53 protein-coding genes and 1 tRNA gene (1 of these 54 cut by a window edge) are annotated in these 42,738 nt (G+C 67.2%); 10 read left to right on the forward strand and 44 right to left on the reverse strand.

Annotated elements, in window-relative coordinates; genetic code table 11:
• The 6 genes in view from ACO057_RS05505 to ACO057_RS05530 are tightly spaced (at most 22 nt apart) and all read left to right on the forward strand, a layout consistent with a single transcriptional unit that may run on beyond the window.
• On the forward strand, nucleotides 1-257 hold the 3' portion of the coding sequence (locus ACO057_RS05505) for a hypothetical protein (RefSeq protein ID WP_421989438.1). 406 nt of this gene lie to the left of the window's left edge; 257 of the gene's 663 nt are visible here — the last part of the coding sequence; its start codon lies beyond the left edge, outside the window; it ends in the stop codon at nucleotides 255-257.
• A 10-nt stretch (nucleotides 258-267) separates the two neighbouring features.
• Nucleotides 268-840, forward strand: coding sequence for a CDP-alcohol phosphatidyltransferase family protein (locus tag ACO057_RS05510; protein WP_421989440.1), 573 nt, complete (start codon nucleotides 268-270; stop codon nucleotides 838-840).
• A 22-nt stretch (nucleotides 841-862) separates the two neighbouring features.
• Entirely contained in the window at nucleotides 863-1,987 is a 1,125-nt protein-coding gene (locus tag ACO057_RS05515) for an AI-2E family transporter (protein WP_421989442.1), read from the forward strand.
• Nucleotides 1,984-2,700, forward strand: coding sequence for a chromosomal replication initiator DnaA (locus ACO057_RS05520; RefSeq protein ID WP_421989444.1), 717 nt, complete (start codon nucleotides 1,984-1,986; stop codon nucleotides 2,698-2,700). The genes ACO057_RS05515 and ACO057_RS05520 overlap by 4 nt, the downstream gene beginning before the upstream one ends.
• A gap of 9 nt (nucleotides 2,701-2,709) precedes the next feature.
• The gene (locus tag ACO057_RS05525; RefSeq protein WP_421989446.1) at nucleotides 2,710-4,911 is read left to right on the forward strand and encodes an RNA degradosome polyphosphate kinase; all 2,202 of its coding nucleotides are present in this window, start codon (nucleotides 2,710-2,712) and stop codon (nucleotides 4,909-4,911) included.
• Between the two features lie 7 nt (nucleotides 4,912-4,918).
• Nucleotides 4,919-6,400, forward strand: a complete 1,482-nt coding sequence (locus tag ACO057_RS05530) for a Ppx/GppA family phosphatase (RefSeq protein ID WP_421989448.1) — start codon at nucleotides 4,919-4,921, stop codon at nucleotides 6,398-6,400.
• Nucleotides 6,401-6,406: 6 nt separating this feature from the next.
• Here ACO057_RS05530 and ACO057_RS05535 read toward each other — a convergent pair whose 3' ends face one another.
• From ACO057_RS05535 to ACO057_RS05550, 4 genes are all read right to left on the reverse strand, one after another.
• Nucleotides 6,407-6,679 carry a hypothetical protein gene (locus ACO057_RS05535; protein ID WP_421989450.1) on the reverse strand — a complete coding sequence of 91 codons (273 nt, stop codon included), beginning with the start codon at nucleotides 6,677-6,679 and terminating at the stop codon, nucleotides 6,407-6,409.
• Between the two features lie 82 nt (nucleotides 6,680-6,761).
• Nucleotides 6,762-7,697, reverse strand: a complete 936-nt coding sequence (locus ACO057_RS05540; RefSeq protein WP_421989452.1) for an AEC family transporter — start codon at nucleotides 7,695-7,697, stop codon at nucleotides 6,762-6,764.
• Nucleotides 7,694-8,329, reverse strand: coding sequence for a guanylate kinase (gene gmk, locus ACO057_RS05545; protein ID WP_421989454.1), 636 nt, complete (start codon nucleotides 8,327-8,329; stop codon nucleotides 7,694-7,696). Before gmk ends, ACO057_RS05540 begins: the two co-directional genes overlap by 4 nt.
• Nucleotides 8,319-9,221: a YicC/YloC family endoribonuclease gene (locus ACO057_RS05550; RefSeq protein ID WP_421989456.1), complete on the reverse strand. Its 903-nt coding sequence runs from the start codon at nucleotides 9,219-9,221 to the stop codon at nucleotides 8,319-8,321. Before ACO057_RS05550 ends, gmk begins: the two co-directional genes overlap by 11 nt.
• A gap of 38 nt (nucleotides 9,222-9,259) precedes the next feature.
• On the opposite strand from ACO057_RS05550, the gene ACO057_RS05555 reads away from it, so the two are divergent.
• The 3 genes from ACO057_RS05555 to ACO057_RS05565 all read left to right on the forward strand — a co-directional run bounded on the left by ACO057_RS05555 (nucleotide 9,260) and on the right by ACO057_RS05565 (nucleotide 11,495).
• Nucleotides 9,260-10,042, forward strand: a complete 783-nt coding sequence (locus ACO057_RS05555) for an SDR family NAD(P)-dependent oxidoreductase (RefSeq protein ID WP_421989458.1) — start codon at nucleotides 9,260-9,262, stop codon at nucleotides 10,040-10,042.
• 66 nt (nucleotides 10,043-10,108) lie between these two features.
• Nucleotides 10,109-11,068: a Bug family tripartite tricarboxylate transporter substrate binding protein gene (locus ACO057_RS05560; RefSeq protein ID WP_421989460.1), complete on the forward strand. Its 960-nt coding sequence runs from the start codon at nucleotides 10,109-10,111 to the stop codon at nucleotides 11,066-11,068.
• Entirely contained in the window at nucleotides 11,061-11,495 is a 435-nt protein-coding gene (locus ACO057_RS05565; RefSeq protein ID WP_421989462.1) for a hypothetical protein, read from the forward strand. Before ACO057_RS05560 ends, ACO057_RS05565 begins: the two co-directional genes overlap by 8 nt.
• An 89-nt stretch (nucleotides 11,496-11,584) precedes the next feature.
• Here the strand turns inward: ACO057_RS05565 and rplQ are convergent, their stop codons facing one another.
• From rplQ to rplK, 36 genes are all read right to left on the reverse strand, one after another.
• Complete coding sequence (gene rplQ / locus ACO057_RS05570; protein ID WP_421989464.1) at nucleotides 11,585-12,007, reverse strand: 50S ribosomal protein L17; 423 nt, start codon at nucleotides 12,005-12,007, stop codon at nucleotides 11,585-11,587.
• Between the two features lie 21 nt (nucleotides 12,008-12,028).
• A complete protein-coding gene (locus ACO057_RS05575; protein ID WP_421989466.1) occupies nucleotides 12,029-13,045 on the reverse strand; it encodes a DNA-directed RNA polymerase subunit alpha in 1,017 nt (338 codons plus the stop codon).
• A gap of 99 nt (nucleotides 13,046-13,144) precedes the next feature.
• Nucleotides 13,145-13,543 (reverse strand): 30S ribosomal protein S11, encoded by a 399-nt coding sequence (rpsK, locus tag ACO057_RS05580; RefSeq protein WP_421989468.1) that lies wholly within the window; start codon nucleotides 13,541-13,543, stop codon nucleotides 13,145-13,147.
• 1 nt (nucleotide 13,544) lies between these two features.
• A complete protein-coding gene (rpsM, locus tag ACO057_RS05585) occupies nucleotides 13,545-13,922 on the reverse strand; it encodes a 30S ribosomal protein S13 (RefSeq protein ID WP_131550976.1) in 378 nt (125 codons plus the stop codon).
• Between the two features lie 165 nt (nucleotides 13,923-14,087).
• Nucleotides 14,088-14,741: an adenylate kinase gene (locus ACO057_RS05590; RefSeq protein ID WP_421989471.1), complete on the reverse strand. Its 654-nt coding sequence runs from the start codon at nucleotides 14,739-14,741 to the stop codon at nucleotides 14,088-14,090.
• Nucleotides 14,742-14,752: 11 nt separating this feature from the next.
• On the reverse strand, nucleotides 14,753-16,108 hold the full coding sequence (secY, locus tag ACO057_RS05595) for a preprotein translocase subunit SecY (protein WP_421989473.1): 1,356 nt from the start codon (nucleotides 16,106-16,108) through the stop codon (nucleotides 14,753-14,755).
• A gap of 94 nt (nucleotides 16,109-16,202) precedes the next feature.
• On the reverse strand, nucleotides 16,203-16,685 hold the full coding sequence (gene rplO / locus ACO057_RS05600) for a 50S ribosomal protein L15 (RefSeq protein WP_421989475.1): 483 nt from the start codon (nucleotides 16,683-16,685) through the stop codon (nucleotides 16,203-16,205).
• Between the two features lie 34 nt (nucleotides 16,686-16,719).
• Nucleotides 16,720-16,908: a 50S ribosomal protein L30 gene (rpmD, locus tag ACO057_RS05605; protein WP_421989477.1), complete on the reverse strand. Its 189-nt coding sequence runs from the start codon at nucleotides 16,906-16,908 to the stop codon at nucleotides 16,720-16,722.
• Nucleotides 16,901-17,530, reverse strand: coding sequence for a 30S ribosomal protein S5 (gene rpsE / locus ACO057_RS05610; RefSeq protein WP_421989479.1), 630 nt, complete (start codon nucleotides 17,528-17,530; stop codon nucleotides 16,901-16,903). Before rpsE ends, rpmD begins: the two co-directional genes overlap by 8 nt.
• A gap of 18 nt (nucleotides 17,531-17,548) precedes the next feature.
• Nucleotides 17,549-17,911, reverse strand: a complete 363-nt coding sequence (gene rplR, locus ACO057_RS05615) for a 50S ribosomal protein L18 (protein WP_421989481.1) — start codon at nucleotides 17,909-17,911, stop codon at nucleotides 17,549-17,551.
• Entirely contained in the window at nucleotides 17,911-18,444 is a 534-nt protein-coding gene (gene rplF, locus ACO057_RS05620; RefSeq protein WP_421989483.1) for a 50S ribosomal protein L6, read from the reverse strand. The genes rplR and rplF overlap by 1 nt, the downstream gene beginning before the upstream one ends.
• 13 nt (nucleotides 18,445-18,457) lie before the next feature.
• The gene (gene rpsH / locus ACO057_RS05625) at nucleotides 18,458-18,856 is read right to left on the reverse strand and encodes a 30S ribosomal protein S8 (RefSeq protein WP_421989485.1); all 399 of its coding nucleotides are present in this window, start codon (nucleotides 18,854-18,856) and stop codon (nucleotides 18,458-18,460) included.
• 12 nt (nucleotides 18,857-18,868) lie between these two features.
• Nucleotides 18,869-19,174, reverse strand: coding sequence for a 30S ribosomal protein S14 (gene rpsN, locus ACO057_RS05630; protein WP_421989487.1), 306 nt, complete (start codon nucleotides 19,172-19,174; stop codon nucleotides 18,869-18,871).
• A gap of 55 nt (nucleotides 19,175-19,229) precedes the next feature.
• Nucleotides 19,230-19,772: a 50S ribosomal protein L5 gene (gene rplE / locus ACO057_RS05635; protein ID WP_421989538.1), complete on the reverse strand. Its 543-nt coding sequence runs from the start codon at nucleotides 19,770-19,772 to the stop codon at nucleotides 19,230-19,232.
• A gap of 143 nt (nucleotides 19,773-19,915) precedes the next feature.
• Nucleotides 19,916-20,236, reverse strand: coding sequence for a 50S ribosomal protein L24 (rplX, locus tag ACO057_RS05640; RefSeq protein ID WP_421989489.1), 321 nt, complete (start codon nucleotides 20,234-20,236; stop codon nucleotides 19,916-19,918).
• 2 nt (nucleotides 20,237-20,238) lie between these two features.
• Nucleotides 20,239-20,607 (reverse strand): 50S ribosomal protein L14, encoded by a 369-nt coding sequence (rplN, locus tag ACO057_RS05645; RefSeq protein WP_421989491.1) that lies wholly within the window; start codon nucleotides 20,605-20,607, stop codon nucleotides 20,239-20,241.
• Entirely contained in the window at nucleotides 20,604-20,882 is a 279-nt protein-coding gene (rpsQ, locus tag ACO057_RS05650; RefSeq protein ID WP_421989493.1) for a 30S ribosomal protein S17, read from the reverse strand. Before rpsQ ends, rplN begins: the two co-directional genes overlap by 4 nt.
• A gap of 15 nt (nucleotides 20,883-20,897) precedes the next feature.
• Nucleotides 20,898-21,104 carry a 50S ribosomal protein L29 gene (rpmC, locus tag ACO057_RS05655; protein WP_421989495.1) on the reverse strand — a complete coding sequence of 69 codons (207 nt, stop codon included), beginning with the start codon at nucleotides 21,102-21,104 and terminating at the stop codon, nucleotides 20,898-20,900.
• 5 nt (nucleotides 21,105-21,109) lie between these two features.
• Nucleotides 21,110-21,532, reverse strand: coding sequence for a 50S ribosomal protein L16 (rplP, locus tag ACO057_RS05660; RefSeq protein WP_421989497.1), 423 nt, complete (start codon nucleotides 21,530-21,532; stop codon nucleotides 21,110-21,112).
• A gap of 11 nt (nucleotides 21,533-21,543) precedes the next feature.
• Nucleotides 21,544-22,221 carry a 30S ribosomal protein S3 gene (gene rpsC / locus ACO057_RS05665; protein ID WP_421989499.1) on the reverse strand — a complete coding sequence of 226 codons (678 nt, stop codon included), beginning with the start codon at nucleotides 22,219-22,221 and terminating at the stop codon, nucleotides 21,544-21,546.
• Between the two features lies 1 nt (nucleotide 22,222).
• Complete coding sequence (rplV, locus tag ACO057_RS05670) at nucleotides 22,223-22,627, reverse strand: 50S ribosomal protein L22 (protein WP_421989501.1); 405 nt, start codon at nucleotides 22,625-22,627, stop codon at nucleotides 22,223-22,225.
• 3 nt (nucleotides 22,628-22,630) lie between these two features.
• Nucleotides 22,631-22,909 (reverse strand): 30S ribosomal protein S19, encoded by a 279-nt coding sequence (gene rpsS, locus ACO057_RS05675; protein ID WP_131550993.1) that lies wholly within the window; start codon nucleotides 22,907-22,909, stop codon nucleotides 22,631-22,633.
• A 5-nt stretch (nucleotides 22,910-22,914) separates the two neighbouring features.
• Nucleotides 22,915-23,751: a 50S ribosomal protein L2 gene (rplB, locus tag ACO057_RS05680; RefSeq protein ID WP_421989504.1), complete on the reverse strand. Its 837-nt coding sequence runs from the start codon at nucleotides 23,749-23,751 to the stop codon at nucleotides 22,915-22,917.
• A 3-nt stretch (nucleotides 23,752-23,754) separates the two neighbouring features.
• A complete protein-coding gene (locus tag ACO057_RS05685) occupies nucleotides 23,755-24,051 on the reverse strand; it encodes a 50S ribosomal protein L23 (protein ID WP_421989540.1) in 297 nt (98 codons plus the stop codon).
• Nucleotides 24,052-24,086: 35 nt separating this feature from the next.
• Nucleotides 24,087-24,707, reverse strand: a complete 621-nt coding sequence (gene rplD, locus ACO057_RS05690; protein WP_421989506.1) for a 50S ribosomal protein L4 — start codon at nucleotides 24,705-24,707, stop codon at nucleotides 24,087-24,089.
• 10 nt (nucleotides 24,708-24,717) lie between these two features.
• A complete protein-coding gene (gene rplC / locus ACO057_RS05695; protein WP_421989508.1) occupies nucleotides 24,718-25,401 on the reverse strand; it encodes a 50S ribosomal protein L3 in 684 nt (227 codons plus the stop codon).
• Nucleotides 25,402-25,411: 10 nt separating this feature from the next.
• The gene (gene rpsJ / locus ACO057_RS05700; RefSeq protein ID WP_131550998.1) at nucleotides 25,412-25,720 is read right to left on the reverse strand and encodes a 30S ribosomal protein S10; all 309 of its coding nucleotides are present in this window, start codon (nucleotides 25,718-25,720) and stop codon (nucleotides 25,412-25,414) included.
• 16 nt (nucleotides 25,721-25,736) lie between these two features.
• Entirely contained in the window at nucleotides 25,737-26,924 is a 1,188-nt protein-coding gene (gene tuf, locus ACO057_RS05705) for an elongation factor Tu (protein ID WP_421989511.1), read from the reverse strand.
• A 60-nt stretch (nucleotides 26,925-26,984) separates the two neighbouring features.
• Complete coding sequence (gene rpsG / locus ACO057_RS05710) at nucleotides 26,985-27,461, reverse strand: 30S ribosomal protein S7 (protein ID WP_421989513.1); 477 nt, start codon at nucleotides 27,459-27,461, stop codon at nucleotides 26,985-26,987.
• A 9-nt stretch (nucleotides 27,462-27,470) separates the two neighbouring features.
• Nucleotides 27,471-27,842, reverse strand: coding sequence for a 30S ribosomal protein S12 (gene rpsL, locus ACO057_RS05715; protein ID WP_131546751.1), 372 nt, complete (start codon nucleotides 27,840-27,842; stop codon nucleotides 27,471-27,473).
• A 289-nt stretch (nucleotides 27,843-28,131) separates the two neighbouring features.
• Nucleotides 28,132-32,313 (reverse strand): DNA-directed RNA polymerase subunit beta', encoded by a 4,182-nt coding sequence (gene rpoC, locus ACO057_RS05720; RefSeq protein ID WP_421989516.1) that lies wholly within the window; start codon nucleotides 32,311-32,313, stop codon nucleotides 28,132-28,134.
• 82 nt (nucleotides 32,314-32,395) lie between these two features.
• Nucleotides 32,396-36,583 (reverse strand): DNA-directed RNA polymerase subunit beta, encoded by a 4,188-nt coding sequence (gene rpoB, locus ACO057_RS05725; RefSeq protein WP_421989518.1) that lies wholly within the window; start codon nucleotides 36,581-36,583, stop codon nucleotides 32,396-32,398.
• A 198-nt stretch (nucleotides 36,584-36,781) separates the two neighbouring features.
• Complete coding sequence (rplL, locus tag ACO057_RS05730) at nucleotides 36,782-37,156, reverse strand: 50S ribosomal protein L7/L12 (RefSeq protein WP_421989520.1); 375 nt, start codon at nucleotides 37,154-37,156, stop codon at nucleotides 36,782-36,784.
• Between the two features lie 97 nt (nucleotides 37,157-37,253).
• Nucleotides 37,254-37,769, reverse strand: coding sequence for a 50S ribosomal protein L10 (gene rplJ, locus ACO057_RS05735; RefSeq protein ID WP_421989522.1), 516 nt, complete (start codon nucleotides 37,767-37,769; stop codon nucleotides 37,254-37,256).
• A 288-nt stretch (nucleotides 37,770-38,057) separates the two neighbouring features.
• Complete coding sequence (gene rplA / locus ACO057_RS05740; RefSeq protein WP_421989524.1) at nucleotides 38,058-38,753, reverse strand: 50S ribosomal protein L1; 696 nt, start codon at nucleotides 38,751-38,753, stop codon at nucleotides 38,058-38,060.
• A 3-nt stretch (nucleotides 38,754-38,756) separates the two neighbouring features.
• Complete coding sequence (gene rplK / locus ACO057_RS05745; protein ID WP_421989526.1) at nucleotides 38,757-39,191, reverse strand: 50S ribosomal protein L11; 435 nt, start codon at nucleotides 39,189-39,191, stop codon at nucleotides 38,757-38,759.
• Between the two features lie 286 nt (nucleotides 39,192-39,477).
• Between rplK and ACO057_RS05750 the strand changes: the two genes are divergently transcribed.
• On the forward strand, nucleotides 39,478-40,368 hold the full coding sequence (locus ACO057_RS05750; protein ID WP_421989528.1) for a DMT family transporter: 891 nt from the start codon (nucleotides 39,478-39,480) through the stop codon (nucleotides 40,366-40,368).
• Nucleotides 40,369-40,406: 38 nt separating this feature from the next.
• Here the strand turns inward: ACO057_RS05750 and nusG are convergent, their stop codons facing one another.
• The 4 genes from nusG to tuf (ACO057_RS05770) all read right to left on the reverse strand — a co-directional run bounded on the left by nusG (nucleotide 40,407) and on the right by tuf (ACO057_RS05770) (nucleotide 42,732).
• Nucleotides 40,407-40,943 (reverse strand): transcription termination/antitermination protein NusG, encoded by a 537-nt coding sequence (nusG, locus tag ACO057_RS05755; RefSeq protein ID WP_421989530.1) that lies wholly within the window; start codon nucleotides 40,941-40,943, stop codon nucleotides 40,407-40,409.
• An 87-nt stretch (nucleotides 40,944-41,030) separates the two neighbouring features.
• Nucleotides 41,031-41,222, reverse strand: coding sequence for a preprotein translocase subunit SecE (secE, locus tag ACO057_RS05760; RefSeq protein ID WP_165585265.1), 192 nt, complete (start codon nucleotides 41,220-41,222; stop codon nucleotides 41,031-41,033).
• Nucleotides 41,223-41,373: 151 nt separating this feature from the next.
• Nucleotides 41,374-41,450, reverse strand: a tRNA-Trp gene (locus ACO057_RS05765).
• 94 nt (nucleotides 41,451-41,544) lie between these two features.
• Complete coding sequence (gene tuf / locus ACO057_RS05770) at nucleotides 41,545-42,732, reverse strand: elongation factor Tu (protein WP_421989511.1); 1,188 nt, start codon at nucleotides 42,730-42,732, stop codon at nucleotides 41,545-41,547.
• Nucleotides 42,733-42,738 lie beyond the last annotated feature (6 nt).

Raw genomic sequence — 42,738 nt, forward strand, 5'->3', positions numbered from 1 at the left:
TCCCCATGGCCGCGCAGTCCTATGTCGAGGCCACGACCCGCTTCAACTCCTTCCAGGAATGGCTGGAGCTGCGCCGCCGCCTGCGCGCCTCGAATATCGTGGCGAGCGTGGACCTCGTGGCCATCAGCCCCGATGCGGCCCGCATGCGCCTGGGCCTGCGCCAGCAGGCAGGCGAGGCCGCGGCCTCGCTGGGCGCCGTGGGGGTCTCCGTCTCGCAGGAGGGGAATCGCTGGCAGGTCGGGCTCGGCGGGGGTTGATCCCCCAGGCATGACCCCGGAAGGCGCCCCGGCGCACCAACTGCTGACGCTGCCCAACCTGATCACCCTGGCGCGGCTCGCCTCCGTGCCGGCCACGATCTGGCTGATCCTGCATCACCGGCTGGACATCGCCTTCCTGCTCTTCCTCGCCGCCGGCCTGTCGGACGCGCTGGACGGCTGGCTGGCGCGCTACACCAATTCCCGCAGCGCCATCGGCGCCCTGCTCGATCCCGTGGCCGACAAGGCGCTGCTCATCTCGGTCTATGTCACCCTCGCGGCGATGGGCGTGCTGCCGGACTGGCTCGCCATCCTCGTCGTCTTCCGCGACGTGGTGATCGTGGGCGGGCTGCTGCTGCTGTGGATGCTGGGCGCGCGCACGGCGATCAAGCCGCTCTACATCTCCAAGCTCAACACGGCGATGCAGCTGATCCTGGCCGGATTCGCGCTCTTCCATGCGGGCTTCGGCGTGGAGCTGCATCTGCCGCTGCTCGTCCTGATCTGGCTGACGGCGGCGACCACCCTCTGGTCCGGCCTCGCCTATGTGCTGGCCGCCGGCCACCGGCTGAAAGCCCCCCCGACGTGAGCCTCGACGTGAGCATGGCCGCATGAGCGAACAGATCCCCGCCCCCGGCCGTGGCCGCGCCGCGCCCCTGGTGGCCACGCGCCGGCAGAGGGCCATGCTGTCCTTCGGCGTGCTGGCCGCCCTGCTCCTGGCGATCTGGCTCTTCGCCGATATCCTGACGCCCTTCGTCCTCGCCGGCTGCGTGGCCTATTTCCTCGACCCCCTGGCGACGCGCATGACCCGCCTGGGCATGCCGCGCTCGCTCGCGGCCGTGCTGCTGGTGATATTGATGGTGCTGGCCGTGCTGCTGGCGCTGCTGCTGCTCTATCCGCTGATCGTCTCGCAGATGGCCGTGCTGCTGACCGCCCTGCCCAGCTATGTCACCAGCATCACCGCCACCCTGCGCGAATTGCTGGACCGCCTGCAGGAGGCCGCCGGCCCCGACGTCGTGGGCCCGCGCCTGCGCGAGCTGATCCTCGCCCAGGTCGGCGCGATGGTGAGCTGGCTCGGCACCGCCGCGACCCGGCTGATCGGCGGGGGCCTGGCGCTGTTCAACGTCTTCACTTTGGCCATCGTCACGCCGGTGATGAGCTTCTACCTGCTGCGCGACTGGCCCAGCATGATGGCCCGGATCGAGAGCTGGATGCCGCGCCGCTCGGCCTCCACGCTGCGCCAGCTCGCCCGCGACATCGACCGCGTTCTCTCGGCCTGGCTGCGCGGGCAGATGCTCTGCTGCCTGATCCTGTGCGTCTATTACGCGGTGGCGCTCACGGCGATCGGGCTGGACCTCGGCCTCACCGTCGGGCTGATGTCGGGCATCCTGTCCTTCATCCCCTATGTGGGCTCCATGACGGGGCTGGTGCTCTCCGTCCTGCTGGCGGTGGGCCAGTGGGGCGACTGGAACGGCGTGGTCTGGGTGCTGGCGATCTTCTTCACCGGCCAGGCCGTCGAGGGCTACATCATCTATCCCCGCCTGCTGGGCGACCGGGTTCATCTGCACGCCGTCTGGGTCATCTTCGCGCTCTTCGCCGGCGGCGTGGCCTTCGGCTTCCTGGGCGTGCTGCTGGCCGTGCCGATCGCCGCCGCGATGGGGGTGCTGGCGCGCTACTGGCTGCGGCGCTACCTGGAAAGCCCGCTGTACCTCGACCCTCCAAGGACCGGGATGTGACCCAGCTCACCTTGCCCATCGAGCGTCCGCCCTCCTACGCGGTCGACGACTTCGTGCCCGATTCGAGCAATGCGGAGGCCCTGCGCTGGCTCTCCGCCATCGAGAGCTGGCCCTCGCACCGCCTGGTCCTGGCCGGGCCGACGGGCACGGGAAAGACGCATCTACTGCACGTCTGGGCCGGGGCCCGGGGCTGGGACATGCTGCGCGGGCCCGATATCCGCGGCCTGCCGCCGATTCCCCTGCGCGGCGCCGCCGTGGACGAGGCCGATCTCCCCGGCGAGGAGCAGGCCATGCTCCACCTCATGAACGCCTGCGCCGAGGCGGGCCTGCCTTTGCTCATGGCCTCGCCCCGCCCTCCCTCGCGCTGGCGCATCGCCTTGCCGGACCTGCGCTCGCGCCTGGCGGCGACCGCCGTGGCCCTGCTGGACGAACCCTCCGACGCGCTGCTGGACGCGATTCTGGCCAAGCAGCTCTCCGACCGCCAGCTCCAGCTCGCCCCCAGCCTGCTGGATGCGCTGCGCCTGCGCCTGCCGCGCAGCGCCGCCGCCATGGCCGAGGCCGCCGCCCGGCTGGACCGGGCCTCGCTGATCTCGGGCCGCAAGCTCACGCGCTCGGACGCGCTGGCCATTCTGCGGCCGCTCTTCGATGACGATTTCGCGACATCGGACGACGGCGTGACCGATGCCGCCCTACGCAGCTCCGCGCTGTTGTAAGACCCCATGATGTCGAGCAGCGAAACCCTCCCCGCCCCGATCCCCGCCGCCCAGGCGCCGTCCCATGCCGTCGAGCCGCTGGGCGATCCGTCGCGGTTCTTCAACCGCGAGCTGTCCTGGCTCGATTTCAACACGCGCGTGCTGGAGGAGGCCGCCAATCCGCAGCACCCGCTGCTGGAACGGCTGCGCTTCGTCGCCATCTCGGGCTCCAACCTGGACGAATTCTACTCGGTCCGCGTCTCCGGCCTGGTCGGCCAGGAGCGCGAGGGGGTGAAGACCCAGTCGCCCGACGGCATGACGCCGAGCCAGCAGCTCGCCGCCGTGCAGGCCCGCGCCCTGACGCTGATCGAGGGCCAGCAGGAGGCCTGGCGCACCCTGCGCCATCTGCTGCGCCCGGCCGGCATCGCCGTGCTCGATGCCGGCGAGATCCAGCCGACGGAGATCGCCTGGCTCGAATCCTATTTCCAAGAGCGCATCTTCCCCGTCCTCACGCCGCTGGCGGTGGACCCTGCCCACCCCTTCCCCTTCATCTCGAACCTCGCCTTCTGCATGGTGCTGAAGCTGGTGCGCGAGGAGGATGGCGGCACCATGCGCGCGCTGCTGACCATGCCCCCGCAGGTCGAGCGCTTCGTCCGCCTGCCCGCCGCACCGGATGGCGGAATCCGCTTCGCCTCGCTGGAGGATGTGGTGGCGCTGAACCTGCACCACCTCTTCCCCGGCTTCATCCCCGCCGAGCGCGGCCTCTTCCGCCTCATCCGCGACACCGACGTGGAATTCGAGGAGGAGGCCGAGGATCTCGTCCGCTCCTACGAGACCGCGCTCAAGCGCCGCCGGCGCGGGCGCGCCATCCGCCTCGCCGTCGAGGCCGGCATGCCGCAGGACATGGTCGACTTCGTCGCCGAGGAGCTGGAGGCCGACCGCAGCGCCATCTTCGTGGTGGACGGCCTGCTCGGCGTCTCGGACCTCAGCCAGCTCATCGTGGATGACCGCCCGGACCTGCTCTTCACGCCCTACGCGCCCCGCTTCCCCGAGCGCATCCTGGATTTCGGCGGCGATTGCTTCGCGGCAATCCGCGCCAAGGACATCGTGGTCCACCACCCCTATGAATCCTTCGACGTGGTGGTGCAGTTCCTCCGCCAGGCGGCGCGCGACCCCGCCGTCATCGGCATCAAGCAGACGCTCTACCGCACCAGCCGCGACAGCCCGATCGCGCGCGCCCTCATCGAAGCGGCCGAGGCGGGCAAATCCGTCACCGCCATGGTGGAGCTGAAGGCGCGCTTCGACGAGGAGCGCAACATCTCCATCGCGCGCGAGCTGGAGGCCGCCGGGGTGCAGGTCGTCTACGGCTTCGTCGAGCTGAAGACCCACGCCAAGATCAGCCTGGTGATCCGGCGCGAGGGCGCGAACCTGCGCAGCTACGTGCATTTCGGGACGGGCAACTACCACCCCATCACCGCGCGCATCTACACCGACATCAGCTTCTTCACCGCCGATCCGATGCTGACGCGCGACGCCTCCAAGCTGTTCAACTACATGACCGGCTATGCGCGCCCCGAAGCCATGGAGCGCCTCGCCTTCTCGCCGCTCACCATCCGTCCCTCGCTGCTCGGGCTGATCGAGCAGGAGATCGCCTTCGCGCGGGAGGGCAAGCCGGCCGGCATCTGGCTGAAGATGAACAGCCTCGTCGACCGCGACCTGATCGACGCGCTCTACCGGGCCAGCCAGGCCGGGGTGAAGATCGACTGCGTGGTGCGCGGCATCTGCTGCCTGCGCCCGGGCGTGGCGGGCCTCTCCGAGAACATCCGGGTCAAGAGCATCGTCGGCCGCTTCCTGGAGCACAGCCGCATCTACGTCTTCGGCAATGGCTACCGCCTGCCCAGCCGCCGCGCGCGCGTCTTCATCAGCAGCGCCGACTGGATGGCGCGCAACATGGACTGGCGCGTGGAGACCATGGTGCCGGTCGAGAATCCGACGGTGCATGCCCAGGTGCTGGACCAGATCATGGTGATCAACTTCAAGGATGCCGCGCAGAGCTGGAATCTCGAGTCGGACGGAACCTGGCGTCGCCAGACGCCCGACCCGCGGGCCTTCTCCGCGCATGAGTATTTCATGACCAACCCGTCGCTCTCGGGGCGCGGCTCGGCGCTCAATCCGCCGCCGCAGACGCGCGCCCCACGCCGCCACAAGACCGACCGGATGCAACAGGACTAAGTCGCGCATGAATGTCATACGGCCCGAACAGCCCCGCTTCGGCGTTGTCGATCTCGGCTCCAACTCGGTCCGCCTCGTCGTCTATGAGGGGCTACTTCGCAATCCGCATGCCATCTTCAATGAAAAGGCCGTCCTGGGCCTGGGCCGCGGCCTGCACACGACCGGCCGGCTGAACGAGGAGGCCTCGGACCAGGCGCTGACCGTGCTTGGCCGCTACCACGCCCTCGCTGTGGGCATGGGCGCCGATCCGGTGGAGGTCCTGGCCACCGCCGCCGTGCGTGACGCGACCAATGGCCAGGCCTTCCTGGAAGACATCGAGGCCGTGATGCCGGGCGCGCGCGTCTCGGTGCTCTCCGGCGACGGCGAGGCGCGGCTCTCTGCCGAAGGGCTGCTCATGGGCGTCCCCATGGCCGATGGCGTGCTGGGCGACCTGGGCGGCGGCTCGCTGGAACTGGTGAAGCTGGTGCGCGGCGAGATCGTGGAGACCGTCTCGCTGCCCATCGGCACCATCCGCCTCGCGGACCGCGCGGAGGACGATATCAGCCGCGCGCGGGCCATCGTGGAAGCCGAGCTGAAGCGCGTGCCCTGGCTGGGCGCGCAGCCGCTGAAGGACCTGTTCCTGGTGGGCGGCACCTTCCGGGCGCTGGCGCGCATCCACATCGCCCAGACCGGCTATCCGCTGTCGATCGTCCATCACTACGCGATCCGCCGCGAAGAGGCGCGCGACCTCGCCGGCGTGGTGATGACCGCGCCGCGCCGCTCGCTGGAGCGCATGCCCTCCGCCCCCACCAAGCGCGTCTCCGACCTGCCCTTCGCCGCGGTGGTGATGCGCCGTCTGCTGCGCGCCTCGGGCGCGGCGCGCGTGGTCTTCTCGGCCAACGGCCTGCGCGAGGGCTGGTACGGCCGGCGTCTTTCGGCCGAGGAGCGGGCAAGCGATCCGCTGATCGCCGCGGCCGTGGAACTCGGCGAGCGGCTGGGGCGCGACCCTGCCCTGCCCAAGGCGCTGCTGCGCTGGACCGAGGCGCTGGCGGAGGAGGGCATCGATCCCCAGCTTCGCGAGGCGGCCTGCTGGGTCAGCGACACCGGCTCGCGCGATCACCCCGAATATCGCGCCGAGCAATCCTATCTGCGCATCCTGCGGCTGCACGGGGTGGGGCTCGACCATCACGCCCGCGCCTTCCTCGCGCTGGTCGCGTCGCTGCGCTACGAGGCCGAGGCCGATTCGCCCTGGCTCGTGCCCGCGCGCTCGCTCCTCTCGGCGGCCACCATCCGCCGGGCCGAGGTTCTGGGGGCGGCTTTCCGCCTGGCCTATACGCTTTGCGGCGGCGTGCCGGCCCTGTTGGACGCGACCGTGCTCGAGCGGCGCGGCCGGCGGCTGGTGCTGAAACTGCATCAGAGCGCGGGCGTCTTCGCGGGCGAGAGCGTGCTGCGGCGCCTGGAGGTGCTGGCCGCCGCACTCGGGCTGGAAGCGCTTCTGGAAGTCGACTGACGCGGCTCAGCGCCGCAGCGCGATCGTCGCCGCCACGAGCGTCGCCACCAGCACGGCGCAGAGAATCTCCTCGACGGAGAGGTCGAAGAGAACGCCGAGGCACCAGCCCGCCAACGGCAGCAGGGCCAGGCGGATCAGCCGGCCTTCCTCCAACCGCGGGCGGCGTCGGGCGCGAGGGGGCGGCGCCAGGGGTTCGGCGTCATAGGGCCCCAGGGCCTGCAACGCGATGTGCTCGGCCGTCGAAAGCTGTCGCTCCTGGGATTTGACGGGCTCTTCCATGCGGAGATGATCGTTCCGCGCGCCTCCCGCCGGCCAATTCATTCCTCCTTTGGGAGCGAGAGAGACGGCCTATCCGCCCGCGTCAGCCGACCGTGAAATAGGCCAGCAGCACCGAGAGCGTCAGGATGGAGAGCGTGGTCGAGACCAGCACCGCCGCGCCCGAGGCGTCGGTCCCCGTCGCATAGCGCCGGGCCAGGAGGAAGGCATTGGCCCCCGTGGGCATCGCGGCCGCGATCACCGCCACGGCGAGCTCCATCGGCGCGAGGCCCATCGCCCGGCCGATCGCCCAGACCAGGACCGGCAGCGCCACCAGCTTCAGCCCGACGGTGACGCCCGTCTGCCGCCAGCTGGCCCGCGCATTGAAGCCCTTGAGGCTGCCGCCGAGGCAGAAGAGCGCGACCGGCGCCGCCGCGGCGCCCAGCATCTGCAGCGTGGCCCGCGCGGGGGCCGGCATGGGCAGGTGCAGCGAGCTCCAGATCAGCGCGGCCGTGACGGCCATGAAGACCGGGTTGCGCGCCATGCCGGCCAGGGTGACGACGAACAGGCGCAGCGGCGCGGCCTTCGCGTTATGCGCGATCTCGGCGATGACCGTGGCCGCGCCTAGCAGCAGCATGGAGTGCAGCGCCAGGATCGCGATCAGGATGGACAGCCCCGGCTGCCCGAAAGCGGCCACGACGATGGGAATGCCCATCATCACCGTGTTGCCATAGGCCACATCGAGCGCGAGCCCGCCCGTCGTGCCCAGAGGCAGCCCGGCCGCGCGCCCGCCGAGCAGAGTCGCGACATAGAGCACGCCGACGCCCAGGAAGAAGGCCAGCGCCGCCGCCCCGCCGCCCTGATGGCCGGCCGTGCCGCTGGCGAAGAGCAGCGCCGGGGCGGCCAGGGTGAAGGCGAAGCTGTTGAGGCCCTTGAAGCCCGCCGCGTCGATCCAGCCACGGGCAGCCGCGAGATAGCCGCCGAGGATGATGGCGAAGATCGGCGCCACCACCTGCAGGACGACGAGGAAAGCGTCCTTCATTCCCGCAGCAGGCCCGCGACGAAATCGCCGAGCCAGGGTTGCCGCGCCCGCTCGCCGCGCGCGGCATAGAGGATGGTGCGGACGGCCTGGACGGTGGTCTGGAAATCCTCGTTCACCAGCACATTGTCGAATTCGTCCCAATGGGCGATCTCGTCGCGCGCGGCGGCCACGCGGCGCGCGATCTCCTCGTCGCTGTCCTGGCCGCGGTGGCGCAGCCGGCGCTCCAGCTCGCGGATCGAGGGCGGCAGCAGGAAGATGCCGACGACATCCTGCGGCAGGGCCTCGCGCAGCAGGCGATGGCCCTGCCATTCGATGTCGAAGAGCACGTCGCGCCCGGCGGCCAGCGCCTGCTCCACCGGCGCGCGCGGCGTGCCGTAGGAGCGGCCGAGGAAGGTCGCGTGCTCGATGAAGCCGCCGGCCTCCACCATCTCGGCGAAGGTCTCGGGCGTTTTGAAGAAGTAGTGCTTGCCCTCCTCCTCGCCCGGGCGCGGCTGGCGGGTGGTGGCGCTGACGGACAGCGAGAGCTCTGGCTCGGTGCCCAGGATCTCGCGCGAGATGCTGGTCTTGCCGACGCCGGGCGCGGCCGAGAGAACGAGGCACACGCCGCGACGGTTGGGGCCGTTATTCGACATTGGCGGCCTGCTCCCGAAGCCGTTCGATGGCGGCCTTGAGGTCGAGGCCGATGCGCGTCAGCGCCACGCTCGCCGATTTGGAGCAGAGCGTGTTCGCCTCGCGCACGAATTCCTGCACGAGGAAGTCCAGCTTGCGCCCCGCCCCCTCGCCTTCCGCGACCAGCGCGCGGGCGGCGGCGAGGTGCGCGGCCAGTCGGTCCAGCTCCTCGCGCACGTCGGATTTGGTGGCGAGCAGCGCCACCTCCTGCGCCAGGCGCTCCTCGGGGAAGCGGGCGCGTCCGGCCTCGCCCAGCAGGTTGGCCAGGGTCTCCGACAGTCGCGCCTGCTGCGCGGCGGGCTGGTTGGAGGCCTCGGCCCCGGCCGCGGCGCAAAGCGCCTCGATCTCGTCGAGCAGCGCGGTCACGATCTCGGCGAGACGCGCGCCCTCGGCCGCCCGCGACTCCCACAGCGCCTTCAGCCCGCGCTGGAAGGCGGCCAGCAGGAGGCCGCGCCGGGCCTCCTCCTCCGCCTCGGTGAGCTCGGCCTGCTCGGCGCGCATCACGCCGGGCAGGGCCAGCAGCGCCTCGGCGCGCGGCGGGGCGGCGCCGGGGATGCGCGCGGCCAGGCCGAGGGCCAGTTCCAGCGCGCGTTCCAGCGCCACCGGATCGGGCGTCATCGGCGCGCGGGCCTCGCCGCGAAGCGTCAGGCCGATCTGCACGTTGCCGCGCTTGAGGCGCTTCGATCCCGCTTCGCGCGCGGGGGCCTCCAGCGCGTCCATCCCGTTCGGCAGGCGGAAGCGCAGCTCCAGCCCCCGCCCGTTCACGCTCTTCATTTCCCAGGCATAGGCGGTGCCGTCGGCCAGGGTCCCGGCTTCCCGCGCGAAGCCCGTCATGCTGCATAGTCGCTTGCTCATGCGGGATTTCTCCCGCGCCCTCGTCAAGGAGTCCAGGGATGCGCTGGCCGAATGTCCTGATCACCGGCGCCTCCTCGGGCATCGGCGCCGCTTTGGCCGAGGCCTGCGCCGCGCCGGGCGTGACGCTGCACCTCTCCGCCCGCAGGGCGGCGCGGCTGGAGGCGGTTGCCCAGGCCTGCCGGGCGAAGGGGGCCCAGGTGCTTCCGGTCGCCATGGACGTGCGCGATGCCGAGGGCATGGCGGGCTGGATCGGCAGCGCGGGGCGGCTCGACCTCGTCATCGCCAATGCCGGCGTCGGCGCGGGGACCGGCGATGGCTGGGAGGGCGCGGAGGATTGCCGCGCCGTCTTCGATACGAATGTGAACGGCGTGCTGAACACCGCGCTTCCGGCCATCGCCGCCATGGCGGCCCAGGCCCCCGGCGCGGACGGGCTGCGCGGGCGCGTGGCGGTGATCGCCTCGGTGGCCGCCTTCGTCGCCGCCCCCAGCACGCCGGCCTATGGCGCGAGCAAGGCCGCCGTCCAGCGCTGGACCGAAGCGCGCGACGGCACCGAGCGCAAGCGCGGCATCCGGATGCATTCGGTCAATCCCGGCTTCGTGCGCACGCCGATGACGGCCGTGAACACCTTCCCCATGCCCTTCCTGCTGGAACCGGAGCAGGCCGCGAAGCGGACGCTGGACGGCATCGCGGCCGGGCGGCTGCGCATCGTCTATCCCTGGCGGCTCTATGCGATGGCGCGGATGGTGGGCGCCCTGCCGCCGGCTTGGCGCAACCGGCTGCTGAGCCTGGCGCCGGCCAAGCCGCAGGGCAGGCAAAGCTAGGCCCGGTTCAGCTTGACGCCCGCCCTCCTGGGCCTGATGTGATGGCATCCAGCCGGAAGATGCCCGATGATCCTGACCCGCCGACTCGCCCTCGCCATGCCCGCTTTGGCGGCCCCCGGCCTCGCCCGGGCGCAGGCCTATCCGTCCCGTCCCATCCGCATCGTCGTCCCCTTCGCCGCCGGCGGCGCGGCCGACAGCGCCACGCGGGCCCTGACGCAGCGCATGTCCGAGCGCCTGGGCCAGACCCTGGTGGTCGAGAACCGCACCGGCGCCGGCGGCTCGCTGGGCGGCGGAGAGGTCGCGCGCTCGGCGCCCGACGGCCATACCCTGCTGATGGATGCATCGAGCCATCTGGTGAACCCCACGCTGCTGCGCGGGCTGAACTTCGACTACGCGACCGCCTTCGCGCCGATCTCGCTGGTCGTCACCTTCCCGCAGGTCCTGGCCGTGAAGGCCGACCTGCCGGTCCGCACCCTGGCCGAGTTCATCGCCCTCGCCCGCACGCGCCCGCTCAACATCGGCACCCAGGGAAATGCGACGGCGGGCCATCTGGGCCTCGTGCAGTTCGGCCTCGCGGCCGGGATCGAGACGACCCACGTCCCCTATCGCGGCGGCGCCGATGCGGCGCGCGACCTCGCGGCCGGCACGCTGGACGGCGCCTTCATCACCATGCTCTCGGCTGGCCCGATTGTGGATAGCGGCCGCGCGCGCTTCATCGCCGTCTCCGCCCGCGAGCGCGTGGCCCTCCGCCCCGAGATCCCGACCTTCGCCGAGCTCGGCACGCCGGGCATCGAGATCAGCGAATGGGCCGCGCTCTTCGCCCCCGCCGGCACGCCGGCGCCAGTCCTGGTCACGCTGCACAAGGCCGTGGCCGAGACCCTCGCGGAACCGCCCGTCCAGGCGCGCCTGGCCCAGCTGGCCGCCGTGCCGGTGGGCAGCAACCCCGAGGACTTCGCCCGCTACGTCCGCGAGGGCCGCGCCACCATGGCCAGCCTCGTTCGCACGGCGAATATCAGCGTTGATTAGGCGCGCGCTCCTCCTCGGAGCTGCCGCCCTCCCCGTTGCGGCCCAGGCCGCGGCGCCGGAGGTGCTGGAACTGGTCGGACGCCCGCTCGTGGCCCTGGCCGCCCACCCCACCGTGGGGCCACGCCTGCGCACCATGACCGCGGGGCGCCAGCGCATCGTGAGCGACGCCGTCCGCGGCCCGGGGCCGGGTCTGACCATCACCGGATCCTGGATCCACGGCCAGGCCTGCGCGCCGGAGGGCTGTGGCTTGGCGAAGGTCTTCCTGGCCTTCGACACCCAGTCGGAATCGGTGGTGATCATGCTGCTGGAGCACGACCGCCCCTCGCTCTTCATTCCGCCGCGCGTCGCGCCCTGGCCGATGATCCTGGCGCCGGCCGTCCGCGCCTTCTCGCCGGAGCTCGGCGCGGTGATGCGCTTCAGCGAGTGATCGCGGCCGAGCGGCGCCCCAGAATCATGGCACAAAAAAAGGCGAAGGGTTTCCCCTTCGCCTGATTTGGTTTGGAAGAGAAGGCTGGCTTACGCCGCCTCCTGCTCCTCCACGACCTCGGGCTTCGGCCCGCTGTCGAGACCCTTGGCGGCCACATCGCGCTCGACGAGCTCGATCACGGCCATCGCCGCGGCGTCGCCGTAGCGGAAGCCGGCCTTCAGCACGCGGCAATAGCCACCGGCGCGCGTCTTGTAGCGATCGGCGATCGTGGTGAAGAGCTTGTCCACCACCTTATCGTCCATGATCACGGCATAGGCCTGACGGCGCGCATGCAGACCGCCACGCTTCGCCAGCGTGATGATGCGCTCGACATACGGGCGCAGCTCCTTCGCCTTGGGCAGCGTGGTCGTGATCTGCTCGTGCTTGAGCAGGCTCGTCGCCATGTTGCGGAACATGGCGGCGCGGTGGGTAGAGGTGACGTTGAGCTTCCGCCCAGCAACTCCATGACGCATCTAACTATCTCCTGGCCGGACTCAGAACGGCTCTTCGATCTTCTTCGCCAGGTCCTCGATGTTCTCGGGCGGCCAGCCGGTGATCGGCATGCCGAGCGAGAGCCCCATCGAGGCCAGCACTTCCTTGATTTCATTCAGAGACTTGCGGCCGAAGTTCGGCGTCCGCAGCATCTCCTGCTCGCTCTTCTGAACGAGGTCGCCGATGTAGACGATGTTGTCGTTCTTCAGGCAATTCGCCGAGCGGACGGACAGCTCGAGCTCATCGACCTTGCGCAGCAGGTTGCGGTTGAAGGGCAGGTCGTCCTGCACTTCGTCGCGCACCTTCTCGCGCGGCTCCTCGAAGGTCACGAAGAGCGACAGCTGGTCCTGCAGGATGCGGGCGGCAAGCGCCACGGCATCCTCGGGAACCACCGTGCCATTCGTCTCAAGCGAGAGAACCAGACGGTCGTAGTCGGTCACCTGACCCACGCGGGTCGGCTCGACGCGGTAGGACACCTTGCGAACCGGCGAGTAGATCGCATCGACCGGGATCAGACCGATCGGCGCGTCCTCGGCGCGGTTCATCGAGGCGGGCACGTAGCCGCGGCCGACCTGCACCGTGAGCTCCATGGAGAGCTTGGCGCCGTCGTCCAGCGTGCAGATGACCAGCTCGGGGTTGGCAATCTCGATGTCGCCCGAAGTCTGGATCTGAGCCGCCGTCACCTCGCCCGGGCCGGTCGCCGTCAGGAGAAGGCGCTTGGGGCCCTCGCCCTGGTAGCGGACGGCCAGCTGCTTGAGGTTGAGAATGATGTCGGTCACATCCTCGCGCGCGCCGGTCAGGCTGCTGAACTCATGCAGCACGCCGTCGATCTTCACGCCCGTCACGGCCGCGCCCTGGAGCGAGGACAGCAGGATGCGACGCAGCGCATTGCCAAGCGTTTGGCCGAAGCCGCGCTCGAGCGGCTCGGCCACCAGCGTCGCCTGACGCAGATCCGTGCTGCCCGACTCGACCTGCAGCTTCTCGGGCTTGATCAGTGATTGCCAGTTGCGTTCGAGCAAGTGCGTCTCTCCTGGGAGCGGGCCCGCCCGGCCAAAGGGACCGGGGCGGGGAGATGCTCTCGATACAGAATTCCGGCGGCCAACGGGCCGCCGTTTGGATCAGACCCGCCGGCGCTTGCGCGGGCGGCAGCCGTTGTGCGGGATCGGCGTCACGTCGCGGATCGCCGTCACGTGGAAGCCCACGGTCTGCAGCGCGCGGAGAGCCGACTCGCGGCCCGAACCGGGACCCGACACCATGACCTCGACGGTCTCCATGCCATGCTCGCGCGCCTTCATGCCCGCGTCCTCGGCGGCCATCTGCGCGGCATAGGGCGTGCTCTTGCGGCTGCCCTTGAAGCCCTTCGAACCCGAGGACGACCAGGCAATGGAATTGCCCTGCGCGTCCGTGATGGTCACGATGGTGTTGTTGAAGGTCGCGAGAACATGCGCCACGCCGGAGCTGATGTTCTTGCGCTCCTTCTTGCGAGGGCGGTTCGAGGCATTGGGTGGGCGCGCCATCTTACTTCGTCACCTTCTTCTTGCCGGCAATGGCCACGGCCTTGCCCTTGCGCGTCCGCGCATTGGTGTGCGTGCGCTGACCACGGACCGGAAGGCCACGGCGATGACGCAGGCCGCGATAGCAGGCCATGTCCATCAGACGCTTGATGTTCATCGCAACTTCACGACGAAGGTCACCCTCGACGCGGTAATCACGATCGACAACCTCGCGCAGCTTCATGATCTCGTCATCGGTGAGCTGATTCACGCGGCGTTCGGCGGGGATGCCAACCTGCTCGCAAATCTGCTCGGCGTTCTTCGGACCGATGCCATAGATATAGCGCAGCGAGATCACCACGCGCTTGTTGGTGGGGATGTTCACGCCAGCGATGCGCGCCACGGTCCAGCTCCTGCAGGCCTTGCGGCCCCTAAATGGTTACCGCGCCACCGGGAATCCGGTGTTGCGGCGATACTTTCTGATCGAGCAAAGCGAAACACGGCCGAAACGTGCCTTGCACGCCGCGCCCGTGAGAGGCGGGGACTTAGGCCCAACCCCTCCTGTCCGTCAAGCACCCGAGGTCAGAATCCTCTCTAAATCCGACGTCACGGCGGACATTTCCGCCATGCCGTCGACGCTGCGCAGCTTATTCTGCGCTTCGTAGTAGGGCAGCAACGGCGCCGTCTGCCGGTGGTAGGCGGCCAGGCGGGCCCCCACAGTCTCGGCCTTGTCGTCGGCGCGCCGCGTGAATTCCGTGCCGCCGCAGACGTCGCAGACGCCCGCGGTCTTCGGCTGCTTGAAGGTGTCGTGATACCCCTCGCCGCACTTGGCGCAGGTATAGCGGCCCGAGATCCGCTCGACCATCTTCGCGTCGTCGACCTGGAGCTCGATCACATGGTCGAGCACCAGGCCCTTGCCCGCCAGCATGACGTCCAGGGCTTCGGCCTGGGGGGTCGTGCGGGGGAAGCCGTCCAGGATGAAGCCACGGGCCGCGTCAGGCTGCTCCACGCGGGCGGCCAGCATGGCGGTGATCACCGAGTCGGGGATCAGCTCCCCGCGCTCCATGATCGCCTTGGCCTCGAGACCGATGGCCGAGCCCGACTTCACCTCGGCCCGCAGCATATCGCCGGTAGAGATCTGGACCAGGCCGAAGCGCTCCTCGAGTCGCTTGGCCTGAGTTCCCTTCCCCGCGCCCGGAGGGCCCAGGAGGATGAGGTTCATCGTCATCGCGTCTATCTCGGACGGGGGCCGCGGCCGCCGAGGCGAGCCTTCTTGATCAACCCTTCGTACTGGTGCGCGAAGAGATGGGACTGGACCTGCGCCACCGTGTCCATGGTCACGGTCACGATGATGAGCAGCGAGGTGCCGCCGAAGTAGAAGGGCACGCCGTAATTCGAGATCAGGATCTCGGGGATGATGCAGACGATGACCAGATAGCCCGCCCCCATCACCGTCAGCCGTGTCAGCACGCGGTCGAGATAGTCCGCGGTCTGCTGGCCGGGCCGGATGCCGGGCACGAAGCCGCCGTGCTTCTTCAGGTTGTCCGCCGTCTCGGTCGGGTTGAACACCACGGCCGTGTAGAAGAAGGCGAAGAACACGATCAGGGCGATGTAGAGCGCCATGTAGAGCGGCTGGCCGTGGGCGAGCATGTTCGCCATCGTCTGCAGCCAGGTGTCGGACGTGCGGTCGGTGGAGAAGCCCGCGATGGTGGCCGGCAGCAGCAGAAGCGAGGAGGCGAAGATCGGCGGGATCACGCCCGAGGTGTTCAGCTTCAGCGGAAGATGCGTGTTCTCCCCGCCGAACATCCGATTGCCCACCTGGCGCTTGGGATATTGCACCGGGATGCGCCGCTGCGCCCTTTCCATGAAGACCACGAAGGCGATGGTGCCGACGGCGGCCGTCAGGAAGAAGATGATGAAGAAGGTCGAGAGCGCGCCCGTCCGCCCGAGCTCCAGCGTCGAGATCAGGGCCGAGGGGAGGTTCGCCACGATGCCCGCGAAGATGATCAGCGAGATGCCATTGCCCACGCCGCGCGCGGTGATCTGCTCGCCCAGCCACATCAGGAACATCGTTCCGCCGACCAGCGTGATGGTGGTCGAGATGCGGAAGAGCATGCCCGGGTCGATGACCGCCGGACCCGAATTGCCACGGACCGCCTCCAGCCCCACGCCGATGCTATAGGCCTGCACGATCGCGATGACCAAGGTCAGGTAGCGCGTGTACTGGTTGAGCTTCTTGCGCCCGCTGTCGCCCTCCTTCTTGAGGGCCTCCCAGCTGGGAATGGCCGCCGTCATCAGCTGCACGATGATGCTGGCCGAAATATAGGGCATGATGTTGAGCGCGAGCACCGTCATGCGCCCGAGCGCACCGCCGGTGAACATGTCGAACATGCCGAGGATGCCGCTGCCATGCTGGCGCAGCATTTCGCCCATCACGGCCGCGTCGACGCCCGGCACCGGCACGTAGGTGCCGATCCGGTAGACGATAAGAGCGCCGAGTGTGAACCAAATGCGGTTCTTGAGCTCGGTCGCCTTGGCGAGAACGCCGAAGTTCAGGCTATTGCCAAGCTGATCGGTGGCCGAGGCCATGCGTCTATCCTTCTCCGAGCGTCATGCGCCCGGGCCTATGGATAATGCCCGGGGGCGCCACGTTCCAGACCGGATAGGCGCCCCGCGCCCGGAATTACTCCGCGGCAGCTTCCACCACCGGGAGCGTCACCTTGCCGCCGGCAGCTTCGATCGCCGCGATCGCCGCCGCCGAAGCGCCAGTGACCGTGATCTGCACCGCACGCTTGATCTCGCCATTGCCCAGCAGGCGAACGCCCACGTACTTCTTGCCCTGGCGGACCACACCCGCGTCACGCAGGCTCACTTCGGTCACCGGCTCGCCGGCCTTCAGCTTGCCTTCCTCGAACGCCTTCTCCAGCGTGCCGAGGTTGATCGTCGCGTATTCGAGGCGGAAGATGTTCTTGAACCCGCGCTTCGGCAGACGCCGATAGATCGGGAGCTGACCACCTTCAAAGCCGTTCAGCGACACGCCGCTACGGGCCTTCTGACCCTTCACGCCGCGGCCGGCCGTCTTGCCCTTGCCCGAGCCGATGCCACGACCAACGCGCTTGAACTTCGGCCGCGCGCCGTCGTTGTCGCGCAATTCGTTGAGCTTCATGACCATGTCCTTCAGAGGTCCAACCGCAACGCGGTTAGCCCTCCACCTTCACGAGATGCGCAACCTTGCGGATCATGCCGCGAACAGCGGGCGTATCCTCCAGCTCACGCGTGCGGTTGATCTTGTTGAGGCCGAGCCCGACCAGCGTCGCCTGCTGGCCCGGCTTCTGGCCGTTGCCCGAGGAGATCTGCGTCACGCGGACCGTCTGCTTGCTCTCAGACATTGGTCACCTCCACGGTCTCGACGGCACCATCCTTGCGCGGGCCAAGCAGGTCGGCGACCTTCTTGCCGCGACGGTTCGCCACCGCGCGCGGGCTGGACGCCCGCGTCAGGGCGGCGAAGGTCGCCTTCACCATGTTATGCGGGTTGGTCGAGCCGGTGCACTTGGCCACGACGTCGCCCATGCCCAGGGTCTCGAAGACGGCGCGCATCGGGCCACCGGCGATGATGCCCGTACCGGCCGGAGCCGAACGCAGGATCACCTTGCCGGCGCCGAACTCGCCGACCACGTCGTGGTGCAGCGTGCGGCTTTCGCGCATCGGCACGCGGATCATGCCCTTCTTGGCACGCTCCGTCGCCTTGCGGATCGCCTCAGGCACTTCGCGTGCCTTGCCGCTACCCCAGCCCACGCGGCCCTTCTGATCGCCAACGACGACCAGCGCGGCGAAGCTGAAGCGACGGCCACCCTTCACCACCTTCGCGACGCGGTTGATGGTGACCAGCTTGTCCTGAAGCTCGTCGCCACCGTCCTGATGGGCCTGGGGCCCACGGTTGTTGTCGCGATCGCGGCCACGGCCGCGGCCCCGGTTCTCGCCTTCGCCGCCACTGCGCGGTTCACGTGCCATGTTCGATCTCCCCGCGGCTCAGAAGGAGAGGCCACCCTCGCGGGCGGCCTCCGCCAGAGCCTTGACGCGGCCATGATAGAGGAAGGGCCCGCGGTCGAAGACGACCGCGCTGACGCCGGCGGCGATCGCGCGCTCGGCCACCAGCTTGCCCACGGTGGTCGCGGCATCCTTGTCCGCGCCCGTCTTGAGCTCGCCGCGCAGATCCTTCTCGAGCGTCGAGGCGGCAGCAACCGTGCGGCCGGCCACGTCGTCGATGACCTGAGCGTAGATGTGGCGCCCGGAGCGGAACACCGACAGGCGAGGACGACCAGCGCCCTTGACCTTCAGCTGGTAGCGCAGACGAGCGCGGCGGCGCTGCCGCAATGCGATCTTGTCGGCCATTACTTCTTCTTCCCCTCCTTCCGGAGGATGACTTCGTTGTCGTACTTGATGCCCTTGCCCTTATAGGGCTCGGGACCACGATAGCCGCGGATCACGGCGGCGACCTGGCCAACCTGCTGCTTGTCCATTCCCTCGACCTTGATGGTCGTGGGCTTCTCGCAGGTGATCTTGATGCCGGCCGGCTGCGGGTAGCGGATCTCGTGGCTGTAACCGAGGTTCATCACGAGGTCGTTGCCCTGCATCGCGGCGCGATAGCCCGTGCCGGTGATTTCCATCGACTTCACGAAGCCGGTGGAAACACCCTGGACCATGCCGTTCAGCAGGCTGCGGGTCGTGCCCCAGAGGGTGCGGCTGCGGTTGTCGGAGCCCCGCGGAAGAATCGCGACCTCCTTCTCACGCACATCCACGTCAACGGAGTCCGTCAGGTCGAGCCGCAGCTCGCCCAGCTTGCCCTTGGCCACCAGCGTGCGGCCGGCCAGGGAGACCTGGACGCCTGCAGGAATGGGGACCGGATATTTACCAACGCGTGACATATCGGCCCCCTTCTCAGAATACGCGGCAGAGAACTTCGCCGCCAACATTGGCAGCGCGGGCCTCGCTATCGCTCATCACGCCACGGGGCGTGGACAGGATCTGGATGCCGAGGCCGTTGTAGAACTTCGGCAGCTCCTTGATCTTGGAGTAGACGCGACGGCCCGGCTTGGACACGCGCGCGATCTCCTTGATGGCGGGCTCGCCCTCGGAATACTTCAGCTCGATCTCGATCTGGCTGATGCCGGCGCGCAGTTCCTCCACGCGCCAGGCGCGGATGTAGCCCTCACGCTTGAGGACGTCGAGCACGTCGGTCTTGAGGCGGCTGGCGGGCGCGACGCAACGCGTCTGCCGGGCGCCATGCGCGTTGCGGATGCGGGTGAGCAGGTCGCCCAACGGGTCGGACATAGACATGTGCCGGGCTCCTTACCAGCTTGCCTTGACCACACCGGGGAGCTGGCCCTTGTTGGCCAGATCCCGCAGCATGTTGCGGCAAAGCTTAAACTTCCGGTAGTTGCCACGAGGGCGACCGGTGATCTCACAACGCAGGCGGACGCGGATCTTCGCGCCATTGCGCGGCATCTGCGCGAGCTTGAGGCTCGCCTCGAAGCGATCCTCGATGGGAGCCTCGCGGTCCATCACGGTCGACTTCAGGGCAGCGCGCTTCTTGGCGTGCTGTCCCGAGAGCTTCTCGCGATACTTGTTCTTCTCGACGGAAGAGGTCTTGGCCATTTGGTCTATGGTCCTCCGGAACCTGCCGGCTGCCAGCCGGCGGTTTTCCAATGATTCAGTTGACGAAGGGGAGATCGAAAGCCTTCAGCAGAGCCTTGGCTTCCTTGTCCGTCTTCGCCGTCGTGACGAACACGATATCCATGCCGCGCACCTGATCAACCTTATCATAGTTGATCTCGGGAAACACGATCTGCTCCTTCATGCCGAGAGCATAGTTGCCCCGGCCGTCGAAGCCACGGTTGCCCGGGATGCCGCGGAAGTCGCGAACGCGCGGGAGCGCGATCGTGACCAGGCGGTCCAGGAACTCGAACATGCGCGCCTTGCGGAGCGTGACCTTGCAGCCGATCGCCTGGCCTTCACGGATCTTGAAGCCGGCGATCGCCTTCTTCGCACGCGTGCGGACCGGCTTCTGGCCGGAAATCAGCGTGAGGTCGGCAACGGCGGCGTCCAGCTTCTTCTGGTCGCCCGCGGCCTCACCCACGCCCATGTTGATCACGATCTTCTGGAGCTTGGGAACCTCCATCACGTTCGGATAGGCGAACTCCTCCTGGAGCTTCGCCTTCACGACCGTGTTGTACAGTTCCTGCAGGCGCGTCAGCCCACCGGGACCCGCCTTCACCGGACCGGCGACGGCCGGAACGGCCTCCACGCGGCGGCTCGTCGTGTCAACGGCTTCCGGCTTCTTCGCGCTGGAGGCCGGCTTGTTCTTGTTGCCGGGCGCGTTGCCCTTCTTCGTCCCGCTCATGCGTCGAGCACCTCACCAGAGCCCTTGGCCACGCGAACCTTCTTTCCGTCGTCAAGGACGCGGAAACCGACGCGGGTGGGCTTGTCCGTCTTGGGATCGATCAGCGCCAGGTTCGACAGGTCGATCTTCGCCTCAATGGAGACGATGCCACCGGTCTCACCCACGCGCGTCTGCTTCGTGTGCTTCTTGACCAGGTGAACGCCCTGAACCACGGCGCGGTTCTCGGTCGGGATCACGCGGAGAACTTCCCCGCGCTTGCCCTTGTCGCGACCGGTGAGCACATGCACCCGGTCGCCCTTCTTGATCTTGGCGGCCATGGTTAGAGGACCTCCGGCGCCAGCGAGATGATCTTCATGAACTTGCGCGCGCGCAGCTCACGCACCACCGGTCCGAAGATGCGCGTGCCGATCGGCTCGCCCGCCTTGTTGATGAGCACGGCGGCGTTCCGGTCGAAGCGGATTGCCGAGCCGTCGGAACGGCGAACGGGATAGGCCGTACGCACGATGACCGCGCGCTCGACCGAGCCCTTCTTCACCTTGCCGCGGGGAATGGCTTCCTGCACGGCGACGACGATGATGTCGCCGACCGAAGCCGTCTTCCGCTTGGAACCGCCCAGCACCTTGATGCACTGAACGCGACGCGCGCCGGAATTGTCGGCGACGTCCAGATTGGCTTCAACGCCGATCATGCCGCAGCTCCTTCAAGGGCCGGCGCCTCGGCGAGCGGCGAGCCGTTGCGGGCAATCACCAGCCACGACTTGCGCTTGCTCAGCGGCGGGCATTCCTCGATGGAAACGAGGTCGCCCTCCTTGCAGAGGTTGAGTTCGTCATGCGCGGCGTACTTCTTCGAACGCCGGATGAACTTCTTATAGAGCGGATGCATCACGCGACGTTCGATCAAGACGGTAATCGTCTTGTCCATCTTGTCGCTGACGACCCGTCCGGTGAGGACGCGCTTCGGCATGGCCGGGGTCTCCTCTTATGCCTTGGCGGCCGTGCGCGAACGCTCGGCCAGGACGGTTTTCACACGGGCGATATCACGACGGACCACCTGAATGCGGCCCGTCGCCTCCAGCTGCCCGGTGGCACGCTGGAAACGAAGGTTAAACTGCTCCTTGCGAAGGTCGATCAGCATGCCGCCGAGCTCGTCCTCCGACTTGGTGCGGATATCCACGATTTTGCTCATGATTACTAGGCCTCCGCGCCGCCGAGGCGCGCAACGATCTTGGTCCGGATCGGCAGCTTGGCGGCGCCGAGCGTCAGTGCCTCCTTGGCCGTCTCGAGCGGCACGCCGTCGATCTCGAACATGATGCGGCCGGGCTTCACCCGAGCCACCCAGAATTCCGGCGCGCCCTTGCCCGAGCCCATGCGGACTTCAGCGGGCTTGGTCGAGACGGGCACGTCCGGGAAGATGCGGATCCACACGCGGCCAGCGCGCTTCATGGCGCGCGTGATGGCGCGGCGAGCGGCCTCGATCTGGCGCGCAGTGACGCGCTCCGGCTCGAGAGCCTTCAGGCCATAGCCACCGAAGGACAGCGTGAAGCCGCCCTTGGCAACGCCCTTGATCCGGCCCTTGTGGGCCTTCCGGTAATTGGTACGCTTCGGCTGCAACATTTCAGTTCACCTTAACGCTGCGGCGCTTGTTCTTGAGCGCGCTTGTCCTGTGCGCTCGGATCATGGGCCATGATCTCGCCCTTGAAGATCCAGACCTTCACGCCGCATGTACCGTAGGTCGTCTTCGCCGTCGCCACGCCGTAGTCGATATCGGCGCGAAGCGTGTGCAGGGGCACGCGGCCTTCGCGATACCACTCCATACGCGCGATCTCGGCGCCCCCCAGACGGCCGGAGCAGTTGATCCGGATGCCCAGGGCGCCCAGACGCATGGCGGACTGCACGGCGCGCTTCATCGCACGGCGGAAGGCCACGCGGCGCTCCAGCTGCTGGGCGATGCTCTCGGCCACGAGAACGCTATCGAGCTCCGGCTTGCGGATCTCGAGGATGTTCAGCGAGACCTCGGCGCCGGCACGAGCCGACAGCTCCTTGCGGAGGCTGTCGATGTCGGCGCCCTTCTTGCCGATGACGACGCCGGGGCGAGCGGCATGGATCGTCACGCGCGGCTTCTTGGCCGGACGCTCCACCACCACCTTCGACACGCCGGCGGACTTCAGCCGCTCCTTCAGCGTCTCGCGAAGCTTCAGGTCGTCGTGCAGCTGCTTGGCATAGCCACGGTCCGCGAACCAGCGGCTGTCCCAGGTCCGGTTGATGCCGAGCCGCAGGCCGATCGGATTGACTTTGTGACCCATATTATGCGGCCCCCACTTCATTCGACGCCGCCGGCGCCTGCTGCTCAGCCACGACGATCTTGAGGTGACTGAACCACTTCTCGATGCGCGAGGACTTGCCGCGGCCACGTGCAGCGAAGCGCTTCATCACGATCGAACGGCCCACTTCCGCCTTGGCGACGACCAGGCGGTCGACGTCGAGCTGGTGGTTGTTCTCGGCGTTGGCGATCGCGCTCTCGAGCGTCTTCTTCACCGTCTGCGCGATGCGGCGCTTGCTGAACGCCAGCGTGGCGACTGCTTCCTGGACCTTGTTGCCGCGGATCATCGCGGCAATGAGGTTCAGCTTACGCGGGCTCACGCGGATGTTGTGCGTGATGGCCTGCGCCTCGGAATCCGCGAGCCCGCGGGCATGCTTCGGCTTGCTCATGGCTTAGCCCCGCTTCGCCTTCTTGTCGGCCGAGTGACCACCGAAGGTCCGCGTCGGCGAGAATTCGCCGAGCTTATGGCCAACCATGTTCTCGGAAACCTGGACCGGCAGGAACTTCTTGCCGTTGTAGACGCCGAACGTCAGTCCGACGAACTGCGGCAGGATCGTGCTGCGGCGCGACCAGGTCTTGATGAGCTCGTTGCGGGTGGACGACCGGGCGGCCTCCGCCTTCGCGAGCAGATAGCCGTCCACGAACGGCCCTTTCCATACACTGCGCGGCATCGCGATCAGCCCTTCGTCGCGTTGCGGCGGCGCACGATATTGCGATCCGTCCGCTTGTTGTTGCGCGTCTTCGCACCCTTGGTCGGCTTGCCCCACGGCGTCACGGGATGACGGCCACCGGAAGTCCGGCCCTCGCCACCACCATGCGGGTGATCGACGGGGTTCATCACAACGCCGCGCTGATGCGGCTTGCGTCCGAGCCAGCGGCTGCGACCCGCCTTGCCCAGCTCCTGGTTGCTGTTGTCCGGGTTGGACACGGCGCCAATGGAGGCGATGCACTCGCCGCGCACGACGCGCACTTCGCCGGACATCAGCTTGATCTGCGCCAGGCCGGCATCCTTGCCCACCAGCTGCGCGAAGGTGCCCGCGGAGCGCGCGACCTTGCCGCCGGCGCCCGGCTTCAGCTCGATGTTGTGGATCACGGTCCCGACCGGGATCGAACCCAGCGGCATCGCATTGCCCGGCTTGATGTCGACCTTGTCGCCGGCAACCACGACATCACCCACCTTGAGGCGCTGCGGCGCCAGGATGTAGGCAATCTCGTTGTCCTGGTACTTCACCATCGCGATGAAGGCCGTGCGGTTCGGATCGTACTCGATGCGCTCGACGGTCGCGGGGATGCCCCACTTCGCGCGGCGCTTGAAGTCGACGATGCGGTAGGACTGCTTGTGACCGCCCCCACGGAACCGGACGGTGATCCGGCCGTGATTGTTGCGACCGCCGGAGTGGCTCTTGCCCTCCGTCAGCGCCTTCACGGGCTTGCCCTTCCACAGGCCGGACCGGTCGATCAGGACCGTGCCGCGCGAGCTCGGCGTGGTCGGATTGAAATGCTTGAGCGCCATGGCTTAGCTGAGCCCCGTGGTCAGATCGATGCTCTGGCCTTCGACCAGGCGCACCATCGCCTTCTTCCAGTCAGAACGCTTGCCGGGACGACCCTTGAAGCGCTTCGTCTTACCCTTGACGAGCAAGGTGTTCACCGCGAGCACGCTCACGCCGAACAGGCCTTCGATCGCCTGCTTGATCTCGGGCTTGGACGCGTCGATCGCCACGCGGAACGCGTATTGACCGACCTCGCTCATGAGGGTCGCCTTCTCGGTCACCAGCGGGGAGAGGATGCACTGGTACATCCGCTCCTTGCTGATGGCCGGCGCGGCCTTCGGCTTGCTGAACGTCGCGCTCATGCCAGGCGCTCCTTCAGGGCTTCCACGCCAGCGCGGGTCAGGACCAGCACATCGTGGTTGAGGATGTCATAGACGTTCGCGCCGATCGTGGGCAGCACGTCCAGACCGGGGAGGTTGCGCAGCACGCGGAGGAAGTTGGCATCCACGGTCGCGTCGATGACGAGCGCCTTCGTCCAGCCCAGCGCCTTGACGCGCTTGGCCATGGCGGAGGTCTTCGCGCTCTCGTCCGCGGTCGCGGTGTCGAGCACGATGAGCTTGCCGTCGGCGGCCTTCTGGCTGAGCGCGGAGATGAGGCCGAGGCGGCGCACCTTCTTGTTCAGCGAGTAGCCATGGTCGCGAACGACCGGACCGTGCACCACGCCGCCCTTGCGGAACTGCGGAGCGCGGAGCGAGCCCTGGCGGGCCGAACCCGTGCCCTTCTGGCGGTACGGCTTCTTGGTCGTGCCGGACACTTCGCCCATGCCCTTGACCTTGTGCGTGCCCGCGCGGCGCTTTGCGAGCTGCCAGTGGACGACGCGGGCCATGATGTCAGCGCGGGGAGCGGCGCCGAACAGATCGTCCGGCAGCTCGGCCTCGCCGGCCTGCGCATTGTCCAGCGTGATGACGGAAACTTGCATTGTCCTACCCTTAGACCGTCGCCGTGGGGAACGGCGCATCGGCGGGACGCGCGCGCTTCACGGCGTCACGCACCAGCACATAGCCGCCGGCGGAACCCGGAATGCAGCCCTTGATGAGCAGCAGGCCACGCTCGGCATCGTGACCAGCGATCACGAGGTTCTGCGTGGTGATGCGCTCGACACCGAGATGACCGGCCATCTTCTTGTTCTTGAAGGTCTTGCCCGGATCCTGGCGGTTGCCGGTCGAACCGTGCGAACGGTGGCTGATCGACACGCCGTGCGAGGCTTCGAGACCCGAGAAGTTCCAGCGCTTCATGGCGCCGGCAAATCCCTTGCCCTTCGAAGTGCCGGTCACGTCGACCTTCTGGCCCGTCACGAAATGCGCGCCGGAAAGCACGGTGCCCGCGGCGATCAGCGCCTCGGCATCCACGCGGAACTCGGTGAGCTTCATCGGAGCCTCGACGCCGGCCTTCGCGAAGTGACCGCGGTTGGCCTTCGTCACATTCTTCGGCTTCGCCTTGCCGATGCCCACCTGAAGAGCGGTGTAGCCATCGGTCTCCGCGGTGCGCTGCGCGATGACACGCACTGCATCGAGATGCAGCACCGTCACCGGCGTCGTAGAGCCGTCGTCATTAAACAGCCGAGTCATGCCGAGCTTGCGCGCGATCAGCCCGGTGCGGACCTGGGTCGCCATGGTTCCGTCCTCAGATCTTGATCTCGACGTCCACACCGGAGGCCAGGTCGAGCTTCATCAGCGCGTCCACGGTCTGCGGGGTGGGGTCGACGATGTCGAGGAGCCGACGGTGCGTCCGAATTTCGAACTGCTCCCGGCTCTTCTTGTCCACGTGGGGCGAGCGGTTCACGGTGAAACGCTCGATCTGCGTCGGCAGCGGGATGGGCCCGCGCACGCGCGCACCGGTCCGCTTCGCGGTCTGCACGATCTCCCGCGTGCTACCATCGAGCACGCGGTGATCGAACGCCTTGAGGCGAATGCGGATATTTTGGCTGTCCATGGTGGATTTTGCCCGCTTACTTCGCGATGGACGCGACGACGCCGGCGCCGACGGTGCGGCCACCTTCGCGGATGGCGAAGCGCAGGCCCTCATCCATCGCGATCGGCGCAATCAGCTCGACGTCCATCGACACGTTGTCGCCCGGCATCACCATCTCGACGCCCTCGGGAAGCTGCACGATGCCCGTCACGTCCGTCGTCCGGAAGTAGAACTGCGGACGATAGTTCGTGAAGAACGGCGTGTGACGGCCACCCTCTTCCTTCGTCAGGATGTAGGCCTCGGCCTTGAACTTCGTGTGCGGCGTGATCGAACCCGGCTTGGCCAGAACCTGGCCGCGCTCCACGTCCTCACGCTTCGTGCCACGCAGCAGCGCGCCGATGTTGTCGCCAGCCTGTCCGCTGTCCAGCAGCTTGCGGAACATCTCGACGCCCGTGACCGTCGTCTTCACCGTGTCCTTCAGGCCGATGATCTCGACTTCCTCGCCGACCTTCACCACGCCGCGCTCCACGCGGCCCGTGACCACCGTGCCGCGACCCGAGATCGAGAACACGTCCTCGACCGGCATCAGGAACGGACGGTCGATCGCGCGCTCGGGCTGCGGGATGTAGCTGTCCACCGCCGCCATCAGCTCGATGATCGCGTTCTCGCCGATCTCGGGCGTCTTGTCCTCGAGCGCCGCGACCGCGGAGCCCTTGATGATGGGGATGTCGTCGCCCGGGAACTGGTAGGACGAGAGCAGCTCGCGCAGCTCCATCTCCACCAGCTCGACCAGGTCGGGGTCGGCCAGATCCATCTTGTTGAGGAACACCACCAGCGCGGGCACGCCAACCTGGCGGGCCAGCAGGATGTGCTCGCGCGTCTGGGGCATCGGGCCGTCGGCCGCCGAGCACACCAGGATCGCGCCGTCCATCTGCGCCGCGCCCGTGATCATGTTCTTCACGTAGTCGGCGTGGCCGGGGCAATCGACGTGCGCGTAGTGGCGGTTCGCCGTCTCGTACTCGACGTGCGCCGTCGAGATCGTAATGCCGCGAGCCCGCTCCTCGGGTGCCTTGTCGATCTGGTCGTAGGCGGTGAACGACGCGCCACCGGACTTCGCCAGGACCTTCGTGATCGCCGCCGTCAGGGACGTCTTGCCATGATCGACATGGCCGATCGTCCCAATATTGCAGTGCGGCTTGTTCCGCTCAAACTTAGCCTTGGCCATCGTCGTGCATCCAATCCAAAAGGGGTGTTACCCGCGCGCCTGAGCGCGCCCTGTCATCTGTTACCAGCGGTAGTGGCTGAAGGCCTTGTTGGCTTCGGCCATCCGGTGCGTGTCTTCGCGCTTCTTCACAGCCGTGCCGCGGTTGTTCACCGCGTCCATCAGCTCCGCCGAAAGGCGCTCTTCCATCGTGCTCTCGCCGCGCTTGCGGGCGGCATCGATCAGCCAGCGAATGGCCAGCGCCTGGCGCCGCTCGGGGCGAACCTCGACGGGCACCTGGTAGGTGGCACCACCGACGCGGCGCGAACGCACCTCGACGGCCGGCTTCACATTGTCCAGCGCCTCGTGGAACAGGCGAAGCGGGTCGGCATTGACGCCACCCTTGCGCTTCAGCGTGTCCATGGCGGCATAGACGATGCCTTCCGCGGCGCTCTTCTTACCGTCGTACATAAGCACGTTCATGAAACGGCTCAGGACAACATCGCCGAACTTCGGATCCGGCAGGACTTCGCGCTTTTCCGCGCGGTGACGACGAGACATCTCAGTTCCTCACTTCGGCCGCTTGGCGCCGTAGAGCGAACGCCGCTTGCGGCGCTTCGGCAGGCCCTGCGTATCGAGGACGCCGCGCAGAATGTGGTAGCGAACGCCGGGAAGATCCTTAACGCGGCCGCCGCGGATGAGCACAACGGAGTGCTCCTGCAGGTTATGGCCCTCGCCAGGGATGTAGCTCACGACTTCGAAGCCGTTGGTCAGGCGGACCTTGGCGACCTTACGCAGAGCCGAGTTCGGCTTCTTCGGCGTGGTCGTATAGACGCGCGTGCAGACGCCGCGCTTCTGCGGGCAGCCTTCGAGAGCCGGAACCTTGTTCTGGCTACGGCGCGGCTCGCGCCCCTGCGCGATGAGCTGGTTGATCGTCGGCATGACGCCCCTTCGTAAACCCGTTCAGTGCGATCCGCCCGCCAAACGACGTAGAGCCCGACGGGCGCTTTCGCGCTCCGAACGGGCTACCGCGTCAACCCCGGGCCTGAGCGACCTCCGAAACGGAAATCGTGGCGACCGAAGCAAGGCGTTTGAACCAACATGCCAGGGGACCATCTCTGATCGTCCCGGCGAGTTGCGCGTCTTACCACCCCCTCAGGCAGAGTCAAGCGATGAGGGGGTGATTCGCAGGACGGAGGAGACGCACGGCCCCCGCCCTTTCCGCATACCGCTATTCGGCGGCTGCGGGGCTCTTCTCCGGCTCGGGAAGAGCCGGCGTCGCAGGCAGGCGGCCGCTGTCGCGCTTCGCCGCCAGGATCTTCAGGCGGTTCATCACGGAGCCCGTGCCCGCTGGAATCAGGCGGCCCACGATGACGTTTTCCTTGAGGCCGGCCAGCGTATCCACCTTGCCGGCCGTGGCCGCCTCGGTGAGCACTCGGGTGGTCTCCTGGAAGGACGCCGCCGAGATGAAGCTCTGCGTCTGCAGCGAGGCCTTGGTGATGCCCTGGAGCACCGGCTCGGCCCTCGCGGGGCGCTCGCCGAGCTTCAGGCGCTTGTCGTTCTCCGCGTCGAACTCGAAGCGGTCGACCTGCTCGCCGATGAGATAGGTCGTCTCGCCACCATCGAGAATCTCAACCTTCTGCAGCATCTGGCGAACGATCACCTCAATGTGCTTGTCGTTGATCTTCACGCCCTGGAGCCGGTAGACGTCCTGGATCTCGTTGACGAGGTAGTTCGCCAGCGCCTCGACGCCCAGCACGCGCAGGATGTCGTGCGGCACGCGCGGCCCGTCGACCAGGGGGTCGCCCGCCTTCACGTAGTCGCCCTCCTGCACCGAGACGTGCTTGCCCTTGGGCACCAGGTACTCGCGCTCGATCGCGGGCTCGTCGCCCATGGGCTCGCTCTTCACGATGACCCGGCGCTTGGCCTTGTAGTCCTTGCCGAACTCCACGCGACCGTCGATGTCGCTGATGATCGCGGCATCCTTCGGACGGCGGGCCTCGAAGAGCTCCGCCACGCGCGGCAGACCGCCGGTGATGTCACGCGTCTTGGACGATTCGCGGGGCATGCGCGCCACCACGTCACCGGCCTCGACCGTCGCGCCGTGGTCCACGCTCAGCACCGTGTCGGGGCTGAGGAAGTAGCGGGCCTCGGTGCCGTTCGGCAGCTTCATGATCTCGCCGCGGGCGTCCTTCATGACGATGCGCGGGCGAAGGTCGACCGACTTGGCCGAGCCCTTGTAGTCGACCACCACCTTGGAGGTCAGGCCCGTCACGTCATCGGTCCGCTCGACGAGGGTGATGCCCTCGATGAGGTCGTTATATTCGACCTTGCCCTCGCGCTCCGTGATGATCGGAAGGGTGAAGGGATCCCAGTCGGCGAGCTTCTGGCCACGCACGACGCTGACGCCGTCCGTGATCAACATGCGCGCGCCGTAGGGCACGCGGAAGCGGGCGCGCTCACGGCCATTGGCGTCGAGGAGCGCCACTTCGCAGTTACGGCTCATGACGATCGGCGCGCCCGAGCTGTTGGTCACCAGCTGCAGGTTATAGAGCTTGGTCGTCGCATCGACCGTCGCTTCCACGGCCGACTGCTCGGCGCCACGCTGCGCCGCACCGCCGATGTGGAAGGTACGCATGGTCAGCTGCGTGCCCGGCTCGCCGATGGACTGCGCGGCGATGACGCCCACCGCCTCGCCCATGTTCACCGGCGTGCCGCGGGCCAGATCGCGGCCGTAGCAATGGCCGCAGACGCCCTGGAGCGATTCGCAGGTCAACACCGAGCGGATCTTCACCCCCTCGACGCCGGCCTTCTCGATGCGCTCGGCATCGGCTTCCTCGACCAGCATGTTGTTCGCGACGAGGATCTCGCCCGTCGCCGGGTCGATCACGTCTTCCTGCGTCGTACGGCCCAGGATGCGCTCGGAGAGCGAGGACACCACGTCGCCGCCATCCATGATGGCGCGCACGTTGAGGCCACGCTCGGTCCCGCAATCCTCTTCCATGATGATGCAGTCCTGCGCCACGTCGACGAGACGCCGCGTCAGGTAACCCGAGTTGGCCGTCTTCAGCGCCGTGTCGGCGAGGCCCTTACGGGCGCCGTGCGTCGAGTTGAAGTACTCGAGGACGGTGAGGCCTTCCTTGAAGTTCGAGATGATCGGCTGCTCGATGATCTCGCCCGAGGGCTTGGCCATCAGGCCGCGCATGCCGGCCAGCTGGCGCATCTGCGCCGGCGAACCACGCGCGCCGGAGTGAGACATCATCCAGACGGAGTTGGTCGGCTTGCCGATCTCCTGCTTCTGAATCTCCTTCATCATCGCGGTCGCGACGGAATCCGTGCAGCGCGACCAGGCGTCGACCACCTTGTTGTAGCGCTCGCCCGAGGTGATGAGGCCGTCGAGGTACTGCTGCTCGAACTCCTTCACTTCCGCCTTGGTCGTCGCGATGAGCCCCTCCTTCTCGGCGGGGATCATCATGTCGTCCTTGCCGAAGGAGATGCCCGCCTTGGCCGCGTGCTTGAAGCCGAGGCCCATCAGGCGGTCGGCGAAGATCACCGACTCCTTCTGGCCGCAATGGCGGTAGACGGCGTCGATCACGTCCGAGATGGACTTCTTGGTCAGCAGGCGGTTGATCAGCGAGAAGGGCAGCGCGGGGTGCTTGGGCAGGAGCGCGCCCATGAGCATGCGGCCCGGCGTGGAGATGACCCGCTCGACGATCGGCTTGTTGTCGGCATCGACCGTGGCGCGGCGCGTCAGGATCTTGCTGTGGATGGTCAGCGCGCCCACGGACAAAGCGTGCTCGATCTCACCGATATCGGTGATGCGCGGCGCCTTGTCGTCCTCGGCAGCCCGGAACTCGGGCGTGTCGATGCTGAGGTAGTACAGGCCGAGCACGATATCCTGCGACGGCACGATGATCGGCTTGCCGTTCGCGGGCGAGAGGATGTTGTTGGTCGACATCATCAGCACGCGCGCTTCCAGCTGAGCCTCGAGGCTCAGGGGGACGTGCACGGCCATCTGGTCGCCGTCGAAGTCGGCGTTGAAGGCGGTGCAGACCAGCGGGTGCAGCTGGATCGCCTTGCCCTCGACGAGCACGGGCTCGAAGGCCTGGATGCCCAGGCGGTGCAGCGTGGGCGCCCGGTTCAGCATGACCGGGTGCTCGCGGATGACCTCTTCCAGGATGTCCCAGACCTCGGGACGCTCCTTCTCGACCATCCGCTTCGCCTGCTTGATGGTGCTGGCGTGGCCGTACTTCTCGAGCTTCGAGTAGATGAAGGGCTTGAAGAGCTCGAGCGCCATCTTCTTGGGCAGGCCGCACTGGTGCAGCTTCAGCTCGGGACCCACCACGATGACCGAACGGCCCGAGTAGTCCACGCGCTTGCCGAGAAGGTTCTGACGGAACCGGCCCTGCTTGCCCTTCAGCATGTCGGACAGCGACTTCAGCGGGCGCTTGTTGGCGCCCGTGATCGCGCGGCCGCGACGGCCGTTGTCGAACAGCGCATCGACCGATTCCTGCAGCATGCGCTTCTCGTTGCGCACGATGATGTCGGGCGCGCGCAGCTCGATCAGCCGCTTGAGGCGGTTGTTGCGGTTGATGACGCGGCGATACAGGTCGTTCAGATCCGAGGTCGCGAAGCGGCCGCCGTCCAGCGGCACCAGCGGGCGCAGCTCGGGCGGGATGACCGGCACGACATCGAGGATCATCCACTCGGGACGAGCACCCGAGTCATTGAAGGCCTCGATCAGCTTCAGGCGCTTGACGAGCTTCTTGCGCTTGGCCTCGGAGGTGGTTTCCTTCAGCTCGGCGCGCAGGCGCACGCCGTCCTTGGCCATCTCCATGCCATGCAGGATCTCCTTCACGGCCTCGGCACCGATGCCGACGCGGAAGGCGTCCTCGCCGAATTCGTCCTGCTTGGAGACGAACTGGTCCTCGTTCAGCAGCGAATGCAGCTTGAGGTCCGTCAGGCCCGGCTCGAGCACCACGTAGGACTCGAAGTACAGAACCTTCTCCAGTTCCTTCAGGGTCATATCGACCATGAGGCCGACGCGGCTCGGGAGGGACTTCAGGAACCAGATGTGGGCAACGGGGGCCGCAAGCTCGATATGGCCCATGCGCTCGCGCCGGACCTTGGCGAGCGTGACTTCCACGCCGCACTTCTCGCAGACGATGCCGCGGAACTTCATCCGCTTGTACTTGCCGCACAGGCACTCGTAGTCCTTGATCGGACCAAAGATGCGCGCGCAGAACAGCCCGTCCCGCTCCGGCTTGAAGGTGCGGTAGTTGATCGTCTCGGGCTTCTTAATCTCGCCATAGGACCAGGAGCGGATCTGCTCCGGCGACGCCATGGAGATCTTGATCTGGTCGAAAGTCATCGCCTGGCCGGTCTGGCCCAGGATCTTCATCAGCTCGTTCATGCCGCCTCGCTCTCCGCCCGACGCTTGCGCCGGGCCATGCATGGGGGAGGACGGGGCGCGTCAGGCACCCCGTCCGTCATACTCAGGACCCGCGGTTTTCCAGGTCCACGTTCAGGCCGAGCGACTTGAGCTCCTTGACCAGAACGTTGAAGCTTTCCGGAATGCCGGCCTCGAAGCTGTCCTGATCGCGGACGATCGCCTCGTAGACCTTGGTGCGGCCGGACACGTCGTCCGACTTCACCGTCAGCATCTCCTGCAGCGTGTACGCGGCGCCGTAAGCCTCGAGCGCCCAGACCTCCATCTCGCCGAAACGCTGTCCGCCGAACTGGGCCTTGCCGCCCAGCGGCTGCTGCGTGACCAGCGAATAGGGGCCGATCGAACGCGCGTGGATCTTGTCGTCGACCAGGTGGTGCAGCTTCAGCATGTAGATGTAGCCGACCGTGGTCTTGCGCTCGAAGAGCTCGCCCGTGCGGCCATCGATCAGCTGCATCTGGCCGGAGGTGTCGAGCCCCGCCTTCGTCAGCATTTCCTCGATGTCCGAGATGCGCGCGCCGTCGAAGACCGGCGTGGCGATCGGAATGCCCTTCTTCAGGTTGTCCGACAGCTCGATCAGCTGCTCTTCGCTCATCGGCGCGATGTCACGCTCGTAGATCTCGTCGCCGTAGATGTCCTTCAGCTTGGCGAGAAGCTCCTCGCGCACGGCCGACGAACGACGGAAATCGTCCACCAGGATACCGACCTCACGGCCGATATTCGCGCAGGCCCAACCCAGATGCGTCTCAAGGATCTGACCGATGTTCATGCGTGAGGGCACGCCCAGCGGGTTCAGCACGAGATCGACCGAGGTGCCGTCCTCGAGGAACGGCATGTCCTCCACCGGCACCACGCGCGAGACGACGCCCTTGTTGCCATGGCGGCCGGCCATCTTGTCGCCGGGCTGCAGCTTGCGCTTCACCGCCACGAAGACCTTGACCATCTTCATGACGCCGGGCGGCAGCTCGTCGCCGCGCTGCAGCTTCTCGACCTTGGATTCGAAGCGCTTCTGCAGCTTCTCCACCGCGGTGTCGAACTCGCGCTTCAGCGCCTCGATCTCGACCATCGCCGCATCGTCGGTCACCGCGATCTGGCGCCAGGTCGCCTTGGCGAACTGCTCCAGCACTTCGTCGGTCACCGGCGTGCCGGCCTTCACGCCCTTGAAGCCGCCGCTGGCCTTACGGTTCAGCAGGCGCTCACGCAGACGGCCATAGAAGCTGCGCTCCTGGATGGCGCGCTCGTCGTCGCGGTCCTTGGCCAGGCGCTCGATCTCCGAACGCTCGATCGCCATGGCGCGCTCGTCCTTGTCCACGCCGCGGCGGGAGAAGACGCGCACGTCGACGATCGTGCCGGAAACGCCCGGCGGCAGGCGCAGCGACGTGTCGCGCACGTCGGACGCCTTCTCGCCGAAGATGGCGCGCAGGAGCTTCTCTTCCGGCGTCATCGGGCTCTCGCCCTTCGGCGTCACCTTGCCGATGAGGATGTCGCCGGGATGGACCTCGGCACCGACATAGACGATGCCGGCCTCATCGAGGTTGCGCAGCGCTTCTTCACCCACATTGGGGATGTCGCGGCTGATCTCTTCCTGGCCGAGCTTCGTGTCGCGCGCCATCACTTCGAACTCTTCGATGTGGATGGAGGTGAACACGTCGTCGCGCGCGATGCGCTCCGAGATCAGGATGGAGTCCTCGAAGTTGTAGCCGTTCCAGGGCATGAACGCGCAGAGCACGTTGCGGCCCAGGGCCAGTTCGCCCAGCTCCGTGGACGGGCCGTCGGCAATGATCTCGCCGCCGGACACCCGGTCGCCCACCTTCACCAGCGGACGCTGGTTGATGCAGGTGCTCTGGTTGGAGCGCTGGAACTTGCGCAGACGATAGATGTCCACGCCGATCGTCTGGCCGTCCTCGCCCGAGGCGCGCACCACGATGCGCGCGCCGTCGATCTGGTCGACGATGCCATCGCGACGGGCGGAAATCGCCGCGCCCGAATCGCGGGCCACGGCGGCCTCCATACCGGTGCCCACGAGCGGGGCGTCGGCGCGGATCAGCGGCACGGCCTGACGCTGCATGTTCGAGCCCATCAGCGCACGGTTGGCGTCATCGTTCTCGAGGAACGGAATGAGCGCGGCCGCGACGGAGACGAGCTGCTTGGGCGAGACGTCGATGGCCGTCACCTCGCCCGGCTTCACCAGGCGGAAGTCGCCGCCCTGGCGGACCGAGACCAGATCGCTCAGGAACTCGCCCGTGGTCGCGTCCACATGGGCATCGGCCTGGGCGACGACGAGCTTCTCCTCCTCCATGGCGGAGAGGTAGCGCGGATCGCCCGTGATCTTGCCGTCCTTCACGAGGCGATAGGGCGTCTCGATGAAGCCGTACTTGTTCACCCGCGCGAAGGTGGCGAGCGAGTTGATCAGGCCGATGTTCGGGCCTTCCGGCGTCTCGATCGGGCAGATGCGGCCGTAATGCGTCGGGTGCACGTCGCGCACCTCGAAGCCGGCGCGCTCGCGGGTCAGACCGCCCGGGCCAAGCGCCGAGAGGCGGCGCTTATGCGTCACTTCCGACAGCGGGTTGGTCTGGTCCATGAACTGCGACAGCTGCGAGGAGCCGAAGAACTCGCGCACGGCGGCCGCGGCCGGCTTCGCGTTGATCAGGTCGTGCGGCATGACGGTGTCGATATCGACCGCGCCCATGCGCTCCTTGATCGCGCGATCCATGCGCAGCAGGCCGACGCGGTACTGGTTCTCCATCAGCTCGCCGACCGAGCGCACGCGCCGGTTGCCGAGGTTGTCGATGTCGTCGATGGAGCCGCGGCCGTCCTTGAGGTCCATCAGCACGCGCATCGTCGAGACGATGTCCTGCTTGCGCAGCGTGCGCAGATGGTCGGGCGCCTCCTCGAGCGAGAAGCCCAGGCGCATGTTCATCTTCACGCGGCCCACGGCCGAGAGATCGTAGCGGTCGCCGTCGAAGAACAGGCCCTTGAACAGCGCCTCGGCGGTCTCGGGCGTCGGCGGCTCACCGGGGCGCATGACCCGGTAGATGTCCATCAGCGCTTCTTCGCGATTGGTGTTCTTGTCCACCGCGAGCGTGTTGCGCATCCAGGGGCCGACCGACTGGTCGACGGCGAGCGTCGGCAGGACGTCGATGCCGGCATCCTCGATCGCGGCGAGCTTCGCCTCGGTCAGCTCCTCGCCGGCCTCCGCCCAGATCTCACCCGTCTCCATGTTCACGAGGTCGAGCGCGACGAAGCGGCCCAGCAGGTCGGTACGGCCGACGAGCACCTCGGTGGTGCCGGCCTCCACGATCTTGCGGGCGGCGCGGGGCGTCATCTTGACGTCCTTGTCGGCCACGATCTCGCCGGTCTTGGCGTCGATCAGCGGCTCCAGCAGCTTGATGCCGCGGAAGCTGTCGGGATCGAAGGCGCGCGACCAGCCCTTGGGCAGGCGGCGGAACTCGACCTGGCCGTAAAAGGCGCCGAGGATTTCCTCGGCGTCCATGCCGCGGATCTCGGCATGCTCCATCTCCAGGCCCTTGGCGGCGCGCTCGACGCGCTTGGCCTCGGTCCCGGCGCCATCGAGCGCGAGGAGGAGGGTCGAGGCGGGCAGCTTGCGCTTGCGGTCGACACGGACATAGCAGATGTCCTTGGCGTCGAACTCGAAGTCGAGCCAGGAGCCGCGATAGGGAATCACGCGGGCGGCGAAGAGGTACTTGCCCGAGCTGTGGGTCTTGCCCTTGTCGTGGTCGAAGAACACGCCGGGCGAACGGTGCATCTGCGAGACGATGACGCGCTCGGTGCCGTTGATGATGAAGGTGCCGTTGTCCGTCATGAGCGGCATGTCGCCCATGTAGACATCCTGCTCCTTGATGTCGCGGACGGAGCGGCTGCCGGTGTCCTCGTCCAGATCCCAGACGATCAGGCGCAGCTTGACCTTGAGGGGCGCGGCGTAGTTCAGCCCGCGCGCGATGCACTCCTCGACGTCGTATTTGGGCTCTTCGAGCTCGTACTGGACGAACTCCAGCCGGCCGCGGCCGGCGAAATCATTGATCGGGAAGACCGACTTGAAGACTTCCTGGAGGCCGGTGTTGGTGCGGCTGTCCGGATGCGTCTCCATCTGCAGGAAGGTCGCGTAGGAGGCGCGCTGCACGTCGATCAGGTTGGGCATGGGCGCAACCTCGGGCAGGCGCCCGAAGCTCTTGCGAATGCGCTTGCGTGCCGTGAACGACTTGCTGATGGCGTTCATGCGTGTCCCGCTTCCTTAATGCTGGCCTGCGGAGAGATCCCCGCCGCCGAAATTCCGTGTCCCCGCAGGCATCTCAGAGGCACCCTGCCCCCAAAACGGCGAGAGGGGCGGCAACCGGACCCGATTGCCACCCACCCCGACTTCGAAACAACTCCCACCTGATGCCGGCGCGGAGCCCCGGCACCCGGTGGAACGGCGTTACTTGACCTCGACGGTCGCGCCGTTCTCTTCGAGAACCTTCTTGATCTTGTCCGCTTCGTCCTTGGAGATGTTCTCCTTGACGACCTTCGGAGCGCCTTCGACCAGATCCTTGGCTTCCTTGAGGCCCAGGCCGGTGATCGTGCGGATCTCCTTGATCACGTTGATCTTCTTGTCGCCAGCGGCGGCAAGGGTCACCGTGAACTCGGTCTGCACTTCGGCGGGAGCGGCGGCAGCAGCCGGACCAGCGGCCGCAACGGCCACCGGAGCGGCGGCGGAGACGCCCCACTTCTCTTCGAGCAGCTTGGAGAGCTCAGCGGCCTCCAAAACGGTCAGAGCGGACAGCTCGTCAACGAGCTTTGCGAGATCGGCCATGTGTGTATTCCTTCGATCTAATGGCTTGACAGTGGCTTGACAACCCCACCGCGGCATCGCGGCGGGGCTTTACTGATTCGAGAGGCCAGAAGCGCCCTTACGCGGCTTCCTTGTCCGCGTAGGCCTTCAGCACCCGTGCCAGCTGGCCGGCGGGGGCCTGAACCACCCCGGCGATGCGGGTCGCAGGGGTCTGGATCAGACCCACGAGCGACGCGCGCAGCGTGTCGAGCGACGGAAGTTCGGCCAGTGCCTTAACGCCATCGACGTTCAGCATCTGAGTCCCGAGCGCACCGCCCAGGATTACGAACTTGTCATTGCTCTTGGCGAACTCCACGGCCGTCTTCGCCACAGCCACCGGATCCACCGACCACGCAAGCGCGGTGGGGCCCTTCAGCAGGGGAGAGATAGCCTGGAAACGGGTGCCGTCGAGGGCGCGAGTGGCCAGACGGTTCTTCGCAACCTTATACGTCGCCCCGGCGGCCTTCATCTTCTGACGCAGAGAATCCACCGCCGCGACCGTCAGCCCCTTGTTCTGGGCGACGAGCACGAAAGAGGTCTGCGCGAAGACAGAGCCCAGCGAGTCGACGAAAGCGTGCTTTTCCGTACGGTCCAACGTCACGTCTCCGTCGGTGGCCGGAACCTTCTGGAAGGGCCCCGACCGGTTCACACGGGGGCCAGGGGACCATCCCCCAACCCCGTTCGCTGTCGTTGCCGGAAAGCCAAGCCATGCCCGCGGGGAAAGTCCCCAAGCGGGCGGATCTCGGTTCCCCGTCTCATGCTGGCGGGCGGATGCCCTTTATGCCGTCTCCCCGGAAGGATCAGGCGCCTGCAATCTCCGACAGGTCGACGGGGCCGAAGCCCCGCCTAAGCCGCCCGGGCCGAAGCCCGGGAGGAATCTCACTCAGCCGTTGAGGCTGCCCACGTCGACCGAGACGCCGGCGCCCATCGTCGAGGACACGGCCACCTTCTTGACGTAGGTGCCCTTGGCGCCCGTCGGGCGGGACTTCTGGATCGCGTCCACGAAGGCCTTGGCGTTCTCGAGCAGCTGCTCGGCGCCGAAGCTGGCCTTGCCGATGCCGGCATGCACGATGCCGGCCTTCTCGGCGCGGAACTCGACCTGGCCGCCCTTGGCCGCCGTCACGGCGCCCTTGACGTCCATGGTCACGGTGCCGAGCTTGGGGTTCGGCATCAGGCCGCGCGGGCCCAGCACCTTACCGAGACGACCGACGAGGGCCATCATGTCCGGCGTCGCGATGCAGCGGTCGAAGTCGATCTTGCCTTCCTGGACCAGGGCGGCGAGGTCGTCCGCGCCAACCACGTCGGCGCCGGCGGCCTTGGCCTCCTCGGCCTTCGGGCCACGGGCGAAGACGCCCACGCGGACGGTCTTGCCCGTGCCGTTGGGCAGGCCGACCATGCCGCGGACCATCTGGTCGGCGTGGCGGGGGTCGATGCCGAGGTTCATCGAGATCTCGATGGTCTCGTCGAACTTGGCGGTCGCATTGGCCTTGGCCAGCGTGATCGCCTCGGCGAGGGGATAGGCCTTGTCCGTCGAGACGGTCGAGGCCAGGGCCTTCATGCGCTTCGTAAGCTTAGCCATCGATCAGCCCTCCACCACGGTCATACCCATCGAACGGGCGGAGCCAGCGAGCATGCTCACGGCGCTCTCCACGTCGGTGCAGTTCATGTCCTTCATCTTGACCTTGGCGATTTCGGCCAGCTGCGAACGGGTCACGCGACCGGAGGTCGCGCCCTTGCCCGGCGTCAGGCTGCCCTTCTCGACCTTGGCGGCCTTGAGGAGGAAATAGGTGTTCGGGGGCGTCTTCGTGATGAACGAGAAGCTGCGATCGGTATAGGCCGTGATGACGACCGGCGTCGGGGTGCCGGGCTCCATCTGCTGCGTCGCCGCGTTGAATTCCTTCACGAACTGCATGATGTTCAGGCCACGCTGACCAAGCGCGGGACCGACGGGCGGCGAAGGGTTCGCCTTGCCTGCCGGGATCTGCAGCTTGATATAGCCGGCGATCTTCTTTGCCATGACTAAAGTCCTCTCACAGTGTGGAGAGACCCGCGGTACTGACGGCCCAATGGCTTAGTCGTGCCACGGAACCTCCCGCGTTTCTCTACGGCCGAAGGGCGAAGCCCCTCACCGGAAGGCGCGCGTCTACACGCAAGCGCCGGCCCTGTCGAGTCACCGTCCCTTCCGATCGCCGGGACGGGACATGCGTCCACGGCATGCCGAGCGCCCTCCCTCGCCCCGGGACGCGGCCAAATCGGAGCCCCGGCCGCTGGACGGGTCCGCGAAGGCACCGCATGGTTCGCGCGTGAAATCCCCCTCGCCGCCGCGCCTGCTCCTTGGCATCCTGTTCATGCTGATGGCGGGCTCGCTCTTCCCGGTGATGGGCGGCTTCGCGAAGCTGCTGGGCCAGGAATACAGCTCGCTGCAGATCAGCTGGGCGCGCGCCTTCGGGCACATCGTCTTCCTCTCCGCGCTCTTCCTGCCACGCTACGGCCTGGCGATCGTGCGGACGAAGCGCCTGGGGCTGCAGCTCTTTCGTTCCTGCATGCTCTTCACCTCGAATGCCTGCTATTTCTTCGGGATCGGCTTCATCCCGCTGGGCAAGGCCGCCGCGATCAGCCTGGCCGCCCCGCTGGCCGTGGCGCTCCTGGCCTGGCCCATGCTCGGCGAGCGGACGACACCCGCGCGCGTCGTCGCCCTGGTCTGCGGCTTCATCGGCGTGCTGATCGTCATCCGGCCGGGCACGGCGCTATTCCACTGGGCCTCGCTCTTCATCGTGGCGAGCGGCACGGCCTATGGCATCTACCAGATCCTCACGCGGCGGATCGCGGGCATCGACCCGCCCGAGACCTCGGCGCTGCTCTCGGCCGTGGTCGGCGCCTTCGGGATGCTGCTCGTGCTGCCCTTCGTCTGGCAGACGCCGGATTCGTGGGTGGATCTCGGCCTGTTCCTGGGCGTGGGCGTGATCGGCGCGCTCGGCCATTACTGCGTGGCCCATGCCTTCGGCTATGCGCCGGCGAACGTGCTCTCGCCCTTCCAGTATTTCCAGCTGCTGGGCTCGGTCTTCATCGGCTGGCTGATGTTTTCCGAATTCCCGGATGCGACCACCTGGCTGGGCGCCGGCGTCATCGTCGGATCGGGGATCTTCATCGGCTGGAGTAGCCGGCGGGCGGTCAAAACAGTTGCGGGGCCCTGAAGGCCCCGCATGTCGTCCATTCCGTAGGGCGTGGGCTCTTAAAGCTTCTCGACCTGGCTGTATTCCAGCTCGACGGGCGTGGAGCGGCCGAAGATCGAGACGCTGACCTTGAGGCGCCCCTTCTCCTCGTCGACCTCTTCCACCGTGCCGTTGAAGCTGGTGAAGGGACCGTCGGAGACGCGGACCTGCTCGCCCACCTCGAAGAGGACGGCGGGACGGCGGGGCTTCTCGGCGCCCTCGACCATGGCGTTGACGATGCGCATCGCCTCGGCCTCGGTGATGGGCTGCGGCTTGTTGCGCGCGCCGAGGAAGCCCGTGACCTTGGGCGTGTCGCGCACGAGGTGCCAGGTGTCGTCGGTCATTTCCATCTTCACCAGCACATAGCCGGGGAAGAACTTCCGCTCGGTGTCGACCTTCTGTCCGCGACGGACTTCGACGACCTGCTCGATGGGGACGAGGATGTCCTCGATCCGGTCGGCGAGACCCGACTGGGCGGCCTGCGCGCGGATCTGCTCGGCGATCTTCTTCTCGAAGCCCGAATAGACGTGCACGACATACCAACGCTTATCGGCCATCGGCCAGAACCTCGCTTCGCCGTCCGGTGACGCTACGGGAAGATCCCCTGGCCCGCCGGACACTGCGACTGAATTGTTGCGCCTTTGCTAAAGCCCGAAGACCCAGCGCATGGCAAGCTGGATCAGCTGATCCGTGACCAGGAAGAAAATGGCCGCCAGGGAGGACAGGGCCAGCACGAGGCCGGTCGTGATCAGCGTCTCCCGGCGCGAGGGCCAGGTGACCTTCGCCACTTCCTGTCGGACTTCCCGGGAAAACTGAACGGGATTGAGCTTGGCCAAACTTCGTATTCCTGACTGAGCCCCCAGGGACTAACCCGGCGGCGGCCCCCTGAAAGCATGTCGGCGGCCGTCTTGCAACGTGCCGCCGACATGGCCTTCTGGATTTGGTCCACTCCGGGCCGATTGGCCGGGAGCGATCGAACAGAAAATCTGGCAGGGGCGGAGGGTCTCGAACTCTCAACCTCCGGTTTTGGAGACCGGCGCTCTAGCCAATTGAGCTACGCCCCTGTGTGTCCGGCAGCTCGTCGAACTAACGGACAAAAAGCCTGAATGCCGGGAAAAGTCCAGCCCGGCAGACCAGAATAGTTTGCGTTTTTAACGCTTACTTCGCGATGGACGCGACGACGCCGGCGCCGACGGTGCGGCCACCTTCGCGGATGGCGAAGCGCAGGCCCTCATCCATCGCGATCGGCGCAATCAGCTCGACGTCCATCGACACGTTGTCGCCCGGCATCACCATCTCGACGCCCTCGGGAAGCTGCACGATGCCCGTCACGTCCGTCGTCCGGAAGTAGAACTGCGGACGATAGTTCGTGAAGAACGGCGTGTGACGGCCACCCTCTTCCTTCGTCAGGATGTAGGCCTCGGCCTTGAACTTCGTGTGCGGCGTGATCGAACCCGGCTTGGCCAGAACCTGGCCGCGCTCCACGTCCTCACGCTTCGTGCCACGCAGCAGCGCGCCGATGTTGTCGCCAGCCTGTCCGCTGTCCAGCAGCTTGCGGAACATCTCGACGCCCGTGACCGTCGTCTTCACCGTGTCCTTCAGGCCGATGATCTCGACTTCCTCGCCGACCTTCACCACGCCGCGCTCCACGCGGCCCGTGACCACCGTGCCGCGACCCGAGATCGAGAACACGTCCTCGACCGGCATCAGGAACGGACGGTCGATCGCGCGCTCGGGCTGCGGGATGTAGCTGTCCACCGCCGCCATCAGCTCGATGATCGCGTTCTCGCCGATCTCGGGCGTCTTGTCCTCGAGCGCCGCGACCGCGGAGCCCTTGATGATGGGGATGTCGTCGCCCGGGAACTGGTAGGACGAGAGCAGCTCGCGCAGCTCCATCTCCACCAGCTCGACCAGGTCGGGGTCGGCCAGATCCATCTTGTTGAGGAACACCACCAGCGCGGGCACGCCAACCTGGCGGGCCAGCAGGATGTGCTCGCGCGTCTGGGGCATCGGGCCGTCGGCCGCCGAGCACACCAGGATCGCGCCGTCCATCTGCGCCGCGCCCGTGATCATGTTCTTCACGTAGTCGGCGTGGCCGGGGCAATCGACGTGCGCGTAGTGGCGGTTCGCCGTCTCGTACTCGACGTGCGCCGTCGAGATCGTAATGCCGCGAGCCCGCTCCTCGGGTGCCTTGTCGATCTGGTCGTAGGCGGTGAACGACGCGCCACCGGACTTCGCCAGGACCTTCGTGATCGCCGCCGTCAGGGACGTCTTGCCATGATCGACATGGCCGATCGTCCCAATATTGCAGTGCGGCTTGTTCCGCTCAAACTTAGCCTTGGCCATCGTCGT

Origin of the sequence: Roseococcus sp. (genome assembly GCF_965227005.1) — a bacterium.
Taxonomy (GTDB): Bacteria; Pseudomonadota; Alphaproteobacteria; order Acetobacterales; family Acetobacteraceae; genus Roseococcus.

Bases quoted from the DNA above. Each gene is read 5' to 3' on its own strand.
- rplK (WP_421989526.1), bottom strand. From the start codon at position 39,191: ATGGCAAAGAAGATCGCCGGCTATATCAAGCTGCAGATCCCGGCAGGC.
- ACO057_RS05555 (WP_421989458.1), top strand. From the start codon at position 9,260: ATGCGCTGGCCGAATGTCCTGATCACCGGCGCCTCCTCGGGCATCGGC.
- rpsK (WP_421989468.1), bottom strand. From the start codon at position 13,543: ATGGCGCGCCCACCCAATGCCTCGAACCGCCCTCGCAAGAAGGAGCGC.
- rpsE (WP_421989479.1), bottom strand. From the start codon at position 17,530: ATGGCACGTGAACCGCGCAGTGGCGGCGAAGGCGAGAACCGGGGCCGC.
- ACO057_RS05530 (WP_421989448.1), top strand. From the start codon at position 4,919: ATGAATGTCATACGGCCCGAACAGCCCCGCTTCGGCGTTGTCGATCTC.
- tuf (WP_421989511.1), bottom strand. From the start codon at position 42,732: ATGGCCAAGGCTAAGTTTGAGCGGAACAAGCCGCACTGCAATATTGGG.
- ACO057_RS05510 (WP_421989440.1), top strand. From the start codon at position 268: ATGACCCCGGAAGGCGCCCCGGCGCACCAACTGCTGACGCTGCCCAAC.
- rplA (WP_421989524.1), bottom strand. From the start codon at position 38,753: ATGGCTAAGCTTACGAAGCGCATGAAGGCCCTGGCCTCGACCGTCTCG.
- rplN (WP_421989491.1), bottom strand. From the start codon at position 20,607: ATGATCGGCGTTGAAGCCAATCTGGACGTCGCCGACAATTCCGGCGCG.
- gmk (WP_421989454.1), bottom strand. From the start codon at position 8,329: ATGTCGAATAACGGCCCCAACCGTCGCGGCGTGTGCCTCGTTCTCTCG.
- rplF (WP_421989483.1), bottom strand. From the start codon at position 18,444: ATGTCACGCGTTGGTAAATATCCGGTCCCCATTCCTGCAGGCGTCCAG.
- ACO057_RS05550 (WP_421989456.1), bottom strand. From the start codon at position 9,221: ATGAGCAAGCGACTATGCAGCATGACGGGCTTCGCGCGGGAAGCCGGG.
- ACO057_RS05535 (WP_421989450.1), bottom strand. From the start codon at position 6,679: ATGGAAGAGCCCGTCAAATCCCAGGAGCGACAGCTTTCGACGGCCGAG.
- rpsC (WP_421989499.1), bottom strand. From the start codon at position 22,221: ATGGGTCACAAAGTCAATCCGATCGGCCTGCGGCTCGGCATCAACCGG.
- rpsQ (WP_421989493.1), bottom strand. From the start codon at position 20,882: ATGCCGAAGCGCGTCCTCACCGGACGGGTCGTCAGCGACAAGATGGAC.
- rplO (WP_421989475.1), bottom strand. From the start codon at position 16,685: ATGAAGCTCAACGAATTGCGCGACAACGACGGCGCGCGGCCGAAGTTC.
- rpmC (WP_421989495.1), bottom strand. From the start codon at position 21,104: ATGAGCAAAATCGTGGATATCCGCACCAAGTCGGAGGACGAGCTCGGC.
- rpsH (WP_421989485.1), bottom strand. From the start codon at position 18,856: ATGTCTATGTCCGACCCGTTGGGCGACCTGCTCACCCGCATCCGCAAC.
- rpoC (WP_421989516.1), bottom strand. From the start codon at position 32,313: ATGAACGAGCTGATGAAGATCCTGGGCCAGACCGGCCAGGCGATGACT.
- rpoB (WP_421989518.1), bottom strand. From the start codon at position 36,583: ATGAACGCCATCAGCAAGTCGTTCACGGCACGCAAGCGCATTCGCAAG.
- rplQ (WP_421989464.1), bottom strand. From the start codon at position 12,007: ATGCGTCATGGAGTTGCTGGGCGGAAGCTCAACGTCACCTCTACCCAC.
- ACO057_RS05540 (WP_421989452.1), bottom strand. From the start codon at position 7,697: ATGAAGGACGCTTTCCTCGTCGTCCTGCAGGTGGTGGCGCCGATCTTC.
- rpsN (WP_421989487.1), bottom strand. From the start codon at position 19,174: ATGGCCAAGACCTCTTCCGTCGAGAAGAACAAGTATCGCGAGAAGCTC.
- rplD (WP_421989506.1), bottom strand. From the start codon at position 24,707: ATGCAAGTTTCCGTCATCACGCTGGACAATGCGCAGGCCGGCGAGGCC.
- secY (WP_421989473.1), bottom strand. From the start codon at position 16,108: ATGGCCTCGGCCACCGATCAGCTTGGCAATAGCCTGAACTTCGGCGTT.
- ACO057_RS05590 (WP_421989471.1), bottom strand. From the start codon at position 14,741: ATGAACCTCATCCTCCTGGGCCCTCCGGGCGCGGGGAAGGGAACTCAG.
- rpsG (WP_421989513.1), bottom strand. From the start codon at position 27,461: ATGTCTCGTCGTCACCGCGCGGAAAAGCGCGAAGTCCTGCCGGATCCG.
- rplR (WP_421989481.1), bottom strand. From the start codon at position 17,911: ATGGCCGACAAGATCGCATTGCGGCAGCGCCGCCGCGCTCGTCTGCGC.
- rplV (WP_421989501.1), bottom strand. From the start codon at position 22,627: ATGAGCAAGCCGAAGCATGCCCGCGGGCTCGCGGATTCCGAGGCGCAG.
- rpsS (WP_131550993.1), bottom strand. From the start codon at position 22,909: ATGCCGCGCAGTGTATGGAAAGGGCCGTTCGTGGACGGCTATCTGCTC.
- rplC (WP_421989508.1), bottom strand. From the start codon at position 25,401: ATGGCGACCCAGGTCCGCACCGGGCTGATCGCGCGCAAGCTCGGCATG.
- ACO057_RS05525 (WP_421989446.1), top strand. From the start codon at position 2,710: ATGTCGAGCAGCGAAACCCTCCCCGCCCCGATCCCCGCCGCCCAGGCG.
- rplP (WP_421989497.1), bottom strand. From the start codon at position 21,532: ATGTTGCAGCCGAAGCGTACCAATTACCGGAAGGCCCACAAGGGCCGG.
- rpsJ (WP_131550998.1), bottom strand. From the start codon at position 25,720: ATGGACAGCCAAAATATCCGCATTCGCCTCAAGGCGTTCGATCACCGC.
- rpmD (WP_421989477.1), bottom strand. From the start codon at position 16,908: ATGTCTGAGAGCAAGCAGACGGTCCGCGTGACGCAGATCTCCTCGGGC.
- ACO057_RS05560 (WP_421989460.1), top strand. From the start codon at position 10,109: ATGATCCTGACCCGCCGACTCGCCCTCGCCATGCCCGCTTTGGCGGCC.
- ACO057_RS05515 (WP_421989442.1), top strand. From the start codon at position 863: ATGAGCGAACAGATCCCCGCCCCCGGCCGTGGCCGCGCCGCGCCCCTG.
- rpsL (WP_131546751.1), bottom strand. From the start codon at position 27,842: ATGCCGACGATCAACCAGCTCATCGCGCAGGGGCGCGAGCCGCGCCGT.
- nusG (WP_421989530.1), bottom strand. From the start codon at position 40,943: ATGGCCGATAAGCGTTGGTATGTCGTGCACGTCTATTCGGGCTTCGAG.
- tuf (WP_421989511.1), bottom strand. From the start codon at position 26,924: ATGGCCAAGGCTAAGTTTGAGCGGAACAAGCCGCACTGCAATATTGGG.
- rplX (WP_421989489.1), bottom strand. From the start codon at position 20,236: ATGGCCGCCAAGATCAAGAAGGGCGACCGGGTGCATGTGCTCACCGGT.
- rplB (WP_421989504.1), bottom strand. From the start codon at position 23,751: ATGGCGCTCAAGCATTTCAATCCGACCACGCCGAGCTCGCGCGGCACG.
- rplL (WP_421989520.1), bottom strand. From the start codon at position 37,156: ATGGCCGATCTCGCAAAGCTCGTTGACGAGCTGTCCGCTCTGACCGTT.